At 72.0% G+C, this 57,671-nt stretch carries 44 protein-coding genes and 2 pseudogenes (1 of these 46 running past the window's edge); 24 read left to right on the top strand and 22 right to left on the bottom strand.

The window, feature by feature from the left end:
* Positions 1 to 138: 138 nt before the first annotated feature.
* Positions 139 to 1,128 (top strand): alpha/beta hydrolase family protein, encoded by a 990-nt coding sequence (locus tag ACWCPW_RS21605; RefSeq protein ID WP_449763210.1) that lies wholly within the window; start codon positions 139 to 141, stop codon positions 1,126 to 1,128.
* Between the two features lie 22 nt (positions 1,129 to 1,150).
* Here ACWCPW_RS21605 and ACWCPW_RS21610 read toward each other — a convergent pair whose 3' ends face one another.
* The 15 genes from ACWCPW_RS21610 to ACWCPW_RS21680 form a co-directional block, all read right to left on the bottom strand.
* Complete coding sequence (locus tag ACWCPW_RS21610) at positions 1,151 to 1,708, bottom strand: NADase-type glycan-binding domain-containing protein (RefSeq protein ID WP_449763211.1); 558 nt, start codon at positions 1,706 to 1,708, stop codon at positions 1,151 to 1,153.
* Between the two features lie 227 nt (positions 1,709 to 1,935).
* Positions 1,936 to 2,259 carry a hypothetical protein gene (locus ACWCPW_RS21615; protein ID WP_449763212.1) on the bottom strand — a complete coding sequence of 108 codons (324 nt, stop codon included), beginning with the start codon at positions 2,257 to 2,259 and terminating at the stop codon, positions 1,936 to 1,938.
* 160 nt (positions 2,260 to 2,419) lie between these two features.
* Entirely contained in the window at positions 2,420 to 3,673 is a 1,254-nt protein-coding gene (locus tag ACWCPW_RS21620; RefSeq protein WP_449763213.1) for a cytochrome P450, read from the bottom strand.
* Positions 3,674 to 3,857: 184 nt separating this feature from the next.
* Positions 3,858 to 5,141, bottom strand: a complete 1,284-nt coding sequence (locus ACWCPW_RS21625) for a cytochrome P450 (protein WP_449763359.1) — start codon at positions 5,139 to 5,141, stop codon at positions 3,858 to 3,860.
* Positions 5,142 to 5,233: 92 nt separating this feature from the next.
* Positions 5,234 to 5,866, bottom strand: coding sequence for a GTP-binding protein (locus tag ACWCPW_RS21630; RefSeq protein ID WP_449763214.1), 633 nt, complete (start codon positions 5,864 to 5,866; stop codon positions 5,234 to 5,236).
* Entirely contained in the window at positions 5,847 to 6,215 is a 369-nt protein-coding gene (locus tag ACWCPW_RS21635; protein WP_449763215.1) for a DUF742 domain-containing protein, read from the bottom strand. The genes ACWCPW_RS21630 and ACWCPW_RS21635 overlap by 20 nt, the downstream gene beginning before the upstream one ends.
* Positions 6,212 to 6,613: a roadblock/LC7 domain-containing protein gene (locus ACWCPW_RS21640; RefSeq protein WP_449763216.1), complete on the bottom strand. Its 402-nt coding sequence runs from the start codon at positions 6,611 to 6,613 to the stop codon at positions 6,212 to 6,214. Before ACWCPW_RS21640 ends, ACWCPW_RS21635 begins: the two co-directional genes overlap by 4 nt.
* A complete protein-coding gene (locus ACWCPW_RS21645) occupies positions 6,610 to 7,782 on the bottom strand; it encodes an ATP-binding protein (RefSeq protein ID WP_449763217.1) in 1,173 nt (390 codons plus the stop codon). Before ACWCPW_RS21645 ends, ACWCPW_RS21640 begins: the two co-directional genes overlap by 4 nt.
* 832 nt (positions 7,783 to 8,614) lie before the next feature.
* Positions 8,615 to 9,370, bottom strand: a complete 756-nt coding sequence (locus ACWCPW_RS21650; protein ID WP_449763218.1) for an enoyl-CoA hydratase/isomerase family protein — start codon at positions 9,368 to 9,370, stop codon at positions 8,615 to 8,617.
* Positions 9,371 to 9,948: 578 nt separating this feature from the next.
* Complete coding sequence (locus ACWCPW_RS21655; RefSeq protein WP_449763219.1) at positions 9,949 to 11,343, bottom strand: hypothetical protein; 1,395 nt, start codon at positions 11,341 to 11,343, stop codon at positions 9,949 to 9,951.
* Positions 11,340 to 12,617 (bottom strand): CHAT domain-containing protein, encoded by a 1,278-nt coding sequence (locus tag ACWCPW_RS21660; protein WP_449763220.1) that lies wholly within the window; start codon positions 12,615 to 12,617, stop codon positions 11,340 to 11,342. Before ACWCPW_RS21660 ends, ACWCPW_RS21655 begins: the two co-directional genes overlap by 4 nt.
* On the bottom strand, positions 12,617 to 14,071 hold the full coding sequence (locus ACWCPW_RS21665; protein WP_449763221.1) for a hypothetical protein: 1,455 nt from the start codon (positions 14,069 to 14,071) through the stop codon (positions 12,617 to 12,619). Before ACWCPW_RS21665 ends, ACWCPW_RS21660 begins: the two co-directional genes overlap by 1 nt.
* A 107-nt stretch (positions 14,072 to 14,178) precedes the next feature.
* Positions 14,179 to 15,516 carry a hypothetical protein gene (locus ACWCPW_RS21670; protein WP_449763222.1) on the bottom strand — a complete coding sequence of 446 codons (1,338 nt, stop codon included), beginning with the start codon at positions 15,514 to 15,516 and terminating at the stop codon, positions 14,179 to 14,181.
* Positions 15,517 to 15,666: 150 nt separating this feature from the next.
* Entirely contained in the window at positions 15,667 to 18,558 is a 2,892-nt protein-coding gene (locus ACWCPW_RS21675; RefSeq protein ID WP_449763223.1) for an AAA family ATPase, read from the bottom strand.
* Between the two features lie 253 nt (positions 18,559 to 18,811).
* Positions 18,812 to 20,461 carry a M14 family metallopeptidase gene (locus ACWCPW_RS21680; RefSeq protein ID WP_449763224.1) on the bottom strand — a complete coding sequence of 550 codons (1,650 nt, stop codon included), beginning with the start codon at positions 20,459 to 20,461 and terminating at the stop codon, positions 18,812 to 18,814.
* 633 nt (positions 20,462 to 21,094) lie between these two features.
* Here ACWCPW_RS21680 and ACWCPW_RS21685 point away from each other — a divergent pair.
* From ACWCPW_RS21685 to ACWCPW_RS21695, 3 genes are read left to right on the top strand one after another with little or no spacing between them, the layout of a single operon-like run.
* Positions 21,095 to 22,162, top strand: coding sequence for a tartrate dehydrogenase (locus ACWCPW_RS21685; RefSeq protein WP_449763225.1), 1,068 nt, complete (start codon positions 21,095 to 21,097; stop codon positions 22,160 to 22,162).
* Complete coding sequence (locus ACWCPW_RS21690) at positions 22,159 to 23,070, top strand: alpha/beta fold hydrolase (RefSeq protein ID WP_449763226.1); 912 nt, start codon at positions 22,159 to 22,161, stop codon at positions 23,068 to 23,070. Before ACWCPW_RS21685 ends, ACWCPW_RS21690 begins: the two co-directional genes overlap by 4 nt.
* Positions 23,067 to 24,194, top strand: coding sequence for a M20 family metallopeptidase (locus tag ACWCPW_RS21695; RefSeq protein WP_449763227.1), 1,128 nt, complete (start codon positions 23,067 to 23,069; stop codon positions 24,192 to 24,194). Before ACWCPW_RS21690 ends, ACWCPW_RS21695 begins: the two co-directional genes overlap by 4 nt.
* A gap of 136 nt (positions 24,195 to 24,330) precedes the next feature.
* Here the strand turns inward: ACWCPW_RS21695 and ACWCPW_RS21700 are convergent, their stop codons facing one another.
* Positions 24,331 to 25,083: a TetR/AcrR family transcriptional regulator gene (locus tag ACWCPW_RS21700; RefSeq protein WP_449763228.1), complete on the bottom strand. Its 753-nt coding sequence runs from the start codon at positions 25,081 to 25,083 to the stop codon at positions 24,331 to 24,333.
* Positions 25,084 to 25,360: 277 nt separating this feature from the next.
* Between ACWCPW_RS21700 and ACWCPW_RS21705 the strand changes: the two genes are divergently transcribed.
* From ACWCPW_RS21705 to ACWCPW_RS21735, 7 genes are all read left to right on the top strand, one after another.
* Positions 25,361 to 26,992, top strand: a complete 1,632-nt coding sequence (locus ACWCPW_RS21705; RefSeq protein WP_449763229.1) for a peptide ABC transporter substrate-binding protein — start codon at positions 25,361 to 25,363, stop codon at positions 26,990 to 26,992.
* A 31-nt stretch (positions 26,993 to 27,023) separates the two neighbouring features.
* Positions 27,024 to 27,992, top strand: a complete 969-nt coding sequence (locus ACWCPW_RS21710; RefSeq protein WP_449763230.1) for an ABC transporter permease — start codon at positions 27,024 to 27,026, stop codon at positions 27,990 to 27,992.
* A complete protein-coding gene (locus tag ACWCPW_RS21715) occupies positions 27,989 to 28,921 on the top strand; it encodes an ABC transporter permease (RefSeq protein ID WP_449763231.1) in 933 nt (310 codons plus the stop codon). The genes ACWCPW_RS21710 and ACWCPW_RS21715 overlap by 4 nt, the downstream gene beginning before the upstream one ends.
* On the top strand, positions 28,921 to 29,919 hold the full coding sequence (locus ACWCPW_RS21720; protein ID WP_449763232.1) for an ABC transporter ATP-binding protein: 999 nt from the start codon (positions 28,921 to 28,923) through the stop codon (positions 29,917 to 29,919). The genes ACWCPW_RS21715 and ACWCPW_RS21720 overlap by 1 nt, the downstream gene beginning before the upstream one ends.
* Positions 29,916 to 30,926 carry an ABC transporter ATP-binding protein gene (locus tag ACWCPW_RS21725; RefSeq protein ID WP_449763233.1) on the top strand — a complete coding sequence of 337 codons (1,011 nt, stop codon included), beginning with the start codon at positions 29,916 to 29,918 and terminating at the stop codon, positions 30,924 to 30,926. Before ACWCPW_RS21720 ends, ACWCPW_RS21725 begins: the two co-directional genes overlap by 4 nt.
* Positions 30,923 to 32,806: a prolyl oligopeptidase family serine peptidase gene (locus tag ACWCPW_RS21730; RefSeq protein ID WP_449763234.1), complete on the top strand. Its 1,884-nt coding sequence runs from the start codon at positions 30,923 to 30,925 to the stop codon at positions 32,804 to 32,806. Before ACWCPW_RS21725 ends, ACWCPW_RS21730 begins: the two co-directional genes overlap by 4 nt.
* A 101-nt stretch (positions 32,807 to 32,907) precedes the next feature.
* Positions 32,908 to 33,417, top strand: a complete 510-nt coding sequence (locus tag ACWCPW_RS21735; RefSeq protein WP_449763235.1) for a glycerate kinase — start codon at positions 32,908 to 32,910, stop codon at positions 33,415 to 33,417.
* A 10-nt stretch (positions 33,418 to 33,427) separates the two neighbouring features.
* Here the strand turns inward: ACWCPW_RS21735 and ACWCPW_RS21740 are convergent, their stop codons facing one another.
* Positions 33,428 to 33,928 carry an ArsI/CadI family heavy metal resistance metalloenzyme gene (locus ACWCPW_RS21740; RefSeq protein ID WP_449763236.1) on the bottom strand — a complete coding sequence of 167 codons (501 nt, stop codon included), beginning with the start codon at positions 33,926 to 33,928 and terminating at the stop codon, positions 33,428 to 33,430.
* 229 nt (positions 33,929 to 34,157) lie between these two features.
* On the opposite strand from ACWCPW_RS21740, the gene ACWCPW_RS21745 reads away from it, so the two are divergent.
* The 3 genes and pseudogenes from ACWCPW_RS21745 to ACWCPW_RS21755 form a co-directional block, all read left to right on the top strand.
* Positions 34,158 to 34,523 (top strand): ArsR/SmtB family transcription factor, encoded by a 366-nt coding sequence (locus ACWCPW_RS21745; protein ID WP_449763237.1) that lies wholly within the window; start codon positions 34,158 to 34,160, stop codon positions 34,521 to 34,523.
* A 35-nt stretch (positions 34,524 to 34,558) separates the two neighbouring features.
* Positions 34,559 to 35,284 (top strand): annotated as a pseudogene (locus ACWCPW_RS21750) (aquaporin); the annotation flags it as partial.
* A 117-nt stretch (positions 35,285 to 35,401) separates the two neighbouring features.
* A pseudogene (locus ACWCPW_RS21755) lies at positions 35,402 to 35,800 on the top strand (arsenate reductase ArsC); the annotation flags it as partial.
* A gap of 351 nt (positions 35,801 to 36,151) precedes the next feature.
* On the opposite strand, the gene ACWCPW_RS21760 reads toward ACWCPW_RS21755, so the two are convergent.
* Positions 36,152 to 36,322, bottom strand: coding sequence for a hypothetical protein (locus ACWCPW_RS21760; protein WP_449763238.1), 171 nt, complete (start codon positions 36,320 to 36,322; stop codon positions 36,152 to 36,154).
* Positions 36,323 to 36,656: 334 nt separating this feature from the next.
* Between ACWCPW_RS21760 and ACWCPW_RS21765 the strand changes: the two genes are divergently transcribed.
* The 9 genes from ACWCPW_RS21765 to ACWCPW_RS21805 all read left to right on the top strand — a co-directional run bounded on the left by ACWCPW_RS21765 (position 36,657) and on the right by ACWCPW_RS21805 (position 46,558).
* Positions 36,657 to 37,352, top strand: coding sequence for a GntR family transcriptional regulator (locus tag ACWCPW_RS21765; RefSeq protein ID WP_449763239.1), 696 nt, complete (start codon positions 36,657 to 36,659; stop codon positions 37,350 to 37,352).
* The gene (locus tag ACWCPW_RS21770) at positions 37,349 to 38,131 is read left to right on the top strand and encodes a carbon-nitrogen family hydrolase (protein WP_449763240.1); all 783 of its coding nucleotides are present in this window, start codon (positions 37,349 to 37,351) and stop codon (positions 38,129 to 38,131) included. Before ACWCPW_RS21765 ends, ACWCPW_RS21770 begins: the two co-directional genes overlap by 4 nt.
* 331 nt (positions 38,132 to 38,462) lie before the next feature.
* On the top strand, positions 38,463 to 39,554 hold the full coding sequence (locus ACWCPW_RS21775) for an acyl-CoA dehydrogenase (RefSeq protein ID WP_449763241.1): 1,092 nt from the start codon (positions 38,463 to 38,465) through the stop codon (positions 39,552 to 39,554).
* Positions 39,551 to 40,333: a PIG-L deacetylase family protein gene (locus tag ACWCPW_RS21780; protein ID WP_449763242.1), complete on the top strand. Its 783-nt coding sequence runs from the start codon at positions 39,551 to 39,553 to the stop codon at positions 40,331 to 40,333. Before ACWCPW_RS21775 ends, ACWCPW_RS21780 begins: the two co-directional genes overlap by 4 nt.
* Entirely contained in the window at positions 40,330 to 40,971 is a 642-nt protein-coding gene (locus ACWCPW_RS21785) for a class I SAM-dependent methyltransferase (protein ID WP_449763243.1), read from the top strand. Before ACWCPW_RS21780 ends, ACWCPW_RS21785 begins: the two co-directional genes overlap by 4 nt.
* A 35-nt stretch (positions 40,972 to 41,006) precedes the next feature.
* The gene (locus ACWCPW_RS21790) at positions 41,007 to 41,693 is read left to right on the top strand and encodes a glycosyltransferase (RefSeq protein ID WP_449763244.1); all 687 of its coding nucleotides are present in this window, start codon (positions 41,007 to 41,009) and stop codon (positions 41,691 to 41,693) included.
* A gap of 321 nt (positions 41,694 to 42,014) precedes the next feature.
* Entirely contained in the window at positions 42,015 to 43,250 is a 1,236-nt protein-coding gene (locus tag ACWCPW_RS21795; RefSeq protein WP_449763245.1) for an NAD(P)/FAD-dependent oxidoreductase, read from the top strand.
* Positions 43,251 to 43,671: 421 nt separating this feature from the next.
* Positions 43,672 to 45,084: a S41 family peptidase gene (locus ACWCPW_RS21800; RefSeq protein WP_449763246.1), complete on the top strand. Its 1,413-nt coding sequence runs from the start codon at positions 43,672 to 43,674 to the stop codon at positions 45,082 to 45,084.
* Positions 45,085 to 45,634: 550 nt separating this feature from the next.
* Positions 45,635 to 46,558: a calcium-binding protein gene (locus tag ACWCPW_RS21805; protein WP_449763247.1), complete on the top strand. Its 924-nt coding sequence runs from the start codon at positions 45,635 to 45,637 to the stop codon at positions 46,556 to 46,558.
* Between the two features lie 257 nt (positions 46,559 to 46,815).
* Here the strand turns inward: ACWCPW_RS21805 and ACWCPW_RS21810 are convergent, their stop codons facing one another.
* Entirely contained in the window at positions 46,816 to 48,024 is a 1,209-nt protein-coding gene (locus ACWCPW_RS21810; protein WP_449763248.1) for an MFS transporter, read from the bottom strand.
* Between the two features lie 99 nt (positions 48,025 to 48,123).
* Between ACWCPW_RS21810 and ACWCPW_RS21815 the strand changes: the two genes are divergently transcribed.
* On the top strand, positions 48,124 to 48,456 hold the full coding sequence (locus tag ACWCPW_RS21815) for an ArsR/SmtB family transcription factor (protein WP_449763249.1): 333 nt from the start codon (positions 48,124 to 48,126) through the stop codon (positions 48,454 to 48,456).
* Between the two features lie 15 nt (positions 48,457 to 48,471).
* Here ACWCPW_RS21815 and ACWCPW_RS21820 read toward each other — a convergent pair whose 3' ends face one another.
* The 3 genes in view from ACWCPW_RS21820 to ACWCPW_RS21830 are tightly spaced (each overlapping or abutting the next) and all read right to left on the bottom strand, a layout consistent with a single transcriptional unit that may run on beyond the window.
* Positions 48,472 to 50,331, bottom strand: coding sequence for a hypothetical protein (locus ACWCPW_RS21820; RefSeq protein ID WP_449763250.1), 1,860 nt, complete (start codon positions 50,329 to 50,331; stop codon positions 48,472 to 48,474).
* Positions 50,324 to 55,582: a hypothetical protein gene (locus tag ACWCPW_RS21825; protein WP_449763251.1), complete on the bottom strand. Its 5,259-nt coding sequence runs from the start codon at positions 55,580 to 55,582 to the stop codon at positions 50,324 to 50,326. The genes ACWCPW_RS21820 and ACWCPW_RS21825 overlap by 8 nt, the downstream gene beginning before the upstream one ends.
* A protein-coding gene (locus tag ACWCPW_RS21830) for a hypothetical protein (protein WP_449763252.1) crosses the window boundary here: on the bottom strand, positions 55,563 to 57,671 show its 3' portion. The gene runs 1,149 nt beyond the window's last position; only the last 2,109 of its 3,258 coding nucleotides appear in the window; the start codon falls outside the window, past its right edge; the stop codon is at positions 55,563 to 55,565. The genes ACWCPW_RS21825 and ACWCPW_RS21830 overlap by 20 nt, the downstream gene beginning before the upstream one ends.

Here is a 57,671-nt window from a genome sequence, read left to right on the forward strand (position 1 = left end):
CGGGGTTGGCGTTGCCCCGGCTTCTGTTCTCCGTCCCTCCCCCCCCCCCCCACCCCACCCCCCCCCCCCCCCGCCCCGGGGGCGGCGGGCGGGTCCACCGAATCACGAGTGCGAAGCAACCGAACGGAAGGCAGTTCCATGCCCGACTCGAACACCACGGATGTCACAAACAGCACGAGCACCACGAGCACGACGAGCAGCACGAGCACCACGAGCACCACGAGCACGACGAGCACGACGGTGATATCCGCGAAGCCGGTCGTCCTGGCCGCCCCGGGGCGCGGCGAGGACCTCCAGGTCCGCGTGTCCGCCCCCGCGGCCGGTGGCGACCTGCCCGTCATCGTCTTCTCGCACGGCTTCGGCTGGTCGATGAACGGATACGCGCCGCTCGCCGACCACTGGGCCGCGAACGGCTTCGTGGTCGTCCAGCCCACCCACCTCGACTCCCGGACACTCGCCATCCCGCACGAGGACCCCCGTACGCCCGGGATCTGGCGTATTCGGATCGAGGACCTCACGCGCGTGCTGGACGGACTCGACGTCCTCGAAGCATCCGTGCCGGGCCTCGCGGGCCGCGTCGACCGCGGTCGCATCGCGGTCGCCGGCCACTCCTGGGGCGCCCAGTCGGCGAGCGCGCTGCTCGGGGCGCGCGTCCTCGACGCCGACGGCGTCCCCGGCGAGGACATGTCCGACCCCCGCGTCAAGGCGGGCGTGCTGTTGGCGCTGACCGGCCTGGGCGACGACCTGACTCCCTTCGCCGTCGAGCACCTCCCCTTCCTGAGGCCGTCCTTCGACGCGATGACCACCCCGGCCCTGATCGTGGCCGGGGACCACGACCAGTCCCACCTGTCCACCCGCGGACCCGACTGGTTCACCGACCCCTACACCCACAGTCCGGGAGACAAGAGCCTGCTCACCCTGTTCGGTGCGGAGCACTCGCTCGGCGGCATCCCCGGCTACGAGGTCGCCGAGACGACGGACGAGAGCCCCGCCCGGGTCGCCCTGATCCAGCGGCTCAGCACGGCCTTCCTCCGCAGCGCCCTCCACCCCGAGGACACCGGCTGGAAGACCGCGGTCGCCGCACTGGAGGACGACGCCGACCCGCTGGGGACGCTGCGGAGCAAGTAGAGGCCGCATCGGGTGGGTCGGGTCAGGTGCGTTTGAGGAATTCGACTTCGCCGAGGGCGATGGGTTGTTCGGCGACGGGGCCGCTCGCGGTGCGGATGGTGAAGTGCACCGAGATCACATTGCGGACGCCCATGCGGAGGGTTTGGGGGCCGGGCCTGTCGTCGAGGGTCATCGTGCGGGTTATCACCCGGCCGTCCGTCGAGGTGATCAGCAGGTCGAGCCGGGTGGGGCGGGCGCCGCGGCGGAAATCCTCGGGCGTCGTGGAGACTCCGGCGTGCACGACGACGGCCACCAGGCGGAACGGGGTGGCGAAGGCGCACGTGAGCGAATCGCCGAGGGAGGGTGCGCCCCACCATTCGTTGGTGATCCCGTCGGTGGCCGCGCTCGCGGGATGACCCGGTGCCTCGGCACCGGCGGTGACCGTGGTCGGGGTGACCTGGGAGGCCTTGCCGAGTTTGTCCCTGGTGTCCTCGAACAGGGAGCGGGCGACCGGGACGAGGAGGAAGCCCGCGACCACGAGGGCAAGGACCACGAGCAGGGTGATCAGGCGGCGCCATACCAGGCCCGATCCGTCGCGCACCCGGCGTCGGAAGGGCCAGACGGTGCGCCACCACGGCAGGGCGGGTGCCGGCGCGGGCGCGTGGAGCGGGGCGGCGCAGCGGTGGCAGAATTTGCGTTCCGGTCGGTTCGGGGTGCCGCAGACCGGGCACGGCGGGCCGTCCTGTGCGTCGTCCGTGGCGACCGGCCGTACGAGCGGAGAGGCAGGCGCGACAGGCGCGGTGATCCCCGCCCTGACCTGATGGGGAGTCAGTGCCGGTGCCGGCGCCTGCGGTGGGGCTGCTGCTGGTGCGGTTGGGGCTGTTGTGGGGGCTGTTCCGCGCCGTCGTCGGATTCCTCCTCGTCGGACCGGATGCGCTGCACCGGGACCGGGGATCCCGTGGTCGCGTCGGGCCGGAGCATGCGAACGACGGCCGCGTTGCCGACCGACCCCTGCAGGGCCGACACGGCGTCGTCGGTGAGGCGTCCGCCGGACCACGGTGCGGGGGTCGGCGACGCGCTCGCCCGGCGCCGCCGATCCGCACCGGTGTCCTGCCCGGGGTGTCCCGGTGAGCCGACCTGCCGCTGCCACATGAGCCGGACCTCCTACGCCGCCGAGGGTCCCCGCCATGTTCCCGCGAGGACGGCGCCCTGCCCACGTCCGCACGGCTGCCCCGAAGGGCAGACCTGCCTGCCCCGGCGTCCGTCACCGCCGGCACGGCGATGACGGACGCCGGAAGTGGGCGGCGGGGGCTCAGCGTTCGCTCACCCGCAGGGTGGTGACGCGGCGGAAGGCCAGGCGGGGCTCCCAGTTCGGTTCGGTGACGACGCGAAGGGTGGGCAGGCGTCGCAGGGTCTTCTCCAGGAGCACGGTGGCTTCCAGGCGGGCCAGGCCGGCGCCGATGCAGTAGTGGATCCCGCCGCCGAAGGAGATGTGTCGGCCCCGGCGCGTGACGTCGAAGTCGTCCGCGTCGGGGGTGGCCGCCGGGTCGTGGTTCGCCGCGCCGAGCATGGTGTGGACCACTTCCCCGCGGGCGATGGACACCCCCGCGAGTTCGGTGTCCTCGCCGGCCAGGCGGGTGGTCACGTGGATCGGCGGGTCGTAGCGGAAGACCTCCTCGATCGCGTCCGGTATCGCCTCCGGTCGTCCGCGCAGCCAGGACCGCTGGGCGGGGTGTCGGTCCAGGATCCACATCATGGTGGACAACAGGGTCGACGTCGTCTCCAGCGAGGCGATGACGATGAACATGACCAGGAAGTAGACCTCCTCGTCGGCGACTTCCCGGTCCGGCTCGATCGCGTCCCAGGTACGCAGCCACGTCGAGACCACGTCGTCGCCGGGCCTCGCACGCCGCTCCGCGACCAACGCGGTGAAGTAGTCGCGCAGTCCCAGCGCGGCGGCGTCGGCCTCGCGGAGTTGGCGTTTGGTGGGCAGCAACTCCTGCGAGTACGCTTGGGCGTGCGTCAGAGCGCGCAGGAGGTCGAAGTCCTCGGCCGGCACGCCCAGCCAGTGCCCGACCGTCGCCACCGGGAGTTGTTCACCGACGGTGTCGACGAAGTCGGCTTCGCCCGCCGCCATGCGTTCCTCGAGGAGGTCGATCAAACCGTCCGTGATCCGCTCGACGGCGGGCCGCATCGCGTCGAGGGTGCTCCGGTCGAAGATGTTGCTGATGGATCGGCGCCGTCGGGTGTGCTGCGGCGGATTGAGCGCCACCAGGGTGTGGGCGAGTTCCCGGGACGCGGGCGTGGTCCAGCGGGAGCCGTCGGTCTGGGCGGCGCGCCACGCGCCGTCCAAGGCGAGCCAGGCCGGACTGCGCAGCACTTGGTCGCAGGCCTGGTAGGACGTCAGCAGATATCCGCCCCAGGGCGCGGGCACGACTTCGCCCATCGCTCTGAGTTCCGCGTAGATGGGCAGGGGGTCCGCCTGTCCGCCGACCGAGCGCAGGCGGGACAACAGGCCGACGATGGTCCGGCGGTCAATCACGGTGGCGGATACTGAGGACTGCATGACGTCTCCTTGGTGGTACTCAACAGGATGTCAACTAGACGCTCGGCACAGGCGTGATCGGTCGGCCGCCCGGATGACCGGGCGGCCGACGCTTTGGGACTTCTTCGGTTGTGGGGCCGGTGGGTGAACCTCGGTAAGTGGCCGGTCCGGCCGGGAGGTTCGGTGAATCAGGTGGTGCGCCGGGTTACTGGTTGCGCCACCAGTTCAGGAAGGAACTCCACACACCCGGCTTGCGAACGTCCTCGTCGCGGTTGGCGCGGCCGGCGGCGGCAACGCGCGGTGCGGCCGTCGGTACCGACGGTGGCGTACTCGCCGCCCGGTGCGTGAGGACAGGGGTGTAGCGCGCCGGCAGTGCGTTCAGGGCCCGGTGGAAGGGCCCCGGTCGCCAGTCCAACTCCTGAACCGGGATCGCCAGTTCGAGGTCGGGGAGGCGATTGAGGAGCTTCTCGATCGCGGCGGTGGCGATCAGCCACGCGGAGTCCTTGGCCGGGCAGGCGTGCGGCCCGGCGCTCCAGGCAAGGTGCGAGCGGTTGTTCGGGCGCTGTCCGTGCGCGAAGAGCGTGGGGTCGGTATTGGCGGCGGCGAAACTGATCACCACCGGCGTTCCCTGGCGCACCGTGACGCCGGACAGGTCGACGTCGCGCACGGGGTAGTGCACGGCGTAGTTCGCCATCGGCGGGTCGGTCCACAACACCTCTTCGAGCGCGTCCTCGACGGATCCTCCGGCCCCGAACAGGCTGGCCGAGAAGCGTTCGTCGGACAGGATCAGCCGCAGCCCGTTGGCGATCAGGTTGCGTTGCGGTTCGGTGCCCGCGCTCATGAGCATGACGAGCTGATGGATCATCTCCTCGTCGTTCAGCCGGTTGGGATGCGCCATCAGCCACGACGTGACGTCGGGTCCGGGCTGGGCGCGCTTGAGCGCGACCAGTTCCACCAGGGCGCCGGTGAGCACCGCGTTGGCGTTCTCCGCGTCGACGCCCTCGAAGATCCCCGAGATTCCCGCGACGAGCCGGTCGCCCAACTCGGCGGGGCTGCCGAAGAGTCGGCTGAACACCAGGAGCGGCAGGGTCTTGGCGTAGCCGTGCAGCAGGTCCACCGAGCCGCTGTCGCCCCACTGATCGATCAGGTAGTCCGAGCTGCTCTCGACGAATCGACGCAGCTCGTACGGGTCGATCCGGTTCAGGCTGTCGGTCACCGCCTGACGCAGCCTCAGGTGCTCGGAACCGTCGGTGAACAGGCAGTTCGGTCGGTACATCATCATCGGCACGACCGGACTGTCGGCCGGCACCGTGCCGTCCGCCAGCGCCCGCCAGCGACGCGGGTCCTTGGCGAAGACCTCCGGCGAGTGCAGTACGTGCAGCGCGGCGGCGTGCGAGGTCACGAGCATGGCGTCGACGCCGGGCGCCAACTCCACGGGTGCGGCAGGTCCCTGGCGGCGCAGTTCGGCGTACACGGCGTGGGCGTCCATGGAGAACGCCTTGCCGTGCAGCGAGGTCGCGCCGTTGCCGGCGTGCGCCGGGCAGCCGGGCGGTGGCGCGGACGGGTCATCGGGACGAGAGTTCACGCGGGTTCCTTTTGCGCACGGGCCTGGAGGTAGCGGACGAGGGTCATCAGGGCCTCCTTCGACGAATTGCGATCACGGGCGTCGCACGTGATCAGCGGCGTATCGGGAAGGAGGTCGAGGGCGTCGCGGAGCCGGTCCATGGGGTAGGCGGGGGCTCCGTCGAAGCGGTTTATCGCGACCGCGTACGGGATGTCGTGTTCCTCGAGCAGTCCGATCACGTCGAAGGACTGGTCGAAGCGCTGCGGGTCGATCAGTACCAGGGCGCCGAGGGCGCCGATGGTCATGTCCTTCCACACCTGCGCGAATCGCTGCTGTCCGGGGGTGCCGAACAGGTACAGGACCACGCGCTCGCTGAGGGTGAGCCGGCCGAAGTCCAATGCCACGGTGGTGGTGGTCTTGCGGCCGGCGCCGGTGAGGTCGTCCACGTCGACGCTCGCCTGGGTCATGGTCTCTTCGGTGCTCAGCGGGCGGATCTCGGACATCGTGCCGACGAAGGTGGTCTTGCCCACCGCGAAGTGCCCGACGATCAGGATCTTGGCCGCGACGCGCACGCTGTCCGAGAGGTAGACGTCGGCCACGGTGACGGGGGGGCCGGCACCGGGGCGGTCGTCAGAGACGAGCGAGTCCATCGAGCACCTCCTGGAGGAGTTCACGCCGCGGCAACTCGGCCGGGGGTATGGGTTGCCGGGTGGCGACGACGCCGCTGTCGATGAGGTCGGACAGCAGCACCTTGACGACACCGATGGGCAGTTCGAGATGCCCGGCCACCTCGGCCACGGAGAGGATGCCGCCCCGGCACAGGGCGACCAGGCGCTTCTTCTCGGGATCCAGGATGTGCGGGGACATGTCGCCGGGGAGCGCGATCACCAGACTGACCAGGTCGAGGCCGTCACGGGTAGGGTGCCCGCGGCCCTGGGTGATGACGTACGCACGGACTAATTCGGGAGTGCCGGGCTCCGGCTTGTCGGGCGTCGTCATACGGCGTGATCCACGTCCTGTCGGGGCGGGCTGGTCATTTCCTTTCCTAGCTGACGGACCAGCTGTTGCATGCGAAACGTGATGATCTCCATATCGACGTGTTCGGTGGCGGACACCGCCAGATAGGCCCCGGGGCCGGCCGCCACGAGAAAGATGAATCCGTCGCCGAACTCGACCAGGGTCTGCCGCCACGGTGTTTCCGCGCTGCCGGTGAACTCCGCGGTGCTGCGACTGATCGACTGGAGGCCGGAGAGCGCCGCAGCCTGTCGATCCGCCTCGTCACGGGAGATTCCGTCGGAGTGCGCGCGCAATATTCCGTCGGCGGACAGGAGAATCGCGTGTCGGGCCTCTGGAAGCTTGAGCGCGTCGTTGAGCATCCAGGCCAGGTCGTTGTTCATCGAGATTCGTGCCCTTTGGTGTCTGTGTCGGGGACGCGGCCGGAACGGGTGCCTCGTTGGAAGGCACCCATGAGTCCCGCGACTTCCGCGTCCGATCGGGTGGGGGCGTCCGGCGGGTCGGCCCGTTCGGACCGCGCGGCCGGGAGCGGCGCCCTGCGCCGGCGCTGCGGCAGGTCGTCCTCCGACGGGGCGGCTGCCGGGGCCGACGGGGCCGGCTGCGCGGCCCGCGGGGCGGACGGCGCGACTTCCCGGGGCTGGGCCGCGACCCTGCGCTCGCGTCGCCTCGGCTGCTCGGGCGACGGCTCCGTGTCCACGGCGGTGGTGAGCAGTTCGGGAGGCAGCATGACCACCGCGCGGGTACCGCCGTAGGGGGAGCGGGTGTCCACCGAGACGGTGAACCCGTACTGGGCCGCGAGCATGCCGATCACGGGGAAGCCGAACTGCGGGGGATGCCCCAGCCGGGTGATGCCGACCGGCTCGTCCGCGGTCAGGAAGCGCGCGGCGCTCTGCCGGACCTCCTCGTGCATGCCCACACCCGCGTCGTCGACCATGATGCAGACGCCGTTGGGCACGGTCTGGAAGTTGATCTCGACCGTGGTGTGCGGGGGCGAGTAACTGGCGGCGTTGTCCAGGAGTTCGGCCACTGCCAGGGCCACCGGCTCGACCGCTCGGCCGATGACCGCCACGTTGGACTGCATCCGGATCTCGACCCGCAGATAGTCCCGGATACGCCCTTTGGCGCCGCGCATGACGTCGTAGAGCGGTGTGGCGTTGCGTTGCCTTCCGGTCCAACCGCCGCACAGCGCGGCGATCACCTGGGCCCGCCGGCCGAACTGCGAGTTCATGTGGTCGATTCCCAACAGGTCCTGGAGGAGCTGGGAATCGGCGTAGTTCTTCTGCATTTCGGAGATCGCGAGCTGCTGCTCACTCGCCAGGCCCTGCAGGGTCCGCATCGCGGCCTTGAGAGCGGTCTTGGCCGAATGATCGGCGCGGTTTCGGGCGTCCTCGACCGCGGTGGTGAACATCTCCACCACCGTCTCGATGCCCTGCGCATAGGGGGTGTCGCGTAGTTCCTCGTGCAGGAGGACGGAGCCCTTGAGCCGTTCGCCCGATTCGACCAGGGCGGGCAGCAGGGTTCGCGCCACGTTGAGAATCTCGTCGTCGCGCATATTCACATTCTCGGCGAGTGTGCGGTTTCTTTCACGCAAACCCTTGACAGTTCTTCGGCTTCGCACCGCGTATATCCCGGCGGCGCCCGTGCCGATCACCCCGTACCAGAGTGCGGGGTCGTGCATGAAATCCATTTACAAGATCCTCGTCACGCGATAAGGCAAGCCCGAGTGGCCGGCTTGGTTCGGCGAGTGTGTCGACATCACGAGCAGTCGGCGATGGTTCGATCCGACCCCTCCGCACGCGCCGAATATGTCTGATTGACACCAAGCGTCACTTTTGGCATTGCTCTCTCGGTTGTAGGGCCTTGTGATTCTAATGGCGTTGAGTTGCCCAGATCGAATCCTCGTCACGCGGCGTTTTTCAGCCATTCCGTTCTGCGATGGAGTTGACGAAGTACGCGAGTATGTCCCGAAGTATCGAGACATGATGCTTTATCCTGGTCGACGATACGACCGGTGATCGGCGACGGATTTCGAGTGGGAAATCGGCCGATTGGAGAGGTCGGCGAGGATTGCGGTCCGGAATGCGCGAACCGGATATAGGGAATGCGTCATATGCATAGACGCCGGTGGGCGATATGAGCGCGCCGACGCCGTGCCCTCGCCGCGGGGCAAAAGAAGGTGCGCGGGACGCGGCTCGTGCGGCGGGCGTGGCACGCGAGGTGCGCTCGAACCGCCCGGCGGGGCACACGGCGGACGGTGGGACCCCGCGTCGCTCACGCGCCCGTCGCGACGAGGATCAGCGCCGGTGACGCATCGGATTCACGCCATGTGGCCGGCGCGGCATCCGCCACCGGCCGTGGATGACGGCCGGGCACGGGTGTGCCGGTCAGCCGCCGGTGGCCTCGCCGACGGCGACGGCGAGGAGGTGGCTGTCCAGGAGCCCGACGTCCGCGAGCCGGGACGGGGCGGAGTACGCGTGCAGGAGCGCCTTGCTCGTCCGCAGCGCCGAGGCCGACCTGCGCAGTGTCGGCCTGATCCAACCGTCGACCACCCGGTCGATGTCGGTAGAGGGCGCCACGCGGTGCAACATGCCGATTCGGTGGGCGGTTTGCGCGTCGAGGGCGTCGGCCGTCAGGACCAGTTCCCGAACGCGCGACATGCCCAGCTCGCTGATCAGCCGGGCGAGCGCGCCGCCCCAGGTGGTGGGGAGTCCGAGCGCGAGTTCGGGGAGCCGGAAACGACTGTCCTCGGTGCCCACGCGCAGGTCGCAGTGCAGGGCGAGGGCCACCCCGGCCCCGATCGTTCTGCCGTGTACCCGGGCTATCGTGACGACTTCGGCCGCGGCCAGCGCCTCGCACACGGCACGGGCCCGGTCGCCCAGGCGGCGAAGCGCGAGCCCCGTGGGGTCGGCCGCCAACAATTCGGCCATCTCGGCCCGACCTCCGCCCAGGCAGAAGTCGTCACCCGCACCGGAGAGCACCAGGACACGAATGTCGGGGCGTTCGCGGAGTCCGACGAGAATGGTGCCCAGTTCGGACAACATGGTCTCGTCGAGCGCGTTGCCCTGGTCGGGGCGGTCGAGACGAACCCGCAACACGCCGCCCTCGTCGGTCACGGCGAGGGTCTTGTGGTCGTGCGACATGAACGGCTCCATCGGTGTCGACTGGCTTCCTCTGGCTTCCTCAAGGGCAGGTCGACGAAGCGCGGGAGCACTCTCCGCAGCGGGATCGCTGCTTCGAGGCCGTCCGAGACCGGCAACGAGACAGTAGTCGAGTCCGCGGCCCAAGGCCAGGTCACGGCCCTGCCCGAGACGGGCGTCGCGGCAGTCGGAAGCATTGCCGGATTCCGGACGTCGTCGTAGCTGTCGAGCACCGCTCCGTCGGTGCCCGCTCCGCCGCCCGACGCGGGACTCGCGCGCGACGCGCGGGATTTCGGGCATCGTCGAGGTGGAATCGGCTTCGGGCGGCAGACGTTTTCCGGCGGGCGTGGGCGGAATCCCGGCGACCGTCGGTGCCGCAGGTCGCGAAGGGGCGACGCGCGCTGCGTCGCCCCTCAACGCGTGCTGGTCGAAGTCGGGCGGACCGGTCGGAAGACGATGGTCCAACCACCGGGGGACGGCGACCCGCACCCGATCGTGGGCCGTCCACGCGGCGCCGATGGCGGGGCCGCACACCGCGTCGAGGCCGGTGCGGGGTCGCCGCGCCCGTCGAGGACGTCGGTTCACGGTTGGTGGGTCAACGCGGGCAGGGCCACGGTGGGATCGCCCAGCAACACCAGGCTCTGTCGGTCCAGGGCCGAGACGCGCAGCCTGGTCAACGTCTCGCGGACCGAGGTGTCGCCGCCCGCCAACATCTCCCGCAGGCGGGCCCAGCGGGTGTGCAACTCGCCCACGTCGGACCGGTATTCGGCGAGCGTCAGGCCCAGCGGCTCGCCCGCGTACAGGTGCGTGGACAGCGCGGAGACCAGGCGCCCGCCGAGCCCCTGGCCGGTGTCCTCGACCTGCAGCGTCCAACTGAAGGTGGGTTCGACATGCCCGAGCACGGCCCGCACCGGGTCCTGCCGACCGAGCAGTCGCAGGGCCGCGGGTGCCACCATCGTGCCCAGGCCCGCGACGGCCTCGACCGTGCCGAAGGCGGAACTGCCCACCGGCAGCAGCCCGGCGTAGAAGCTCTCGCCCGCGGCGCCGGCCGAACAGCACGCCTGGGCGTACCAGACGCAACCGCCGGGCACCGCGTCGCACAGCGTGTCCAGCGGCACCGTGGTGTGCGTGCCGTCGACCGGCAGCCCGAGTGTGGCGCGCATCTCGGCGGGGTCGCCCAGCGGTCCGGTCCGGCCGTGGCTGGAGGTCGCGAGCAGTCCGGGGCGGATCTCGGCCAGGGCGCCCAGCAGCGCCGCGCCGGTGGCCTCGGCCGCCGTGACATCGCGGAAGTGCGCGAGCGGGGGCGGCGTGAGCCGATCGGCCAGCGGTGACGCGATCACCGCGCGCATCAACGCGGTGATGTCGGTGGGGCCGTGGTCGACCGTCCAGGCCAGCGCCCGATCCGTGCGGGCCGGCGCGTCGCTCCAGTTCGTGAGCAGCGCGCGCACGTAGTGGGCCAGCGGCTCCCCGGACAGGGGGATGCGCCCGACCAGGTGCCGGGTGCCCAGGGCGTACTGCACGGACCAGGGGATCACCTCGGGGCCGCCGACGATCGCCACGTACCTCGGGAGCCTGCCCCGGCCGACGCCGAACTCGGACAACCCGATGGCCGGTTCCTGCGGCAGGTCCCGCGCGAAGTACCGGCGCAGGAGGTGGCCGGGCAGTTCCGGGCTCCAGCGCAACACCACGGTGTCCGGCCGGGCCGCCAGCAGTTCGCGCACCGGTGCCTCGGCGTCCTCGCCGGCCGCCTTCGCGGCATCGGACAGATTCCGGTCGTCCGGGAGCAGGATCCCGTAGCCGACGTCGGCCGAGCGCCAGTCGCGCGGATCCACCGGCGGGCCGAACGGGAGCACGGCCTGGGATCGCGGGATGCCGCGCGTTCCGGCACCCCAGCGTGTGGCGTCGTCGGCCGTCGTGGCCCGCGCCACCTCGTCCCCGGTCCAGGCGTTGAGCTGGATGTCCGACGGCAGAGTCACGGACCACCACCCGCCGATCGGGCCCGCAGTCCGGCGATCAGCGCGTCGACCCGCTCGACCAGGCCCGGGTCGGCGGTGCTCGGGTCGAGCGTCGCGCGGAACCGCTCGAACGTGTCGAGCTGCCCCTGCAGGTTCGCCGTGTCGGACACACCGAGCGCGGAACTCGAGACGATCCGCAGCGGATCGTCCTGCACGTAGAGCACCGGATCCGACCACGAGTCGCTCAGCGTCGGATCGGCCTGCGCCATCGCCTGCCGGGGCGCGGTGAAGGTCGCGGCCCAGTCGACCTCGTGCTCTCCGGCGTCCTTCACCGCGATCCGGACGGTGGCGATCACCTCCGGATACAGCGCGGCGCAGAACCGGTCGGTGTCGTTGAGGTCGATCAGCCTGCGCATGCCCGCGACGGCGGGCAACCCTTGCGAGACCAACTCGTGGGCGAGGGAGAGCGTGTCCGAGGTCTGTGCCGTCTGGCAGGCCCCGAGCACGACCAGCCACGGCGCGCACGGCAACAACGCGACCACCAGGTCCGGCAGCTTCAACTGTACGGAGCCGACCGGTTCGCGGGCGTCGACGTCGGCGGTGTGCGCGAAGGCCAGCGTGCGCACACCGGCGGCGGCCCCGCCGTGGCACAACAGATGCACGATGTGCGGCCGGGCCGCGGTGATCCGCCTGGCCAGCTCCGGGGCGGTCGCGGGCATCGACTCGGCGGTGACCTCGGGCCGTCCGGTCGCCGCGACGGCGTCCAGCACGGCCTGTTCGGCGCTGATCACGTGCAGGCGGGTGTCGAGCGCCCGGGCGTCGGGCAGCCCGGTGGCGGCCAACAGCGCTTGGAGTTGGGGCACACCACTGCGCAGCGCCGCGGACAGCACGGCGACGATGGTCAGCGGTGGCGCGAACGTGCGGCGATCGACGGGGCTGCGGACGGCGGCGATGCGGGCGATCGGCCAGCGGGCGTCGAGGGCGATGAAACCCTGTGGCGCGGACCGCAGTTGCTCCCACGGCAGTTGATCGGCCTGGTTCGAGACCAGATGCAGGTACAGCGGCCCCGGTCCGGCGGCCGGTGGCTGCGTCAGGGCGACGTCCAGCCCCCGACTCACCACCGGATGGCGCAGGAGCCGCTCCAGCAGGGCCGCGCCGCGCGAGGCGATCGGGCCGCCGGGGTCGGTGACGTCGGTGAGTTCGTTGGTGCCCAGCCCCGGGATGTTGGCGGGCGCCTCCCGCAACTTGAGCACGGTGCGGTCGCCGAACGGTTCGAAACCCAGGACGGTACGCATCACGACTCCCGCATCCGCCGGTCCACGAGGGCGCGCAGTTCGGCGATGGCCTGCCCGACCCCGAGGTCGTAGGCCTGCTTCGCGGCCGGCGTCTCGCCCGGCACGCCCGCCGTACGGACCAGCGCGGCCACCTGGTTCTCGATGTAACGCGTGGACGCGGCAACCCACATCGGCACCGAATCGGCGTCCGCGTAGCGCGCGGTGATCGCGTCGCCGCCGGCCACGCCGAGCGCGTCCGGCAGGATCGCGCCGCTGGTGGCCGAATCCCCGATGGGCGCCCGCCCGCTGAGCCAGGTCTGGCCGGGCCGGTCCGGATCGGGCCAGGGGTCCTGGAGCGCGGCCTGCACGAACTCCGGCTGGAGGTACGCGAACAGCGAGGGGTCGCGGGGTATCGGCACCGATCCAGGGGCGCCGGCGACGAACGCGTGTGCCTGGGCCAAGGCGTATCCGGCGGGGTCCAGCGGCAACGCGCTGTAGAGAGTGGGCCCCGCACGCCGCAGACCGACGTGGTCGGCGATGATCCGGGTGGCCGCGTCGCAGGGATTGCCCGGGGGCGAGCCGAAGGACAACACGGACGCGCCGACCCGATCGGCGAGGCGCCGCACGCGGTCCGCGCTCACGTACGCGCGATCGGATCGCGCGGCGGGCAGCGCGGGATCGGCGCTCACCGACAGCACGGGGCGGTCGCCGTCGAAGGCGCCGTCGGTGACGATGTGCAGCGCCCGCACCGCGCGGCCGTCCAGCCCCGCGGTGATCCAATCCCCCCACAACACCCTCCCCGGCACAGGGAGTACGTCGCCACCGGGTTCGGCCTGCGGGTCGCGTTGCCCCGAGCGCTCGAGCCACACGGCGTCGCGGGCGTCGTGCAGATGCACCCGCGGTTCGTCCGGACCCTCGTGCAGCAGCGTACGCAACGCCTGTTCGACCCCCGGGTCGGTGAACACGTGCACGTCCACGCCGCCCGCGACGGCGGAGCGCAGCGACGAGACGAACGACGAGAGATAGCCGGCCACCCAGGGCGCGTCCGGTGCCACGGACACGGCGACGGCCACGGTCCACACCCGACCCGGGTCGGATCCCGGCGGCAGTTGATCGGGAACCCGCACGAGCGGACGACCGGTGGCCGGTACGAGGGCGGCCTCCCACGGCACGGCGCCCAGGTGGCCGTACGGGGGCATCAGCCGCAACCACAGCGCGGTATCCGCCCCGAAGTCCGCGTCGAGGCAGTGCGTGACGGCCTCGACCAGGTCGGGCGGCACCACCGGGCGCGTCGGCGGCCCGGAGCCCTCGGAGAGCCCGAATCCGCGGTAGTCGAAGTCGGCGCGCCAGTAGGTCGTGGCGCCGCCGGCGGGATATCCGACCAGTTCGGCCGCCGCGATCGGCGAGGACCGGGTCAGGTCGAGCCGTACCCGCAGCACCGCCAGGCGCCATCGCTCGATGAGAGCCTCGGCCATCACCGCTCCCTTCGACGCGGGCCGCGTGGGTTCCCGGCCGTCGAGCCGTCGCGGGGCGACGGACCCGGTCGCGGGCGCGTCGGGTCACGGCGCGCCCGTGCCGCACTTCAGTCGGGTCGTACCAGCGCGTGCATGGCCCACCACGTGGCCGGGTTGCTCACCTCGCCGTGCCCGGTGATGGCCGGCTTCCCGTTGATCTCGACCCCGCCGTCCACGGCGATCACGCGCAACCCGCCGCCGAGGTCGTAGCGTTCCGCACCGGGGACGGCCGCCGGTCGGCGGGCGGAGACTGCCTCCACCCCGCCCGGGCCGAACCCGCCCAGCGCACCGTACAGTTCGGGATCGCCGACCGCGGCGACGCCCGGTTCGCCCAGTTGACTGCCGCGCATCGCGAGATGGAAGAACTTGGTCAGCGGGTCGTCGAACGCGGAGAACGTGGTCAACAACGGCCTTTCCACCAGTTCCGGGACCGCGTGGTAGCCGCCGGGGCGTCCGGTGCCGGCCACGTCCGCCGCGAAGCACCAGCGGTTGACGGCGGCCTGCAACAACAACATCGACCGGGCGGGACGGTTCGGGGCGGCGGACGCGAGCGCGGACAACAACACCTTCGCGCCGAAGGAATGGCCGACCAGATGCAGCCGGACCCCGCTCTCGCGCAGGATGTGCGCCACGAGCGGACCCACCCCGTTGCCACCCACCTCACCCGCGCGAGCCTTCATCTTCCACACGGTGGCCGTGCGCAACAGACTGCGGGGATCGAAACCACCGCCACCGGCGACGAGCAGACCCGGCGAGGCACCACCCGCGACGCCGAAGTCGTCCGGATCGGCGGGCGGGGCCGCGGTCCCGGCGCCGTCCAACGCCGCCCAGACGGTGAGCAGTTCCTTCGCCGTGGGCGGCGGCGAACCATCGTCCGGGTCGGGCCCGGACCGCAGGGCGTCGAGCACGATCTCCGCCGCACGCAGCGCGGCATCGGAGTCGATCGTCGAGCGCCCGTCCACCAACTCGACGAACTCCGGGTCCGCCGCGGCGTCCAGGGACCCGGTGACCAGGCCGAGCATCTCCTCCACCTGGCGCGCCTGCGCCCCGTCGGGATCCGGATCGGCCGCGATGTTCGGGCCCGCCTCCCACGGCATGACGAAACTCGTCGAGGGCCAGATCACGCCGATCAGCAGGGGCCGGTAGTCCGGTGGAACCGGAACCCCGAACTGTTGCCGCTGGGCGATGAACCCGCTGATGAAGCTGCGATAACGATCGAGGGCCTGCGCGAAGACGTTGTTCCACCCGTGGGAGAACAGGAAGACGTCGCCGACCCCGGCGAGCCGATCCTTGATCTCCTGCTCGGCGACGGGACTGCGCAGCCCGCCGTCCTTGTCGTAGGGAAGCAGATACAGGTCCGCGGTCGAGCCCCCGTCGAGCGGAAACTGCTGAAAAGGACCAGACATCGTCCGGCTCCAAATGCGTGCGATGTGCGTGCGATGTGCGTACGGCGATCCTCTCTCCATGGTTCACCTCCCCGAGGACCGGGGCAAACGGGGCGGCACCCGCACGACCGGAGGTCGGGCGGGCCGCCGCTCGGGGCACGGAACGGCCGGTCAGCGGGGATGTTCCGGCAGGCCCAACGCGTCGTGGAGGTGCGAGCCGAGCTGGGTGCGCGAACGCACGGCGAACTTGCGGTAGATGCGGGTCAGCGACGCCTCGACCGTCTTGACGCTGAGGAACAGGGCCGCCGCCGCCTCTCGATTGCTCGCCCCCTGCGCGACCAGCCGCGCCACCCGCTCCTCGGTCGCGGTCAGCGTCGCGAACGCCGCGGCGGCGTCGGAGCGCGGCGGGCCGGTCGGCGGCGCACCCGCCGCCGGCGGCCCGGCGAGCGTACGACGAGCCTGTTCCATCCACGGCCGTGCGCCGTGCCGGGTGAACAGCGCCAACGCCTGCGCCCCGGCGGTACGCGCGGCGGCGTGCCGGCGGCGGCTGCGCTCGATCCGGCCCCGGACCAACAGGCAGTGGCCCGCCTCCAGCGGCTGGCACAGGGCCTCGAAGACCTGTGTGGCGTGGTCGAGCAACTCCACGGCCCGCCCCACGTCGCCCCGAGCGGCGCACAGGACCGCCTCCGCACGGTCGAGGTGCGCGGTCGTGCCCCGTCCGCGCTCGGCCGGGTCCAGTGCCTGCCGGGCCGACCGGAGCACCCGCTCCGACTCGTCGAGCCGGCCCCCGAGCGCCAGCGCGGAGGCCAGATCCCCGTGCCAGCGCAACATCGACGGCGGGGACACCCGCCGGCCCCGCGCCGGGTCGGCGATCCGCCGCAACGCCTCGATGCCGCCACACAGGTCGCCCGCGCGCAACCGCGCCTGCCCCAGGACGTGCAGATGGCGCTCCAGAAAGATCGAGTCGCCCTCCTGCTCCGAGGCGCGCACACCGCGTTGCGCGTACGCCACGGCCCGCGCCACGCTGCCCCCGGCGAGTTCGGCGATCGCGCCGTTGTACCAGCCCGGCCCCGGGCTCAGCCCGGAATCCTCGGCGATCCGCATCGCCCGGTCCGCGAAGTGCAGCGCGTCCGTGCACCGACCCAGGCGCGCGGACACTTCGGACAACGAGCGCAGGACCGCGACGATCTCCTCGCCGGTGCCGCCCTCGGTCCGGGCGAGCATCGCGAGCAGGTCGTGCCGGGCGTCGTCGAGCCGGTCGTCGAAGACCGCGAAGAGCGCGGCCACGAAACGCGGCGTCATGTGCAACCGGCCGTCGAGTTCGGGTTCCGGCAGCGCCAGCGCGCGGTCCATGTGCAGCCGGTGGTCGGCGCGTCCGGTGACCCGCGCGGTCATCGCCGTCACGGCCAACGCCATCGACTCGGTGCCCCGGTCGCCGGCCGTACGAGCCAGTGCGATCGCCGCGTCGGCGTGGTGGGCGCTGCGTTCGTGCTCGCCCGCGACCATCGCCGCCCACGAGCGGCGCAGCCGCAACGGCCCGGTCAGGGCGGGGTCCTCGCCCGCGTCGAGCAGGGCCGCGGCGAACAACTCGTCCATGTCCGACAACCCTTGGCCGGCGAGGTCGATCAACGCCATGCGCACGCGCACGCGCTGCGCGGCCGGCGCGTCGGCGGCCAGCACGGCGTCCGCCGCCCGGTGCACGGTCTCCGACAACCCGGCGGTGGCACCCACCTCCGCCGCGGCGACCAGCCGATCCAGTCGCCGGCCGTCGAATTCGGCGGGGGTGCGCTCCGCGGCCAGCAGATACAGCTCGGCGGCGAGCCGGCGAGACCCGCGTCGGCGGGCCTGGGCCGCGGCCGTCTCCAGCTCCCTGGCCAGCTCCGCGTTCGGGTCGGCGCACACGAGTGCCCGATGCCGGACGCGCGCGGCGGCGTCGGTCACCACCGTGGCCAGGGCCGAGTGCAGCCGCGCGCGATGATCGGCGCGCGCGGACTCGGCGAGCACGCCCGCCACGGCCGGCGGCGTGAACCTGAGCTGCCCACCCTCGTCGACCACGAGCCCGGTGGCGGCGGCCACCCGGATGTCGTACTCGGCGTCCGCGCGGCCCGCGCGCAGCAGCAGTTCGAGGGTCGGGCGGGTGGTCAGCGCCGCGACGAGCAACGTCTCGCGGGTCTGTGCGGACAGGCGCGCGACGCGCTCGCCGATCAGCGCGCGCACCCGATGCGGCAACGGCGCCGGTCGGCCGTGGCGCGGGGCCCGATCCGAGGGTCCGCCCGCCAGGGCCAGGGCCAGGTACGGGTTGCCGCCGGAATCCGCGTGCAGCTTGTTCGCGACGCGCGCGGGTACCCCGTGCCGGTCGAAGAGTTCGACCAGGTCCTCCGCCGGCAGCGGCGGTACGGCCACCTCGACCGCGATCGGCGCGGCCGGCCAGGGCAGGTCCTCGCCGTCCGCGGCCGTACCCCGCTCGGGCCACCCGCCGGCGACCAGCGCCCGCACGTCGGGGCCGGCCAGGTGGTGCAGCGCGTGCGTGAGGACGTCGGCCGAGGCGGCGTCGAGCCAGTGCGCGTCGTCGACCACCACCAGGGTCGGGAAGAGCGCGGAAGAGCGTTCGAGCAGCTCCCGCCAGGCCCGCCCGCACAGATCGTGGAATCGGGCGCCGGACAACCGGCCCTCCCAGGGCGGGCGGCCCCGGGGGAACGCCTCGGGGCACATCCGGGTGTGTCCGCCTGTGAGCAGGTCGCCCACGACGGAGCGCTGCGCCGGTGCCAGCGCCGCCGGCAGTTCGGGCGGAACCCGGTGCAGCAGGGCGGCCAGCCCGGAGTAGGGCACCCGCCGACCGATCTCGGTGCCGCTCGTGCGCAGCACGTTCTCGCCGCGGGCCGTGGCCGATCCGCACACGGCGCCCATCACGGTGGTCTTGCCGATGCCGCTCGATCCGGTCAGCACCACGCTGCCACCGGCCGCGATCCGCGACTCGACGGAGGCGAGCAGTGCGGACCGACCCACCAAGGGTGCCGACGGCGGGTCGAGGGCTTCGGCGGAGCCGGCCACCTGGTCGGCCATCGTCTGCTCCCGGCAGAGGGGGAATTCCGGACTGAACCCTAGCCATCGGGTATGTCCGGCATCAATCCCCGTAGGTGGGTGTGGGCCGTTCGGGTCGCGCGTGGTGCGTCGCGTCGGGTCGAGTTCGGGTCGGTTCGGGTCGGGTCGGGTCGGGTCGGTGGGAGACTGCCGCCCCGGACGCGGTCCGGCCCGGCCCGATGGGGAATCGGGCCGGGCCGAGGTCACGCGAACGGGCCATCGCCGGGATTCCCGCTCAGAAGGTGACCTTCCAGGAGTCGATTTTGCCGGTGTCGGCGGAGGCGACGTCTTGCACCTTCAACCGCCAGGTGCCGTTGGCGACTTCGCCGGAGACGTCGACGGTGTAGGTGGTGATGACGTTGTCCGCGGAGTCGTTGGCACTGGAGTTCTTGAGCCGGTAGACGGAGTTGTCCGGTGCGACGAGGTCGATGGTCAGGTCGCCGCGCCAGGTGTGCTTGATGTCGACGCCGACCTTGAGGCCGGCGGGCGCGTTGCCCGGTACACCGGTGACGGCGATGTCGCTGAAGACGGCCGCGCCGTTGTCGGGGATGGCCACGTCGTTGGTGTTCTCGAACGTCGTGCCGGGCGGCTCCCCGCCGCAGGTCTTGCCGATGGCGCGTGGGGGACAGTCCGCGTAGTCGAGCAGATGCAGGACGGCGGCCTTGTTCCGGGACGTCTCGCGATCGATGACCTCGTCGGGCGGATAGAAGCCACCGTTGCCCGACGCGGGATACATCTCGAACGTGTAGGCGTAGATCCGTTGATCGCCCCACAGCCAGTCGTCGATCGAGCCGTCCGTGATGTAGAGATCGGACGACTGCTCGGGGGTGTATCGGTTGGTCGCCGCCATGGCCCGGCCGATGGTGGCGAACGTGTTGTACTCGTCGGCGGTCATGCCCGGCACGACCTCGTCGTACGTCCAACCGAACGGCCACAACACCAGTTCGCTGTAGGTGTGGAAGTCGATCGCGGCGGTCACCTGCTGCTTTCCGCCGACGACGCGGCCCTTCACCCAGTCGGTCACGGCCTTGACCTCGGGCGCGGACTCGGCCCTGGGCCCGCGGTAGGTCTCACTGCCCGTGCTGCCCGAGGATCCGCCGCAACAGCCCCACTTGTAGGGCCAGTTGCGGTTGAGGTCGGTACCGACGTTGCTCGAACCGGAGTTGGGCTGCCGGTTCTTGCGCCAGCTTCTATACGAACCGGTGGCGATGTCGAACTCGCCTCCGTCCGGGTTGACATCGGGCATGATCCAGATCTCGCGGCTGTCCACCAGCGCCTTGATCCGCGGATCGGTCGCATAGCCGTCGCCAAGCAACTTGACCAGGTAGAGCGCCATTTCGACGGTCAGGTGCTCCCGGGCGTGTTGGTGGTGGGTGAACAACACCTCCGGTTCGGCCTCGTCGACCGTCACGTTGTCCGAGATCTTCAGCACGTACAGGTCGCGGCCCTCGTAGGAGCGCCCGATCACCTGCTTCGTGATCAGCGTCGGGTGGTTGGCGACCGCCTTGTCGATCTCGGTGACCATCTCCGCGTAGTTGTGGTAACCGGAGTCCGCGGGCGGGAAGTCCCGGTTGATCCGGCCGCCGGGGGCGGGCGGGGCCTCCGCGTTCACGGTGAAGCCGAGCGCCCTGATCCGCCGGACCTCCTCCGGGGTCGCGGTGATCGACAGCCGGCTGTCCTCGACACCGTTGACGGCCGCGCCCGTCGCGGCGATGGCGCTGCGCTGTTGGGTGGTTCGCACGCCGATGACGCTGTACTCGGCCGACGTCGTGGCATCCGCGGACGACGGTGCCTTCTCGCCGACGGCGGGGTTCGGGTTGACCGCGACCATCGCGAGCGCGACGGTGAAGGCAGCCGTCAGGACGGACAGGCGTTTGCGTTTCACACGTGTACCTCCTCGTGGCGGCATCGGAGCGCTCCGATGCCGGAGGGATTGCGTCGTGTGTCGACGGACGCCGTCGGTGGGAGGCCGACGACGGGCCGTTCGGGCGGATCGCCCGGCGGGCGATGGCGCACGCCGGAGGCGATTCGGTACGGGGGACGTGCTCGGCACCGCGGTACCGGAGAGCGAGGGGACCGCTACCAAAGGGTAATCATCCGACCCCGGAGCGCGAATCGGGGAAAACCCTTGTCGCCCCGCCGGCCCGGGGGAGGGTTCGCGCGGGGGTGGGCGCGCGGGGACGGACGGGTGGGGGACGCGCCGGACGATCGCCGTCGCGCCGCGCCACCTTCGTTCGGGCGCGTGCGATCGGGTGAGGGGCTCGGTGGTGCGGGTCGAAGGTGCGGCCGGGAGGAGGTCGGCTGGGGGCCGGGCCGGGGGTTGCCCGGAGGGTCGGCTCGGGGTTGGGCGCGGGGTCGCCCAAAGCTCGGCCAGGGGTTCGGCGCGGGGGTCGCCCGGAGGTCGGCCCGGTGCGAACGCCCAGGTCTTCGCCGAGGAAAGCGGCACGCGCCGGTCTCTAGCAATTCATCGTGGCTATCTCCTAGGCTATGAGCGTTGCTAGTGGCGAAGGGATTTCGGATGCGCACGTATCGGATCGCGGCGATCCCCGGCGACGGCATCGGTCGAGAGACCGTGCCGGCCGCTCGGCGGGTCCTCGACGTACTGTCCGCGACACACGGAATCGAACTGGCCTGGACCGAGCACCCCTGGGGTTGCGCGTTCCACGCCGAGACCGGCGCGATGATGCCGGCGGACGGCATCGAACGACTGCGCGAAGCGGACGCGATCCTGCTCGGCGCGGTCGGCACGCCGGAGGTTCCCGACCACGTGTCGTTGTGGGGGCTGCTGATCCCGATCAGGCGGGAGTTCGACCAGTTCGTCTCGCTGCGACCGGTGCGCTCGCTGCCCGGGGTCCGCGGGCCGCTGCGCGACGAGCGCCCCTTCGACCTGGTGGTGGTGCGGGAGAACACCGAGGGCGAGTACGGCGAGGTCGGCGGACGGCTGTATCGGGGCCGGCCGCACGAACTGGCGGTGCAGGAGTCGGTCTTCACGCGACTGGGCGTCGAGCGGATCGCCCGCTACGCCTTCGAGCTCGCCCGTACCCGCTCGGGCCGGGTGGCCTCGGCCACCAAGTCGAACGGGATCGTGCACACGATGCCGTTCTGGGACGAGGTGGTGGCCGAGGTCGCCGCCGACTTCCCCGACGTCGAGCTGACGGCGTACCACGTCGACGCGTTGGCCGCGCTGCTCGTCCTGGACCCCACGCGCTTCGACGTGATCGTGGCCTCCAACCTCTTCGGCGACATCCTCAGCGACCTGACCGCCGCCCTGGCCGGGAGCATCGGCGTCGCCCCCTGCGGCAACATCGACCCCACCCGGCGCGGACCCTCGATGTTCGAGCCGATCCACGGCTCCGCGCCGGACATCGTCGGCACCGGATCGGCCGACCCGATCGGCCAGATCTGGTCCGCCGCCCTGATGCTGGAGCACCTCGGCGAAGCGGCGGCGGCCGCACGACTGGTCGAGGCGATGGGCCGGGTCGTCGCGGCCGGCTCGGTCACCCCCGACCTCGGCGGCAAGCTGTCGACGGACCAGGTGTGCGACGCCTTCATCGAGGAGCTGCGCGGGACCGGGGCGGTCGGATGAACGCGCGCCTGCTGCCCGGTCTGCGGCGGGTGGAATCCGCCCGCGACGGTGTCCGGATCAACGCGTTCGTCGGGGGCGAGGGTCCGCCGATCCTGCTGCTCCACGGCTACCCGCAGACGTCGGCCATGTGGCACCGGGTCGCCCCGGAACTGGTCGCGGCGGGGCACACCGTCGTCCTGGCCGACCTGCGCGGCTACGGCGACAGCGACAAACCCGGCGACACCCCCTCCCACGACCCCTACGGGAAGCGGGCCATGGCGGCAGACCAGGTGTCGCTCATGGAGTCGCTGGGCCTCCCGCGCTTCGCGGTCGTCGGCCACGACCGGGGCGCGCGCGTCGCGCACCGGATGGCGTTGGACCACCCCGAGCGGGTGCGGTCCGTGGCGGTCCTGGACATCGTGCCGACACTGCACATGTTCGAGAACGTGGACCGGGCGATGGCGTCCGAGTACTTCCACTGGTTCTTTCTCGCGCGGCCCTTCGACCTGCCCGAGCGGCTGATCCTGGCGGACACCCGAGCCTGGCTGCGCAGTCGGTTCGTCGGTCGCAACGCCGGCGGAGCGGACATCGACGAGGCCGCGATGGCCGAGTACGAGCGCTGCTTCGACCCGGCCACGGTGCGCGCCTCGTGCGCCGACTACCGGGCCGCGGCCGGCGTCGACCTGGTGCACGACCGATGGGACCGCGAGCGGGGCCGCCTGATCGAAGCCCCGCTGCTCGCGCTGTGGGGGACCGGGAGCTATGTGGGACGCAACTTCGACGTGGCCCGAATCTGGAAGTCCTACGCGCGGCGGGTCGACGCGGTGTCCGTGCACGCCGACCACTACCTGTGCGAGGAGGCGCCCGACGCGGTGGCGCACGCCCTGATCTCGTTCTGTCGCAATGTCGAACCGGGAGAGCCCCGTTGAACACCACCCACCAGGTCGACACCGACCGATCCCTGTCCCGACTGCGACAACTGGTCGACCTGGAGACGCCGTCCGGCCACGTGCCGGGGCTGGACCCGCTGTACGAATTGCTGGCCTCGTGGTCGGGCGGCCTGTTGGGCGAGCCCGAACGGGTGGTCGTCGACGGGGTGCCGCACCTGTACGTGCACGAGCGGGTGCGCGACCCGGCCACCGCTCCGGTGTTGTTGCTCGGGCACGCCGACACGGTCTGGCCGCTCGGCACGCTCGCCGAGCGCCCGTTCACCGTGGCGGAGGGCCGAGCGACCGGGCCGGGGGTGTTCGACATGAAGGCGGGCCTGGTGACCGCGCTGGACGCGCTGGAGCTGACCGGCGGCGCCGACGACGTGCGGATGCTGGTCACCGGTGACGAGGAGCGCGGGTCGCCCACGTCACGCGCGTTGATCGAGGAGGCGGCCGGCGGCTGCCGCGCGGTGCTGGTGCTGGAGCCCAGCCGGGACGGGGCGGTCAAGACCGCCCGCAAGGGTGTGGCCATGTACCGGCTGGGCGTGCGCGGACGCGCGGCCCACGCCGGGCTGGAGCCCGAGCTCGGCGTGAACGCCCTGGTGGAACTGGCGCACCAGGTGCTCGCGATCAGCGGGCTCGGGGACACCGGTCGCGGTACGACGGTCACCCCCACCGTCGGCCGGGCCGGTACCACGACCAACACCGTGCCCGAGTCGGGCTACGTCGATGTCGACGTACGGGCCTGGGAGCGGGAGGAGTTGGAGCGGGTCGAGGACGCGCTGAACGTGCTGTGCTCCCGGCTGCCGGGGGCCGGCGTCGAATTGGCGGGGGGTATCAACCGGCCCCCGTTGGAACGCGACATGTCCCGGGGCCTCCTGCTGGCCGCGCGGCGACTGGCCCGGGAGCAGGGTCTGGGCGCGGTCGTGGAGGCCTGGGTCGGCGGCGGCTCCGACGGCAACTTCACCGCCGCGCTGGGCATCCCCACCCTGGACGGGCTCGGCCCCGCGGGCGGCGGGGCGCACGCCCGGCACGAGTGGTTGGACCTGGGCTCCCTTCCGGAGCGCGCGATCCTGGTGGCCGGGCTGCTGCGGGAGGGAGCCGCCGCTGTGTCGATCCCGTGACGGGGATTTGACGGCGCGGTTCCGGTGACGCGGGTTCGACGGCGCGGGTTCGATGACGCCGGCCGATCAGGCGACGCGGATCAGGTGACGCGGATCAGGTGACCGGATCCGGTGAAGGGTCCGACGGCGGAGCCGCTCACTTCTCCGTCGGCGCGGACCTGTGCCTGCGGGCCTGTTCGGCGCGGGCCTCGATGGCGTCGAGGAACAGGTCCACGGCGGTGTCGAAGACGGTCGGGTCGCCGATGTCCAGGAGCTCTCCCTTCATCGCGGCGATCCGCGGGTACTGCTCGGCCGGCAGCCTGCGGTACTCCAACTGCCAGGCCAGCGTGTCGCCGTCCCGGGTCTCCGGGTCCAGGGCCAGCATGCCCGCCTCCATGCTGGACAACGAGCGGATGACATTGCCGAACACGCGCAGGTACTTGGCCGCGTCCGCCTCGTCCAGGCCGGCCCGCAGCAGCGCGTCCAGGGCGAACTCCACGTTGGCGAACTCGGTGGGCCTGCGGGTGGTGCGGGCCGCCATCTGCACGGCGAACTGCGGGTAGCGCAGGTAGTGCTCGTGGATGTAGCGGGCCGATGTGCGCAGGTCCTCGCGCCAGGAGTCGGTGGCCTTGAGCAGCCCCCCGTAGGAGCGGGCCCTGAGGTCGTCGATCAACTCGCGGACCAACTGGTCCTTGTCGCGGAAGTGCCGGTAGAGCGAGGTCGGGTGGGCGTTCACCTCCTTGGCGAGGGACTGGAACGTGAACGAGTCGAGCCCGTCCCGCGCGGCGACCCGCTCGGCGGCGTCCAGGATGACCTGGCGGCTCAGCGTGTCGCGGGGGAGCCGCCGGCGCGCGGGACCCGTGCTCTCGGGTGGCGCGGCGGACGTGTCCTCGGCTTTCGGGGCGGTCATGCGGGTCCTTCCTGGGGAGTCGGCGCCGATGGGCGCCCGTGGTATCGAGCCTGCCGGAGGCATGGCCACATTTCAAGTCAATCTCATTGGCTAGCTTCTAGCCTATGTGTATTGCTAAGCGATTGACGTCTCCTTACCCTTGATCACCGAGTCCCGGGGACATCCCGTACAGGGAAGGTCGAACACCATGATTCATGTACGAAACGAGCGCCGGCCGCGAAGAGCCGGACGGCTTCGAACTCCGGTCGGAAGCGCTCTGGCGGCACTCGCGGTTCTCGTGGCCACCGGATGCACGTCGGGCGCGCCCGCGCTCGCACCGGGGACGAACTCCATTCCCGACGTCCCGGTCAAGCAGGGCGGGAGCCTGGTCATCGGCGCGGAGCAGGAACCGGACTGCGCGGACTGGATCGCCACCTGCGCCGGGTCCATCTGGGGCACCTACCTCATGCAGGCCCAGACGATCCCGCAGGTCTTCACCGTCGTACAGCAGGGGCGGGACTGGGTCCCGGTCGCGTCCGACCTGATGGCCGAGACGCCCACCACCGCGGTGGCGGAGGGGCGGCAGACGATCACCTACCGGCTCAACCCGGCCGCGGTCTGGTCCGACGGGGCGCCGATCACCTCGGCCGACCTGAAGTACACCGCGCTGCAGATCCGCGACGGCAAGGACATCTTCAGCCGGAACGGCTACGACCTGATCGACTCGATCGACACACCGGACGCGCGGACCGCGGTGGTCGCGCTCAAGTCTCCCTACGCCAACTGGCGGCAGTTGTTCGGCGCCGAGTACGGGGTGCTGCCGGCGCACCTGCTCGAGGGCAAGGACCGCAACGCGCTGATGAAGAACGGCTACACGTTCAGCGGCGGCGCCTGGAAGATCGCCTCCTGGGTCAGGGGCACCTCCGTCACCCTGGTGCCCAACGAGCGCTACTGGGGCCCGAAACCGCACCTGGACAAGGTGACGTTCCAGTTCACCACCGACACCGCCGCCGAGTTCCAGGCGTTCGCCAGCGGCCAGCTCGACGCCCTGTACCCCACGCCGCAACTCGACGTGCTCTCCCAGATCAACTCGCTCGGCGGCAGCGCCAACATGCAGGTGGAGACCCGAACCGGGAACCTCCAGGCACTGTGGATGAACAACGCGGCGTTCCCGTTCGACTCCGCCGCGGTCCGCCAGGCGTTCGCCTACTCGGTCGATCGTGAAGCCATCGTGCGCAAGCTCTTCGGCTCGCTGGGCGTGGGCGCACCCGCACAGAGCTTCCTGTCACCCCTGGTGTCCGCGTTCGCGGCCGACGACTTCGCCGTCTACCGACGCGACGTGAACAAGGTGCGCGAGATCATGACGGCCGCCGGGTGGGCCAAGAACGGTGAGGGCGTCTGGTCCAAGGACGGCCGCGCCGCGCAGTTCACGATCGTCTCCCTCGCGGGCAACCAGAGCCGCGAACTCACCGAGCAGATACTGCAGTCGCAACTGCGGCAGGCCGGGTTCAAGATGACCATCAAGAACACCAGCGCGGCGAACCTGTTCGGCAAGGTCGCCCCGGCCGGGGACTTCCAACTGGGGTTGTGGACGCTGACCGACACCTTCCCCGAGCCCACCCTGGACGCCACCTTCGCCTCGACGTCGATCCCCAGCTCCGCCAACGGCGATTCGGGCATCAACTTCATCCGCGCGAACCTCCCCGGTCTGGACGCGCTGCTCGGCCGAGTCGGCACCGACGTCGAGCAGACCTCCCGGCTGCAGGCGTCCCGGCAGACGGAGAAGCTGCTCGCCGAATCCGTACCGTCGCTGCCCCTGGGGGCGGTTCCCAACATCCTGCTGACCGCCAAGAACGTCGCCGGCCCGATCAGCATCAACCCCGTCCGGGGCCCGTTCTGGAACCTCGCCCAATGGGGACTGGCGAAATGACCGGCGCCCGACTCCTCGCCGAGGACACCTCATGCTGAGATACACCGTGCGCCGGCTGGCGTACTCGCTGCCCGTGATGGTGATCGCCTCCTTCATCCTGTTCTGGGCGGTCCGCGCCACCTTCGACCCGCTCGCCAAGCTGCGCCAGTCGACCGACCCCGGCGCCGTGCGCCGACAGACCGAACTGCTCGGACTGGACCGATCCGTGCCCGAGCAGTACCTGCTGTGGATGAAGGCCTTCGTCACCGGGGACTGGGGCACCAGCACCAGGACCGGCGGGTCGGTGCTGCCGATGATCGGGTCCGCGCTCGAAGTCACCGTGCAACTGATGTTCTGGGGCGTGCTGTTCGCCTCCGTGATCGCCCTGGGCATCGGGGTCTACTCGGCGGCCCGCCAGTACTCGGCCGGGGACTACCTGCTCACCGGACTCTCCTACGTGGGCATCGCGATGCCCGCCTTCTGGCTCGGCCTGGTCCTGATCCAAGTCCTGGCGGTGTGGCCCAGGCAGCAGTTCGGCCTGAGTGAACCCCCGCTGTACTTCGTCGGCCTGCACTCGGTCGGCCGCACCGGCATCAACCCGGACTACTTCCGCCACCTGGCCCTCCCCGTGGTCACGCTGACCATCGGCCTGGTGGCGAGTTGGTCCAGGTTCAGTCGGGCCTCGATGCTGGAGGCCCTCTCGAGCGACTACGTGCGCACCGCCCGGGCCAAGGGCGTGCCGCGCCGCCGCATCCTGTTCCGGCACGCCCTGCGCAACGCGCTCGCCCCGTTCGTCACCGTCGTGGCGCTCGACGCCGCCGCCCTGGTCGGCGGCCTGGTCGTCACCGAACAGATCTACGCGATCCCCGGCATGGGGCGGCTCTTCCTGAGCTCGATCCTGGCCGGCGACGTGTTCGTGCTGATCCCGTGGATGCTCGTGGTGGCCGTCGCCGTGATCCTCTTCAACCTGCTGGCGGACGCGGCCTACGCGCTTCTGGACCCGAGGGTGGCCCTGCGATGACCGACTCCGCCGCATTCCGGACCGCCGAATCCGCGCCCCCGACCGCGCCGTCGCCCACCCCGGCCAAGACCGCACCGGCCGGGGACAAGCCCCGGCACCGGTTGGTGCTGGAACGATTCCTGCGCCACCGACTGGCCGTCGTGGGCCTGCTGATCCTGACCGCACTGGCGATCTCCTGCTTCGGCGCACGCTGGATCGCCCCCTACCCGCACAACCGACAAGACCTTCTGCCGGGTGCCCAACAGCCCTCCTCGGAACACTGGTTGGGCACGGACTCGCTGGGCCGCGACTACCTCAGCGAACTGCTGTTCGCCGGTCAGGTCTCGCTGGCGATCGGCATCTGCGTCGCGCTGCTGTCCACCGTCGTCGGCACCGCCGTCGGGGCGATCGCCGGATTCGCCAACGGCTGGGCCGACGAGGTGATCATGCGGGTGACCGACCTGTTCCTGATCGTGCCCGCCATCGCCGTCCTGGCCCTGGCCCTGGAGGCGCTGGGCCCCTCACCGGTGACCATCGTCCTGGTCCTGTCCGCGCTGGGCTGGACCATGATCGCCCGCGTGGTGCGCTCGCAGGTACTCACGCTGCGCAACAAGGAGTTCATCCAGGCCGCCCGGGTGATCGGCGCCTCGAACCCGCGGATCGTCGTGCGCCACCTGCTGCCCAACCTGACCGGCGTCATCGCGGTCAACGTGTCCCTGGCGGTCGCCTCCGCCATCATTCTCGAATCCACCACCAGCTTCCTCGGGTTCGGCATCCAGCCGCCCCAGTCGAGCTGGGGCAACATGCTCAGCCAGGCCGCCGGGCTGATCGGCACCTCGCAGGCCTACCTGCTGTACGTACCGGGCCTGGCGATCCTGATCACCGTGCTGGCCGTGAACTTCGTCGGCGACGGCCTGCGCGACGCCTTCGACCCGCAAGGAAGGCAATGATGAGCACCGACACGTCCCCCGTGCTGTCCGTGCGCGACCTCACCGTCACCTACCGCACCGACTCCGGCCCCGTGACCGCGGTCGAACGCCTGTCCTTCGACGTGGCCCCCGGCGAAACCCTGGGCATCGTCGGCGAATCGGGCTCCGGCAAGAGCGCCGCCACCATGGCGATCATGGGCCTGCTCCCGCGCAACGCGACCGCCGAGGGATCGGTGCTCTTCCGCGGACGCGAACTCCTGCACCTCTCCGACCGGGAACTGCGCACGATCCGCGGCAAACAGATCGCGGTGGTCTTCCAGGACGCGCTCGCCGCGCTCAACCCGATGATGACCGTCGGGGCGCAGGTGGCCGAGGCCATCAGCGTGCACGACGCGAGCCACGGGCGCGAGGCCCTGCGCGAGCGCACCGTCGACCTCCTGGACCTGGTCGGCATCGCCTCCCCGCGGGACCGCGCCGACCGGTACCCGCACGAGCTCTCCGGCGGCATGCGTCAGCGCGTGATGATCGCGATGGGCATCGCCAACGACCCCGCCCTGCTGATCGCCGACGAGCCGACCACCGCCCTGGACGTGACCGTGCAGGCACAGGTCCTGGACGTGATCGAACGGGTCCAGGACCGCACCCACACCTCGGTCCTGCTGATCACCCACGACCTGGGCGTGGTCGCCGGCATCGCCGAGCGCGTCATGGTCATGTACTGCGGACGCAAGCTCGAGGAGAGCCCGGTCGACGCGTTGTTCCACCAGCCCGCCCACCCGTACACGACCGGACTCCTGGGCGCCCTGCCGCGCATCGACCGGCGCGCGGCACGACTGGCGCAGATCCCCGGCCGGCCGCCGCTGCCGAGCGAGCGCCCCGCCGGATGCCCGTTCCAGCCCCGCTGCCCGCACGCCGTCCCGGCGGTCTGCGGCGAGGTCGACGCACCGCCCCTGGACGTCGGCACGAACCACACCACGGCCTGCGTGCGGTTCCACGAGATCGAGAAGGTGACGCGATGACCACGACCACGGTGGACGTCAGGGGGCTGGTGGCCGAGTACCGGACCGGACGCGGCCGCAAAGCCGCCGTCGTACAAGCCGTCTCCGGCGTGGACTTCTCCATCGCCCGCGGCCGCACCCTGGGCCTGGTCGGCGAGACCGGCTGCGGCAAGAGCACCCTCGGCCGCTGCCTGGTCCGGCTGGTCACCCCGGCCGGCGGACGGGTCCTGCTCGACGGAACCGACATCGCCACCGCGAATCGACGCACCCTGTCGGAGCTGCGCCGCCGCGTACAACTCGTCTTCCAGGACCCCTACTCCTCGCTCAACCCGCAGATGAGCGTGCGGGCGATCCTCGCCGAGCCGCTGCGCATCCACGGCCTGCACGCCGGCCGCGAACGCGAGCGGGTACACGAACTGCTGGACCTGGTCGGCCTCGACGCCGCGCACGCCCACCGCTACCCGCACCAGTTCTCCGGCGGGCAGCGCCAACGCATCGGGATCGCCCGGGCGCTGGCCGTGGAACCCGACCTGCTGGTCCTGGACGAACCGGTGAGCGCGCTGGACGTCAGCGTCCAGGCCGGCGTGGTCAACCTGCTGGAAGACCTCCAGGAACAGCTCGGACTCACCTACCTGTTCATTGCCCACGACCTGTCCGTGGTCCGGCAGATCAGCGACGAGGTGGCCGTGATGTACCTCGGCCGGATCGTCGAACACGCGCCGGTGGACTCGCTGTTCGAGTCGGCGCGGCACCCCTATACCCAGGCGCTGCTGTCGGCCGTGCCGATTCCCGACCCGCGCATCCAGCGCACCCGCAAGCGCATCGTGCTGGAGGGCGACATACCCAGTCCGCTCAACCCGCCCTCCGGCTGCCGGTTCCGCACGCGCTGCCGGAAGGCGCAGCAGGTGTGCGCGGACGTGACCCCGCCCCTGGTGGAGACGGGCGACGGACACCTGACGGCCTGCCACTTCGCCGAAGTCCTCGCGCAACCGGACGCCGGCGCCACCCCCGAGAGGACCGCCCCATGACCGAGTCCTGGCACCGCTTCTTCACCACCGACCGGATCCTGTCCATGCGACGCGGCCGGGGAGAGCGCGATCTCTCCCTGGTGGTCCGGGACACGGAGGACGGCCAGACACTCGCCCGATGGGACGCGGAGCAAGGCACCGACCGGCCGATCCCGGGCGAGTCCGGTTTCGGCGACCCCGGTGAGGCCATCCTCGGCGCGGACGGCGAATGGGTGCTCAGCCTGCACGACGACAACGGCTCCGAGGTCGGCCACGTGTGGGCCACGTCGCTGGACGGTGCCGAACGCCGCGACCTGACCCCCGCCCTCGCGCCCTACACGCTCCGGGGCATCGACACCGCCCGACGCGGCGACGCCACCGTGATCACCGCCGCCGCCCCCGACGGCTTCAGCCTCTGGCTCGTGCACAACTCCCGGACCCCGGCGCCCAGGCTGCTCTTCACCTCTGCGCACGAGGCATGGAACGGGCTCGTCTCCGCCGACGGGCGGACCGCCAGTATCGACACCACCGACCACAACCCCGGAGTGCGCCGCTTCGCCGTCACCGTCGTCGCGACCGACACCGGAAAGGTGCTCGACCGCCTCACCGACGGACCGAAGGCACCCGTGCGGGCGGTACGGTTCTCCCCGGTCGACGGGGACGGTCGCCTGCTCGTGTCCACCGAACGGACCGGTTTCGCCCGCCCGTGCGTCTGGAACCCCGCCGACGGCAGCCGGATCGACGTCGACGCCCCCCACCTCGACGGCGACCTGGTGGCCCTGGACTGGTCCGACGACGGCTCCCGGATCCTGCTGGTGCACGTCGACGAAGGCCTGCACCACGTGCTGGAGTTCGACCTGCACAGCCGAACTCTGACCGCGATCGCGCATCCGGCCGGGGCGTACTTCGAGCCCGACGTGGCCGCGGCCCACCTGAACCAGTGGGCCTCGCACTACGCCGCGGACGGAAGCATCCGCCTGCTCCGCCAGCGCTACGACGAGCCGCTCACCGTGCTGCGCGTCGACCGCCGGACGGGGGAGGTACTCCCTGCCGACGCGCCGACCCCCCGGGCGCCGGGCGTCCGCGCCGACTCGCACACCGTGCACTCCACCGACGGCACCCCCCTGCAACTGTGGGTGTGTCGACCCCCGAACGCCGACGGGCCGCTTCCGCTGGTGCTGAACCTGCACGGCGGCCCGAACCTGGTCTCCGTCGATTCCTACAACCCGCAGGCACAGGCCTGGGTCGCCTCCGGCGTGGCGTACGCGGCGTTGAACTACCGGGGCTCGGTCACGTTCGGCCGCCGGTTCCGCGAAGGCTTCATCGGCTCGATCGGCGACCGGGAGCTGGAGGACATCGAGTCGGCGGTTCGGCGACTGATCGCCGACGGCGTGGCCGACGCCGGACGAATCTTCGTCACCGGCGCCTCCTACGGAGGCTTCCTCTCCCTGTTGTCCGTAGGTCGGCTGCCCGAACTGTTCGCGGGGGCCATGGCGTTCGTCCCGATGGCCGACTGGGTGACCGCCTACGACGACATGAACCCGGCCCTGCGCGCGGCCTGGAAGGCCTTCTTCGGAGCCGCCCCCGACCTCGACCCGGATCGCTTCCGGCACTCCTCGCCGATCACGTACGTCGACGCGGTGCGCGCACCCGTTTGGATCATGCAGGCCACCCACGACACGCGTACTCCGCCCAAGCAGGCGTACGCCTACGCGAAGGCCCTGCAGGACGCGGGCGGGGACGTGTGCATCGACTGGTTCAGCGGCGGCCACGAGACCGGCAGTCGCGGGCAGGAGATCCACGACCAGCAGCGGATGGCGGACCTCGTGCGAGCCGCCCTGCGCGGTGCGCCCTGGTCCCGGGGGCCGGTCGAACCGCCGCCCGAACAGGGTCTCGGATGAGCCGGGGCCCGTTCGCCCCGCAACCACGCGACCCGGCTCGGGGCGCCGGCGCCGACTCGGGCCCTCGGCCGCGGGGGATGCCGGCCCCTCCGCCGTGGGCGATGCCGGCCCCTCGGCCATCGGGGACGTCGCCGGCGCCGCACGTCCTGCTCGCGCCGGACAAGTTCAAGGGCTCGCTCGGCGCGGCGCAGGTGGTCCGGCAGCTCGCGGCCGGACTGCGCCGTGCCCGCCCCGGCCTGTCGGTGACCGGCCTGCCCGTCGCCGACGGTGGCGAGGGCACCGTGGACGCCTTGGTCCACTGCGGCTTCCGGCGCCGCGAGGTCACCGTCGGCGGGCCCACCGGCCGGGCCGTACGCGCCTGCTACGCGCAACGTGGCGACACGGTCGTGGTGGAGCTCGCCCAGAGTTCGGGACCGTACTGGAGGCCGGACTCGACCGATTGCTCGCCGTCCTGGGGCAGACCGTGGGGCCGCGGGCCGCACGCCTCGCGGTGCTGCCGGGCGCGGGGGCCGCCGGCGGCAGCGGTTTCGGCGCCCTGGTCGGCCTGGGCGCGGCGCGGGGCGGGGCCGGCGGCGGTCCCGCGCGCCGGGGTGGTGCGGGACCGCCGGTGACGCGGGCGGGTCAGGCGCAGCAGCCGCCGGAGTTCGCGGGCTGCGGCTCGATCAGGTCCTGCGCGGTCGCGGGGGCGGGGGTGGGGACGCCGGTTTCGGTGGAGGGCAGGCAGCAGGCGGAGCCTTCGTCCTTGGCCATCCGGTCGGCGTCGCCCTTGACGACGTAGACCTCCCACGGTTCGGCGCCGGGGCCGTGCACCCAGACCTTGTCCTGGACGGCGTAGCAACAGGACGTGTCGTTTTCTTCGAGCGTGGCCAGGCCGGCTTCGGCGAGGCGGGTGGTGGCGGCGGTGACCTGGTCGGCGGTCTCGACCTCGACGCCGAGGTGGTCCATCACCGTCGGCTCGCCCTCGGTGCCCTGGATGAGGACGAGCTTGAGGGGCGGCTCCGCGATGGCGAAGTTGGCGTAGCCGTCGCGGAGCTTGGCGGGTTCGGTGCCGAACAGCTTGCTGTAGAAGGCGATCGAGGCAGGCAGGTCGGCTACGCGCAGGGCGAGTTGTACACGGGACATGACGGGACCTCCGGGAGGTGGCTGGACGGGGGACGGGAAGGTGATGGGAAGGGGATGGGAAGCCGACGAGTGCGGGCGGGGCGGACCGGAATGCCTCGTGGATGCCGGTGGCCCGGGCCCGGGCGCCGTTCATGAGGTCCATCCCGAGGTTCCCGGTCGCCCCCTTGTATTGATGAGCATCGATATCGGCAACCTTGCCACCGGTATAGACACCTGTCAATATCGACGTATGTCGAATTCCAAGACGCTTCCGCTTCCGGAGGCGGATCGCGCCGAGGCGGTGCCGTGCTGCGCGCCGCTGTCGCGCGAGCCGCTGGGGGTCGAGGACTCCGAGCGGATCGCGGTCATGTTCAAGGCGCTGGGCGACCCGGTGCGGCTGCGGTTGTTCTCGCTGATCGCCTCGCACGAGGGCGGTGAGGCGTGCGTGTGCGACATCCAGGACGTGGGAGTGTCGCAGCCGACGGTGTCGCACCACCTGAAGAAGCTGCGCGACGCCGGGCTGGTGACTTCGGAGCGGCGCGGGACGTGGGTGTACTACAAGGTCGCGCCGCCTGTGGTCGCCGCGCTCGCGGGCGCGCTGGACCTCTCCTCGTGAGCGGCGGACTCCCGGTCGCGCCCGCATCCACGGACGTGGAGGCGGACGTGGACGTGCGGCCGGCGCCGGACGTGACGCCGGCCCCGATACCGCTCGTTCGGCGGGCGGCAGCCGAGCTCGTCGGTACCGCCGCGCTGGTCACGGTCGTGGTCGGGTCCGGTATTCAGGCCACCGAACTGAGCGGCGACGTGGGCGTACAACTGCTCGCGAACTCGCTCGCGACCGTGTTCGGGCTCGGCGTGCTGATCCTGCTGTTCGGGCCGGTCTCCGGAGCCCACTTCAATCCGGTGGTCACCCTCGCCGAGTGGTGGACCGCCCGCCGCGGCGGGCCCGGCGTGACCGGCCGCGAGGTCGCCGTGTACGTCCCGGCCCAGGTCGCGGGCGCGATCGGGGGCGCCGTCCTGGCGGACGCGATGTTCGACCGTGCGCTGGTCGAGTGGTCGGGCCACGATCGTTCGGCCGGGAACCTCCTGCTCGGCGAAGTGGTCGCGACCGCCGGACTCGTACTGCTGGTCTTCGGTCTCGCCCGGACCGACCGGCTGCGGTTCGCGCCGATCGCGGTCGCCTCCTACATCGGCGCGGCCTACTGGTTCACCTCGTCCACCTCGTTCGCGAACCCGGCGGTCACCGTCGGCCGCGCGTTCTCCGACACCTTCGCCGGCATCGAACCTGCCTCCGTGCCCGGCTTCGTCGTCGCCCAGTTCGGCGGCGGGGTCGTCGGTCTGGCGCTGGTCGCCGTCGTGTTCGGACGTCCCGGCAGGTTCGGGGCCGACACCCGGCCACCGGGCGACACCGCCCCGCCGGGAGCCGCGGTGCGAACCGTCCCGCCCGCAGTCGCAGTGCAGCCGCCGTCACCCCCGGAAGGGAACCCGATCGACATGCCCGACAAGCCCTCCGTGTTGTTCGTCTGCGTCCACAACGCGGGTCGCTCCCAGATGGCCGCCGGATTCCTGCGTCACCTCGCCGGTGAACGGGTCGAGGTCCGTTCCGCCGGATCCGTTCCCGGCGACCGGGTCAACCCCGTCGCCGTCGAGGCGATGAAGGAGGTCGGCGTCGACATCGCCGACCAGAACCCCAAGGTGCTCACCCCAGAGGCCGTGCGGGCGTCGGACGTCGTCATCACCATGGGGTGCGGCGACGCCTGTCCGATCTTCCCCGGGAAGCGCTACCTCGACTGGCGGCTGCCCGATCCCGCGGGTCGGGGCATCGACGCCGTGCGCCCCATCCGCGACGAGATCGAGCAGCACATCCGCACCCTGATCGGCGAACTCCTGCCCGGCGACCCGGCCGTCGGCGCGGCGACCCCCCCTCGCGAGGCCGGGCGGCCCGATCCGCACGCCGCGATCAACCCTGCGGCACGACCGTGACCACCTGAACCACCGTCCGTGCCGTGCCGTGCCGGGGCACGGCACGCGCAGTCCGGTGGCGGAGGCGGCTCAGTCCAGGTCGTACGCGGTGTCGTGGTGTGGTTGATAGAGCCCGATCGTGCCCGCGCAGGGTACGGCCAGGGTGGTGACCGAGCCCCAGCCCTGTTCGGTGATGTCGGTGGTGAACTCGACGCCCTTGGCCTTCAGTTATCAGCCCGTCGAGCCGCTTCGGCGGTACACGCCGGCCCGGGATGTCACGTTTTACTGGCGTTTGGCCGGGGGTGGCACCGCCGGGGCGAAGTTGGCGAACGGCTCGGCGGCTGTGATCAGAGCTGCCAGGGCCGGGGACGTGGCGGCGTCGGGATGCGCGGCCAAGGCCTCCCGGGCGCACGTGATCGCGGCGCGCAGGTCCTCATGGCGCGAGGTGGGCATCGGGTTCCCTCCGGGACCGAAACGATGATCTTCCGGAGTCGTTTCCGGCCTCGGACAGCGATGATATCCGAGGCCGGACGGCGAACCGGACGGAACGCCGCAGTCGTTCGGGGCAGGGGACCGGATCGCGCCATGCGGGGCCCGAGGGGTCGTCCCGGTCGTGGAGCGCACCGGCCGCACGGCTTCCGGCGAATGCGCACCCGCCATCCGCCATCCACCATCCGTTGTCCACAACCCGCGGTCCGTCATCCGTCCTCCGTCGGGAACGGCGCGGGGAAATGTGGCGTCGAACGCCACTTGCACGGCTGATATGCCACTTGTATACATGATGTTCATGAGTGGCGTACAAGCTGCGAGCCCGCAACGCGGCTCCGCGCAGGACGTGACCTACCGCTGGCTGAAGCGGCACATCGCGCAGATGCCTCGGCACGACGGCACCTTCCTGACCGAGTCGGAGGTCGCGCAGGCGGCGGGGACCTCGCGCACCCCCGTGCGGGAGGCCCTGCTCCGGCTCGAAGCGGAGGGTTTCGTGCGGATCGTGCCGAAGAAGGGCGCCTACGTGCCGCCGATCTCGGACGCCGAGGTCCGCGCCGTGATGCAGGCCCGGGAGCTGGTCGAGGATTGGACCATCCGGCGGGTCACCGCGCGGGGGCCGGAGCTCGCCGCCGAGTTGGAGCGCCTGGTGGCGGAGCAGGCGGGGTTGCTCGCCGATCCGGTCGCCTTCATCGACTGCGACCGGGTGTTCCATCGCACGATCGTGCAGGCGGCCGGCAACCCCGTACTGGCCGAGTTCTACGAATCGTTGCGGGACCGGCAGATCCGGATGGGGCTGCGCGCGGTGGCCCGTACCGAGAGCCGGGCCCGGGCCGTGCTCGACGAGCACGGAGCGATCGCCGCCGCGGTGCGCGACGGCGACGCGGAGCGGGCGGGGCAGGCCGTCGCGGCTCACCTGTCGAGCACGCTGGCTGCCCTGAGCGTGCCGGACATGGCGGACTGGACCGGGCTCGCCCCCCGAGAGGACGGCTCATGAGGATCGCCCTGCTACAGGTCGCCAGCCCGCCGGAGGAGTCCCCGCAGCGGCGGCGGGAGCGGGTCGACCGGATGGTCACCCGGGCGCGGGGAGCGGACCTGGTCGTGCTGCCGGAATTGTGGGCGGCCGGCTACTTCGCCTTCGACGCCTACACCGAGCGGGCCGAGACCCTGGCCGGTCCCACCGTGACGGCGGCTCGCGGCTGGGCCCGGCGGCTCGGCGCCCACGTGCACCTCGGCAGCATCGTCGAGCGCGACGACCGGGGACGCCTGTTCAACACGGCCGTGCTGCTCGACCCGGCAGGCGAGATCGTCCACACGTACCGCAAGGTGCACGTCTTCGGCTACGCCTCCCGCGAGGCCGAACTGCTCACCCCGGGCGACACGTTGGAGGTCGCCGACACCGGGCTGGGCCCGATCGGCGCGACCACCTGCTACGACCTGCGCTTCCCCGAGCTGTGGCGGGGGCTGGTCGATCGCGGCGCGAAGTCGGTGATCGTACCGGCCGCCTGGCCGGCCGCCCGACGCGAGCACTGGCGGCTCTTCACCACCTGCCGCGCCGTGGAGGAGCAGGTACTCGTCATCGCGTGCAACGCGGTCGGCACGCAGGAGGGCGGCGTCGAACTCGGCGGCCACAGCCGGGTCGTCGACCCCTGGGGCACCGTGCTCGCGGAGGCCGGCACCGCGGAGGGCGTGACCTGCTGCGACGTCGACCCCGCGGTGATCGACACCGTACGGGCGGAGTTCCCGGTGCTCGCCGACCGCCGTTGGCCGCTCTGACGGTCGCGGGCACCGGGAAGAAGTACTGACGACCGGGGCGCGGACCACCCGGGCGGCCTTCCGATTCCGGTCGACGCGCAGGAGTTCGTCCGCGGCGAATGGGGGCCGTGTTCGGATCGGGTCCAGCCGCATTCGTCAGGTCCAGCCGATCTCGGTGCAAAGGCGGGTCGGCATCCACCCCCCTCGTCGACCCGGGTCCCCCAGGCGGGACCCGGCAGCACACCGTGCCGAAGACCGTGGATCGACTCCTTCGGCATCCGCCCGGCGACCTGGCCCTTGCCGCTCTCGTGCGACGGAGCGTGCCGATGGGCTCGAGGGGTAGCGGTGTGGGATGAGTATCGACAAGATCAGCGCCGATACGCGCGGTCTCCGGGATCGGGATCGGGATCTCGCGATCGGGGCGTCGGCGGAGACGATCGCGCGGCTCCACCGCGGGGACGTGCGGGATTGGTTCGTCGACTTCGCCCGCCGGTACCCGACCGGCCTCGACGCGCCCGGGGGAGGGGCGACCGGAACGCGGTGGGAGACGCTCGCCGCCACGGCCGAACGGGACCTTGCCCTCGGGCGACTGGCGGAGGGCCACGCCGACGCTCTCGCGATCATCGCCGAGGTCGGCGACGGCGTCGCGATCGCAGCGTCGGGGGCGCGCTGGGGGGTGTGGGCGGCCGAGCCGCCCGGCAGCAAACTCACCGCCGAACGGCTCACCCGGGGCCGGTGGCGGGTGCACGGCACCCGACGGTGGTGTTCGGGCGCCCTGATCTGTACGCACGCGCTCGTGACCGCCGACGCCCCGGACGGGCCGCGCCTGTTCACGATCGACGTCGGTGCCCCCGGGTATCGCGTCCTGCCCGACTCGTGGCCGGCGATCGGCATGGCCGCCAGCGAGACCCTGGACGTCGAACTGGACGCGGTCGCGGCCGAACCCGTGGGCGACGTGGACGCCTATCTCGACCGTCCCGGCTTTCACCACGGCGGAGTCGGCGTGGCGGCGTGCTGGCTCGGCGGCGCCCGCGCGGTGAGCCGACCCCTCGTCGAGGCGGCGGGCGGGGGTCGGCTCGACGAGCACGCACTGGCCCACCTCGGCGGCGTCGACCTCGCCCTGACCGTCGCCCGAACGCTCCTGGCGCGGGCCGCCGCGGACATCGACGCCGATCCCCTGGACCGATCGGGCACCGCGCAGATCCGGGCGTTGCGGGTGCGCGCCGTCGTCGAACGCACCTGTGCGGAGGTCCTGGAGCGGGTCGGACGGGCACTGGGCGCCGGGCCGCTGGGTCACGACGCCCGACACGCCCGCGCGGTCGCCGACCTGACGGTGTACATCCGCCAGCACCACGCCGAACGCGACCTGGCACGCCTGGGAGCCCTGCGGGCCGCCGCGGTGGCGACCGAGGCGGATGGCCGGCGCCCGGAGGCGACATCGTGACCGGCGAACACGCGCCCGCCGATCCCATCCAGGCCCCCGGCACGCCCGAGCGAGTGTGGCGTGCCTGGCGCACATTGACCGACCTGCCCCGCGCGCACCCCCTCGAGGCGGCCGGCCCGGCCCGCGACGGTGGCCTCGTGGTCGTCGCCGCCCACCCCGACGACGAGATCCTGGGCGCCGGCGGCCTGATCGCCGCCCACCTCGACACGGGTTCGCGCGTACGCGTGGTGCTGCTCACCGACGGCGAGAAGTCCCACCCGGGCGGACCGATCCCGCCCCCGCTCCTGCGCGCGCGCCGAATCCGGGAGACGGAACGGGCCCTGGGCCTGCTCGGGCCGGCGGGGACCTCGACCGCCGAGATCGTGCGCCTGCGGCTGCCGGACACCGGGGTCGCCGAGCACGAGGCGGAGGCCGCCGACACCCTCGTCGAACTCGTGGCGGGTTTCGGCACCTGCGCCGCCCCGTGGTCGGGAGACGTCCACGGCGACCACGAGGCGGCGGGGCGGGCCGCGGCCCTCGCGTGCGCGTCCGCCGACGTGGCCCACGTCCAGTACCCGGTGTGGATGTGGCACTGGGCTCGACCCGAGGACCCCCGTGTTCCGTGGGATCGCGCGGTCCGGGTCGACCTGACCCCCGAGCGGCGACGGCGCAAACGCGATGCCGTCGCGTGCTTCGAGACGCAACTGCGCCCGCACGCCCCGGGCCGTGACGACCGGGTGATCCTGCCGCCCGAGGAGATCGAGCATTTCGTCCGCCCCTACGAGGTGGTGTTCCGGTGAGCGCGGCGTTGTCGAGAACGGCGTTCGACGCGATGTACGCCGCAGCCGCAGACCCGTGGAGCCTCGCGGACCGCGCCTACGACCGACGCAAATACGCGCTCACCGTGGCGTCGCTGCCCGGAACGCGATACCGCGACGCGTTCGAACCGGCGTGCTCGGTCGGTGTCCTCACCCGGCTGCTCGCCGATCGTTGTGATCGGCTGCTGGCCTGCGATCTCTCCGAGGTCGCCGTCACCCAGGCGCGCACGCGCACGGCCGACCTCCCACACGTCCGGGTCGAATGCCGCGTCCTGCCCCGGGAATGGCCGGACCGGCCCGGCGGATTCGACCTGATCGTGCTGTCCGAGTTCCTGTACTACTTCGAACCGTCGGAACGGGACCTGGTCCTGGCGCGCGCCCGGGCGTGCCTGGCCCCGGGCGGGACCGTGGTCGCGGTGCACTGGCGCCCACCCGCGCCCGGACACGTGGACTCGGCCGAGCACGTGCACGCCGCCGTGCGGGCGCTGCCCGACCTGGTCCACGTGGTCGAACACAGTGAGCCCGACTTCCTCCTCGATGTCCTGATCGACACCCGGGACCGGACCGGTACGGTCTCCGCCGCGCAGTTGTCCCCGGCCGCGCTCGAAGGACTGCGTTGAGGGCCCACGGCGGTCGCCCGCCTCGGGTGCGGCGCGTGGTCGTGGTGGTGCCCGCACGCGACGAGGAGGACGAACTCCCGGGCTGCCTGCGGGCGCTCGGTCGAGCGAACGCCCGCGCCGCCGCCTCGGGCGTACCCGTCACCATGGTGGTCACCGCCGACCGTTGCCGCGATCGTACGGCGGACATCGCCCGCGCGTTCGGGGCACACGTCGTCGAGGTCGACGCCGGGGCGGCCGGGGCCGCGCGCGCCGCGGGATTCGCGGCGGTGTTGGGCGACAGGTGTGACGTACGGGGCATGTGGCTGGCGACCACCGACGCCGACAGCCGAGTGCCGGTCCGGTGGTTGACCCGACAGATCGCCTGGGCGGGCGACGGCTGGGACGCCGTCGCCGGCACCGTCCGCGTCCACGACTGGTCCGGGCACCCGCCGGGCGTGCGGGAGGCGTTCGAGACGCGATACGACCGCCGATCCGACACGAAGCGGCACGTGCACGGGGCGAACCTGGGGTTCTCCGGCGCCGCCTACCTGGAAGTCGGCGGATTCGCCGCGATGGCGGTGGGCGAGGACGGCGCGCTGGTCGAAGCCCTGAAGGCGGCGGGCCGTCGCGTCCTGCACACCGACGCCCTGCGCGTACTCACCTCGGCGCGCACCGACCCACGCGCGCCGCGCGGTTTCGGCCACGACCTGCTCGAACTCGACGCCCGCCCGGCGCGCCGATGACCGTTGCGGCGGGCGGGCCGAGCCCCGGCGGGACGGCACGATCGGAGCCGCGGGTCGGGTATTCGGACCTGGGCCGTTCGGGTGGTTCGCGGGCGGCGGGGGTGTTCGGACCCGTCGGTGGGTGCCCGGGGCGGTCAGGATGGCGGGGCCGGTTCCCGGATCCTCCGGCGGGAGGTGCACTCGCTGTGTCGGCCCCGCCTTCGCAGCGTGGTCCCCGCCGGCTGTGTCGGTCGCCGTCGCGGGAGCCGTGCGTTCGGTTCCGCCTCTGCCTCGTCCCCGTGACCGGGCCGGTGCGGGAACCCGACAAAGGAGGAAGAGAGCATGACCGCGAACCGTGCCCACGTGATCGTCGGAGCGGGTCTGGGCGGGGCGAAGGCCGCGCAGACTCTGCGGGAGCAGGGTTTCGACGGCCCGCTGGTGCTGATCGGCGACGAGCGGGAGCGCCCGTACGAGCGCCCGCCCCTGTCCAAGGGCTACCTGCTCGGGAAGGAGGAGCGGGAGAAGGCGTACGTGCATCCGGAGCGGTGGTACGCCGACCACGGGGTGGACCTGCGCCTGGACACGACGGCGACCGCCCTCGATCCCGCCGCGCACCGGGTCACCCTCGGCGACGGCAGCCGGCTCGACTACGCCGCGCTGCTCCTGGCCACCGGCGCCTCGCCGCGCCGGCTGCGGGTTCCCGGCGCGGACCTGGACGGCGTGTTGTATCTGCGCAGGTTTGCGGACAGTGACCGGCTCAAGGCCGTGTTCCGGCCCGGGGCCGGGATCGTCGTCATCGGTGCCGGCTGGATCGGTCTGGAGGCGGCGGCGGCCGCGCGGGCCGCGGGCGCCGAAGTGACGGTGCTCGAAAGCGCGGAACTGCCGCTGCTACGGGCCCTGGGCCCGGAGGCGGCACGGGTCTTCGCCGAGCTGCACCGCGATCACGGAGTGGACCTTCGCCTCGGCGTCGGGGTCGCCGAGATCGGCGGCGACTCCGGCGCGGTCGACGGTGTCCTGCTCACGGACGGCACCCGGATCGAGGCGGACGCGGTCGTCGTCGGGATCGGCGTCACCCCCAACACCGGCCTGGCGGAAGCGGCGGGTCTCGCGGTCGACAACGGCGTCGTCACCGACGAGCACCTGCGTACGTCCGCCCCCGACGTCTACGCCGCGGGCGACGTCGCCAACGCCCGCCATCCGCTGCTGGGCCGGCACATCCGAGTCGAGCACTGGGCCAACGCGCTGAACCAGCCGCAGACCGCGGCCCGGGCGATGCTCGGCCAGGACGCGGTCTACGACCGGCTGCCGTACTTCTTCACCGACCAGTACGACCTGGGCATGGAGTACACCGGCTACGTCGAACCCGACGGCTACGACCGGGTCGTCTTCCGCGGTGACCCCGCCGCCCGCGAGTTCGTCGCCTTCTGGCTGTCCGGCGGCCGGGTCCTGGCCGGCATGAACGTCAACGTCTGGGACGTGGTCGAACCCGTCCAGGCGCTCATCCGCTCCGGTGCGGCCGTCGACCAGGCCCGCCTGGCCGACCCCCAGGTCTCTTTGGAGTCCCTGCTCCCGAACTGACCGCCGTGCGGCCCTCGCCGACTCCGTCCGCACGGGCGGCATCACCGCCCGGAGGGCCCGGGCACTCGCGTGGCAGACGATCCTGTCGCGCCGTGGCAGCAGTGGCAGCAGTGGCAGCCGTGGTGGCGGTGGTGGTGGCGGTGCGCGCCAACCGAACGTGCGCCGAACCAGCCCACACCGGACGCGATTTCGCCGGGACACCGGCGAACGTGGGTCCAGACCCACCCTCGACTCTGGTGGTGCCCGGATGCCCCACGACCGGCCGGGGCGCGATCGTGGTCACGTTCACGGACGACACGAGATCGCGGGTGTGGATCGGCCGCGTGCCGAGTTCCGTTCCGGTGCCGAACTCCGCTTCGGTGCGGGTCCGTTCCGGATTCGGCGGCCATGCCCCGGTCCCCCACGCAAGGGAACCGAAACGATGACCAGACTTCGCAGCGCGTGTTCGACGATCGCGGCGGCCTCGGTGCTGGTGTTGACCGCCGGCGCCACCGCGTCCGCCGACACCGGCGCGGCCCGACCGCCCACATCGGACGGCGTGTGGCGCGTCGACGGATACGGCATGCTCGTGACGATCCAGGACGGCACACTGCGCCAGTACCAGACCACTTCGGTCGGCTGTCTGCCCGGGCCGAGCGCCCGGCGTTCCGGTGGCGAACGGGGCGAGACGACGTACGACTCGACGGACGGCATGGTCGTCGGCGTTCGGCCGGTCCGGCACACGAACCAGGCCCGGCTGCGTTTCACCCACGCGCCCGGATACCGGGAGATGCGCCGGGTCGGTGCCCTGCCGCCGACCTGTACCCGCTCGGCTCCGTCCGGGCGCGTGGCCGCCTTCGACACCTTCTGGCAGTCGTTCGAGGAGAACTATCCGTTCTTCGCGGCCAAGGGCGTCGACTGGCACGCGACGCGCGATCGCTATCGTCCGTTGGTGGGAGCGCACACGACGGAGGACGAACTCTTCGCGATCATGCGGGACATGATCGATCCACTCGACGACGCACACGTGGATCTCACCGCGGGCCCGGACCGATATTTCAGCGAGACGCGCCCCGGCACCACCGCCCCCACCGCCGATCTGGATCGGCGAGTGCGGGCCCACATCATCGACCACGATCTCGGTGGCCGGCCACCGACCGAGTACGCGAACGGTCGCGTCTCCTACGCCGACCTGCCCAACGGACAGGGCTACCTGCGGATCAACGGATTCATGGCCTACCTCCCCGACCGCCCGCCGAGCTACCTCACCGACAGCGCCGAACTCGACCGCGCCCTGGACGCCGTCCTCACGCCGGAACGACTGGACCGGCTGCGCGGGCTGATCATCGACGTACGGGTCAACGACGGCGGCATGGACAACCTCGGGCTGCGACTGGCCGCCCGCCTGAGCGACCGCCCGTACCTCGCCTACGTCAAACAGGCCCGCAACGACCCGCGCGATCCGAGCCGGTTCACCCGCCCCCAGCCGATCGAGGTGCGTCCCGATCCCCGGAGCACCCGCTACACCGGCCCCATCGCCATCCTGACCGGCGGCTCCACGGTCAGCGCGGGCGAGACCTTCGTCCAGGCGATGATGGGGCGACCCGGCTCGACCATTCGCATCGGTGAGCCCACTCAGGGCGTCTTCTCCGACGTCATGCAGCGCCGGCTGCCCAACGACTGGCGGGCGGGTGTGCCCAACGAGGTGTTCCGCACCCGGGACGGCCGTACCTTCGACGGCGCCGGCATACCGCCGAACGTGCGCGAGCCGGTGTTCACCGAGGACGAGTTCGCCAACCACCGGGATTCGGCCTTCGACCGCGCGGTGCGGATGTTGCCGACCGGGGCTTCCTGAGACCCGGGGCGAACCGCTTTCCGCCGGGGGCGATGGGTCGGGTACTGCGTCGTACGCGCTGTCGAAGGCTCAGGGGTTGCCCGCTCTCCGTTGGCCGCCTGCATCGTGAACGCCGCACTGCCTCGGGAAGCCGCTTTGCCAGGGCGGCGGAGGTTTCGGGCCGGCGGAGGGGGAACGGCCGGCCACCTGTCCGTGGCCGGGAGGTGAACAGTGGTGGGGGGATCGGTCGTCGGAACGGCGGGCCGCGACTCGGCTGGGGCGGGGAGCGGGCGTCGGTCGGGCGGGTGGCGGGCGTTGAGCAGTGCGGACGGGTGCGGGGGCGAGGCGGTTCGCGGGTATGCGGTCCGCGGCGACTCGCGTTTCGACGTGCGACCGCGCTGTGTTCGGGGCTTGTCGGGTTCGGCCGGAACGCGCGCTGTGCGGCCGGGGCGGCCGGGAGGAATCTGGTTTCCCGTGGGCCGGATGCCGACGGCGGCGGTGTTCCGCCGGTACGTGATCGCCGACGCGTCGGCATTGGACCGGGCGTCGGCGCCGAGGGAGGGGGTCGAACGTGTACGGCAGACGCTGGTTCGCACGCATGGCGACGGCGTGGTTGACGATCGTCGCGGCGGTGACGGGTGCGGGGTTGGCGAACACCGCCGCGTCCGCGCCGCTTTCGGTGGCCCCGACGACCGTGTATGTCGACGGTGGCGTCGTGTACGTGGTCGGGGCGCCGGGGTTGTCGTCGAGCATTCTGGTCCAGTACGACCACTTCTACGAGACGAACACCATCCCGGCCTGGAGCGTCTACGATCCGGCGGGCGGCGTGGCGGTCGGGCCGGGATGCAACCGGGACGTGACCCACTTCGTGTTGTGCCCGAACGTTTCCCGAGCCGTGATCGACGGTGGTGACGGTGACGACCGGATCACCGTTTCGGACCAGCTCGGAGGTGTCTCGTGTGTCCTCTACGGCGGTTCGGGCAACGACACCCTCGCGCCGGACTCGTGCCGGGTCGAGGGTGGTTCGGGTGACGACGCCGTCGACCTGTACTACAACGCGACCGCGCTGGGCGGTGACGGCAACGACACCTTCGTGGTGCACGGGGGGACGTACGACATCGCCGGTGGGGCGGGCCGCGACGCGGTGAACTACGGCTGGGCGACCACCGCCGTGTCGGTGACGCTCGACGGGATCGCGGACGACGGGCTTGTCGGCCATCGCAACAGCAACATCCGCCCCGACGTGGAGGACGTGTCGGGCGGTACGGGCAACGACGCGTTCGCCGCCTACGGCGCGGTCGAGAACAGCTTCCGCGGCGGTGACGGGGACGACCTGCTGATCGGCGGCCCCGGAAACGACACGCTGGACGGCGGTTTCGGGAACGACACCCTCAAGGGCGGGGCCGGCGTGGACGTCCTCGTCGGCGGCCCGGGCATCGACATCTGCGATGTCGGCGCCGACGGCGGCACGGCCTCGAACGACTGCGAGGCCTGATCGCCCGGCCGAAGCCGGGCGAGGGACCGCCGGACCGGTGCGGTGTGGGTGGGAGCCGGCCTCGGCGGCCGGATGGGCAGTCCGCAGGACCTGATCGAGGCCGTGTTCCCCGCCGTCGACAACCCGTACCTCACCGGCACCGTGCCGCACGTCGGCGGCGGCAGGCTCGATCGACCCCGGCCCGCCGAGCATCCGCCGCGCCGAGCGCCGCGACCGCGGCCGCCGTACCCGGCGCGGAGGCCGGCCGGGAGGCGGCGTCACGCCTGCGACGCTTTCGGTTCGGCCGCGATGGGCGCCGGTGTCGCGGGGGCGGGCAGCGCGGGGCGGCGTGCGGTTCCCAGGTGCCAGAGGAGGGTCACGGCGGTGACGCCGGCGGCCACCGGCCCCAGTTGGGCCGGGGCGAGCCCCAGCCACTCCTGGGCCAGCCCGCCCAGGCCGCCGCCGAGGTAGAGGGCGGAGGAGTTGAGGCCGAGCAGGATCGGGGCGGCGGCGGGGCCGAGGGCGATGAGCCGGTGCTGTTGGGGGACGACGATGACGCCGACGGTCGCGCCCCACAGGGCCGCCCAGAGCAGGGTGGGCGCGAGGGCGCGGGTGGCGAGCGGGGTGAGCGCCAGGGTGAGGGCGGCGAGGGCGAGGGTGGCGGTGAGGACGCGGGCGGGGTCGCGGCGGTCGACCAGGCGTCCGGCGGTGATGTTCCCGGCGAGCGTACCCACGCCCCAGGCCGGCAGGATCAGGGTCAGCAGCGATTCGTCGCCGTCGGTGGCGTCGCGCAGGGTGGGGCCGATGTAGGTGTAGAGCGTGTAAGTGGCGAGGAAGGCCAGTGTGGTGACCGCCGGCAGTGCCAGTACGCGGCCCTGCCTGAGGGGGCGCAGGCGGTCGGGCGGGGAGGCGGCGGGGAGCTTCACGTCGGGCAGGCCGACGGCGATGCCGACGGCGGCCAGCAGCCCGATCCCGGCGACGGCCCACAGGGTGAGGTGCCAGTCGGCGCGGCCGATCAGCGTGCCGAGCGGCAGTCCCAGCGCGGTTGCCGACGTCAGGCCGCCCAGTACGAACGCCAGTGCCCGGCCCGGGTGTTCCGGTGGGGCGATGGCGGCCGCGGTGCTCGAGGCCGCGGCGGTGATGATGCCCGCGCCCACGGCGGTGACGACGCGGGCGGCCATCACCACCTCGTAGCCGGTCCCCAGCGCGGTGACGGCGTTGCCGACCACGAACACGCCCAGGGCGATCAGCAGCGCCGACCGCCGACTCAGGCCGCTGGTGAGGGCGCCCATGACCGGCGCCGACAGGGCCAGTACCAGCGCGAACACCGTCACGAGTTGACCGGCGGCCGGGGTGGACACGCCCAGGTCGGCGGCGATGGAGGGGAGCAGGCCGGCGATGACGTAGCCGTCGGTGCCGACGGCGAACGTGGCCAGGGCAAGGGAAACAGTCGTCTCAGCACGGATCGTGCCGCCTTTCCGGAGCATCACGGAGGTGGGTGATCGGCACTGTATGCAATACATGGATGCTTGTCCATGTATCAATGAGTGGGTAGGCTGAGGGCTCGTCACGGACGGAGTGAAGCGATGCGTGAGGTGTCCCAACCCGCGACCGGCGCGATCCGGATGGTGGAGGTGCTGCGAGCGCTGGCCGATCCGGTGCGGCTGGAGATCGTGCAACGGCTCGCGGTGACCGGCGAGGAGAGCTGCAATGCCATCGGCAGCGACCTGGACGTGCACCAGACCACGCTGTCCCACCACTACCGGGTGCTGCGCGAGGCGGGCGTCACCTGGACAACCGTCATGGGCCGATCCCGGCTGGTGCGACTGCGCCGCGACGACCTCGACGCCCTGTTCCCCGGCCTGCTCGACGCGGTACTCGACGGATCCCGCCGCACGCGGCCGGCCGGGGAGCGCTGACCGGCGCGATCGCGCCTACCCGGTCGCCGGGCCCGCCGGCGGGTCCGTGTCGGTGAGGAAGTCGAAGGACAGGCCGCTGGAGGCCTCGGCGCGGCCGGGGCTGCGGCGGGTGGCGAGCCAGAGCGCGACCCGGCCGTCGCGACAGCGCGTGCGGTTGTAGGCCACGGTGATCCCGGTGCCGGTCTGCGGCACCTCCTCCTCGTTGACGAAGTATGCTCGGCCCAGGTCGAACCCCTCGCGCAGCAACGACGTCCGGGCCCGCACCGGCAGGCCGTCGACCACCCCGGGCATGGCCGCGCGCTGCAGCCGGATCTCGCGGTTCTGCCCGGGAACGTGTACCGGAACGAACGGAATCCAGTTCTCCGGCACCGAGTTCATCGCCTCGTAGCCCACCGGCGCCGCCGCCGGCGGCGGATCGGCCGGCGGATGCAGCCGCAGCCTGTGCGCGAGGATCTCCGCGGCGACCTCGGCGCCCCGCCGGGGTTCGCCGGTGGGCAGCCGTACGGTCTGTTCGATGCCCCACACCATGTTCGCGCTCTCGTCGCGGACCAGCAGCACCTCCTCCAGGACCGGACCCTCGGCCACCTTCGGCACGCTCGGCGGCAGCAACAGGTCGGTGTCCGCCTCGACCGACGCCTCGCCGATGGTGTCCAGGGTGAACATCGACCAGCGCTGCCAGTCGGCGTCGTCGCCCGAACCCGCGGGCGTGATCCACAACTTCCGGCCGAAGACGTCCGTCACCGCGAGGCCGCGGACGGAGGCCAGCGTGCCGACCGGCAGATCGCAGGGCAGTTGGAACCAGTCGTTGCTGTAGACGAGCGCGAACTCCAGGAAGATCAACCGCGCGAGGTCGGTGCTGTCCGGGCGCACCGCGGCGAAGTTGGTGCGGCCGTCCTCGATCGCCCACCAGCGCGGCAAGGGCATGCCGGAGAACCGGACCGGCGCGGGAAAGACGGTACGGTTCAACGCCTGGGGCGGCGGGACGGTCCCCCCGAGCGGGCCGGAGGGATCGACGGAGAACGCGTGCCAGTCGAGGGTCCCGCCGGGATACTCCTGGGCGGTGAGCACCTTCTCCCCGCCGCCCGGCGCGCCGACGGCGACGGAGAACCGGTGTTCCAACCGCTCGGGATCCCAGGCCGTGTTCGTGGCGTGCGTCGTGGCATCCTCGGCCGGCTGGTCGATCAGGGCCTCGAACCAGTCGACCAACCGCTTGCCCAGTTTGGTGAGTTCGTCCCGGTGCAGCCCCAACAGCCCGCCGATGCCCTCGTGGGCCGGGCGCCCGCGCTTGAGGTCCAGGTAGAACTGGTACCCGTCCATCCGGCGGCCGGCGACCGCCTGCATCGACGACCAGACCTCGGGGTGCGCCACCCGGGGGCTGTCCGCGTCGACCGCGGGATCGGGCAACGCGATCGGGTAGCGCGCGATGTACTTCTGCCGGACGTTCAGGCTGATCAGGTTGAGCAGCAGGTTTCGGCCGACGAGCTTCATCCATCGGCGGCCGATGGCCAGTCGCAGATCGAAGGAGATCCGGTCGGCGCCGAACGCGAACGGCAGGCGCCGCCGTTCGGCGACCGCCTCCAACGGGCGATCCACGGGCAGCGGTTCCACCGCGCCGCCGGCGGGACGGAACCTGGTCGGGGTCGTGGCGACCACCGAATATGTGGCGGTGACCGGCGAACCGGCGTCCGCGCCGCGGAACTCGCCCATCTGCCACTGCCGGGTGAGCATCCACAGCGGATCACGCGCCTCCGCACGCAGCGCACGATCGAAGTCGGTGGTGCGCGGTCTTCCCTCGACGCGGTTCCACAGGCCGACGGTCGGCGCGTCGCGCTGGTCCAGCGCCGCGCGGAGGTTTTCGATACGGGGCTCAGTCACGGGACTTCCAGCGGAGGTTGGCGATCGCGAGATCGGTGCCGATCGTGATCGGTTGGCGCGTGGCCGACATGACCGTGGCCGGCAGCAGTTGCGCGTAGGCGGTGTCGTCCAGGTGTCCCGGTTCCACGGCCCGGATCGTGGCCAGTTCGAAGGTCTCCTCGATCGCGGCGACCAGGTCGTCCCAGGCCCAGGTGCCGGTGGTGGTCGGCGGGACGACCAGGAGCATCGCCTGCGGGGGCTCGGAGTCGGGACCGTCGAAGTGCACCGCGATCCCGGTGGTCTCCCGCGCGGCGGGGACCACCTCGGTCCACTCGTCGAACAGCAGGCCGCAACGTCGGGGGCCGGCGAGCAGCGGCTCGGGCATGTAGTGCGCGGTGAACAACAGCCGGTCCTCGAGGATCTCGGTACCCGCCTTGAACTCCATCGCCAGCCAGTGGTCGTTGGTCCGGTACGGGAACTGGACCGGGGTCAGTTGCGGCTCCTGCCAACCCGCGAGGTTGCTCAGCAGCCCGCCCGGTCCGCGCAGCGCGTCCCCGAGTGCGACGGCCTTCTCCCACAGGCGCGGCTTCTCCCGCACCCGGGCGACGCCGTGCACCCAGTCGTCGACCGGGAAGTCCCGGCCGAAGTCGTCGACGAGGTGTTGGACCAGCTTGGTGCTGTCGGTGCGGGCCTTCTTCCAGTCCTGGGCCAACTGGTCCGGCGGAGTGAACTCGGGTACCACCAGGACGTCCTCGCCGAGCATCGCCACCAGCGCCTCGGTCGCCGCCCGGACCCGCTCCGGGTCGGTCGCCGCCTGGTCGTGCGCGGTGAGTGCCTTGTCGGCGGCGGTGAGCCGGCCGGTGACGTCGACCTGCAACGCCTGCGCCCGATCCAGCAGATCCCGACCCAGGACGACGACGCGATCCTCCGCCGGCGTCAGGTCCAGACCGACCGGGTCGAAGGCGCTCAGCGGCAGCAGCGCGCGGACCTCCGCCAACAGTGTGGACAGTGTCGTCTTCGTGGTCCTGGCCACCCGCTTGAGCCCCTGCAGACGGGAATCGAACGCCGACCGCCTGGTGCCCACGGTCGTGCGCAGCTTCGCGGGAGTCGACGGGCGCGGGCTGGTCGGCGTCGTGGTGAGCAGGCGTTCGGCCTGTTCCAACAACCGATACCGGTCCTCGGTCGGGGTGGACGACGGCAGCGCGTCGTAGCGCGCGATGAGCGTGTCCGCCTCGGCGAGCGAACCCTCCATCCGGTCCGCGGCCACGTCCACCGTCCGGAGCACGTCGCGGAACAACCCTCGGCGCCACTCGACCAGTTCCGACCAACCGCTGCGCAACAGGCCGAAACCCCCGGCCGTGGTGGCCAGTTGGCTGTGGGTGGTGAGGAGGGCGTCGATCCGGGTGAGGATGTCCGCGCGCCGCGGGGGAGTCGGGTCGGGCGGGTACAGCGACACCAGCGCGGTGAGGTGGTCGGCCACCCTGGCGCGCAGCGCCTCCAGACCCGTGCGCACGGCCGCGGGCCGTTCCCTGGGCACCACGACCGCGTCGTCGGCCGAGCGGTCGACCGTGACGGCTCCCGCGGCGGCCATCGGGTCGGTGGGGCGCAGCGGCCGGGAGGTGGTCAGCAGCGAGCGCAGGGTCTCCACCAGCGGCGACACCTCGAACAAGGTGACCTTGCCGGCGACCCTGGTGGTGTATTCGATGGCGAGCCGCACGTCGGGACGGGGCTTGTCCCGGGTGACGACGACGCCGATGATCCGGTCGTCGAGGTCGGTCATCGCCGCGTCGTCAGTCGGTCGGATCGTCCACAGGAGGTCGATGGGTTGCAGTTCCAGGTCGGCCTGGTCGACCACGCTCTCGCGTCGTAGTCCGGTGAGCGGATCGGTCCAGCTCACCAGGGCGACCACGTCCTGCTGCCCCGGCAGCAGGGTCGGCAGCCAGTCGTTGACGGCGGGTTCGGCCTTGGCCCGCGGGCCGTCGCCGCGGAAGCGCAGGGCGCCGTTGTTCGGGGCCAGCCCGGCGGTGAGCTGCACGGCGAACCGGTGGGTCAGGGTGATCCCGCTGCGCGGGGTCTCGACCACGGCGGGGCGGGGCGGAAAGCCCTCCTTGGCGTAGGCGTCCAGGGTCGCGGAGGCGCGTTCGGTGTTGCCGAGCAGCACCTGATGGGTGCTTTCGGCCACCGCGAGGTCGGCCAGCGCGTCGTGGATGTCGAGCAGGTGTCGCAGCTCGGCGTTCATCGCCTCCTGTTCGTCGGCGGAGGCGTCGGGCATGTCGTCGGCGCCGAAGGGATACGTCGGCGTGACCGGCGGGCGGGTGGCCCGGCGCACCAGTTCGAGGCCGTCGACGACGTTGCGGGCCTCGATCACGTCGACGTGGTCCCGCGTGTTCGGCGCGATCTCGGACAGCTTGCCCGCCCGGAGGGGGAAGGCGCGTCGCAACGCCGGGAGAAAACCGTCGAGTTCGATCCCGGGGTGGCCGTCGTGCAGCCCGCGCTCGAACCGTCGCCCCAGCAGCGCCCCGAGCGATTGACCCGTGCGCAGCCCGTCGAGCAGCGCGAGCGCGATCCGTACCCGTTCGGAGCTCAGGTTCACCGCGAACGAACCGGGGTCGGCCGCAGAGCCGTTGGCCAGGTAGCCGGCCCTGAGCACGGCGGCCGTTGCGGCGTGGCTCGGCGAAGGGGCGTGCGTGTAACCGCCGTTCGCCCGATCGTGGGTGATCGAGGTGGTCCCCATGACCGTGGCCAGCTCGCCGGACAGCGGGATCGAGGTGAGCCCCTCGGTGGACCTCGGGCGGACCTGCTCCAGGCGCCCGTAGCACCCCAGGTGCACACCCCGGCGCGGGGTGTCGCCGCCGTCGATCCCGAACCGCAGTTCGGCCAGGCGCTCGTTGGCCAGGCCCAGCAGCCAGGCGTCGAGTCGGTACGTCGCGCAGTCCAGGTGTTCGGCGAGCACCCGTTCCAGCCGGGCCGTGGGCAGATCGGCGAGCAGTTCGACGGCGTCCAGTTGTTCGGCGAGCGGGACGGTGGCCGCGTGGGTCTCCAGTACCCCGGGGATGAACTGGTGGACCAGGAGGTTGGGATCGGTGCTGTGGGTGATCGCGGAGTCGGGGGCGTAGAGCTGCCGGTATCGGCTCTCGCTCGGCGGTGGCTGTGCCTCGCCCGGTCGTTGGGTGCGCACGTGGACGAACGGGGGGTCGGCGAGCGTGGGGGCGGGCCGACCCGCGGCGACCGCGAGTGCCCGGCCGGCGTCCTCCCAGCCGAGCAGGATCGCGTGGCGCAGCAGCAGGTAGAGGAGGGCCGAGGGCGGCCGGTTCCGGGCGAACCCGTTCTCGAGGCGCACCTTGTCCAGATCGGTGCGGCCGTTGTCGACGAGCCAGTGCAGGTAGTTCCGGGCGTCGGGTGCGGGAGTGTAGGCGCGGACCGGGTCGGTCTCGGAGAGCGGGCGGTCGTCGACGAGGGGGGCGAGCAGGGGGTGCTGCTCGCCGACGAACAGGCGGCGGATCAGCGCCGGGTCGGGGCGCTCGGGCGGGTGCGCGTCGTAGCCGAACCGCTTCAGGAGCCCGCGGATGGGGTCCGGCATGTGCAGGACGTGGTCCAGGGTGTCCGTGACGGTGGTGCCCAGACCGCCGAGGTTCTCCCGGTTGAAGATGTCCTCGACGCTCTGCGCGTGCCGCTGGTGGTACTCGGCCGAGGTGGGGTGCAGCGCCAGGATGTCCAGGAGCCGCTGGTGCGGGTCGGGGGTGCCGGCGTCGACGCGTGCGACCTTGGCGGCCGCGGCCCGCCAGTCCTCCAGCGCCTCCCGCAGCAGATGGTGCAGGGCGACGCGGTGTGTCGACGCGGCCGGCCAGGTCATTCGGCTGAACGCGGTGGTGGGCAGGATCCCGTACGGCTGGCGGCCGATCCGGACGGACGGGATCGGGCCGCGTCCGCTGACGTTGCGGACGAAGAACTCGCGCGTCTGCGCCGCGGCCTGCGCGGGCACGATCGGATGCAGGGTGGTGCGCAGGAAGTTGCCCCAGGTCGCGGGCCACAGCGCGGTGTTCGCGGCGCGCGCGTCGCGCTGGTCGCTACGGTCGGCGTTGGGCATCCCGGTCGGCACCGCGGGGTCGATGCCCAGCAGTTCGGCGAAACACTGGCCGTCGGTCCTGGCGGTCCAGTCGTCGGGCGCGGCCGCGGCGGCGTAGCCCACGGTCGCGCGCAGGGCGGCGTCGATCTCCTCGCGGGCGTCCTGGCCCGCGGGCGCCTGTTCGGTGTTGTTGGTGGGCGTGCCCTGGGGCAACAGGGCGTAGCCCGCCGGGCTGCGCAGTTGCCGGGTGATCAAGTCGCCCAGCTCGACGGCGGACTGTTGCGGGTCCGTGCGCTGTCGCAGGCCCAGCACGACCAGTCGGTCGACGCCGTGGCGGTTGTGCTCGTCGAGCGGGACGCGGATCCCCATGCCCACGTCGACCGCCGCTTGGAAGTCGGTCAGCCAGCGCAGGGCGACCGGCACCCGCAGCTTGCCGGTCCGCTCGTCGACCTTGAGTTGCTCGGCGGTGCTCGTGCCCGGGTCCGGGCCGACCGTCAACTCGTCGGGGATGTTCGCGCCGGGAACCGAGAACACCTGGGTGGGGCCCACGTATCCGAGCGCGACGAACCGGTCGGGCAGCAGCCGTGCCTTGGCGGGCCGGGTCCACGAGTCGCGGGCGACCTGGGCCGGGCGGGGCAGCACGAGGAAGGCCACCACGACGTCGCCGCGCGGGTCGGTGGGCGCGGCGTCGATCCCGGTGGGCGGTCGGGTGCGGATGCCTTGGGCCCGTACGGGACCGACGGCGGCCAGCAACGCGACGTCGGCGGAGCGCAGTTGGTCACGGTCGCCGTGCGCCCGCCACACCGCGGTCCAGTAGGTGACGGTGGGCTGTCGGTCGGCCGTGGCCGGCGCGGTGGCGCCGACGAGGACCAGCACGACCGTGTCGGCGGGCACGTTCGCGGGTTTCTCGGCCTGGTTGGTGGGCGGGTGGGCGCCGCGCAGCCAGGTCGCGCGGCCCGGGGCGACCCGGGCGACCAGCTCGTGCCACGCCACCTGCTCCGCGCCGGCGTCGCCGCCCGCCCGCCACAGCGCGGTCCAGTAGGCGCTCAACGCGGCGAACTCGGCCTCGCTGGGCAGGGGTTCGAACTTGTCGATGGCCCACTCGTCCGGGAACACCCGGATCAGCAGCTCGTCGGGGGTGAAGCGGGTCTCCAGTCGGACGGGGCCGAGCAATACCGGAAGGTCGTCACTGAGCCGGTCGAGCATCGAGCAACATCTCCTGTGCGTGTACGGCGATCAGTACCGGTGCCTGGAAGAGCATGTAGGCGATGTCGGCGGAGCTCAGTCGCGAGTGCCACAGCGGCAGGGCCGCGTCCTCGCGGCGCTGCTCGCGCTTCTCCTGGTCGTCCTCGGAGCCGTCGAACCGCACGAGCGGGACCTGGGTGCCCGGGTCCAGGGTGACGAAGCCGTGGTCGAGCGGATCGATGTCCCGCCAGGACAGGTCGTTCCACACCTCGATCGGGGTGCCCGGGCCGTCGTCGGCGCCGAAGCGGGGATCACCGGGACGTTCCTTGATCACGAAGAACCAGCCGGCGTCGTCGGGCGGGTTCCCGCGTGCCTGAGCGGCCGTCAGATCGAAGCCGAGCAGGGTGATGTCCGGCTCGACCTTGGCCTCGTAGATCGGCAGTTTGACCAGGTCCGGGGAGGGGCGTTCGCCGTCGGGAACGTGCGCGAGCACCCGTTCCACGTTCGGATCGACGACGCCGTCGTCGTTGGTCCCCCACGTCGCGCGGTGCGCGTAGACGGCCGCCGTCGGGTATTTCTTGAGCAGTTCGCCCCGGATGACCAGGACGAGCTCCTCCTCCTGGACCAGGTCGCGATTGTCGTGCCCGCCCAGCACGGTGGCCTTGGTCCAGGTCTCCATCCGGGTGATGTCGTACAGGCGTTCGCGGCGCTCCTCGGCGCTCTCGCCGGGCTTGGGCAACTCCGCGCGCGGGTCCCAGAACTGGCGGAAGGGCGTGCCGCGTTGATCGGTCGGATACTCGCGCCACAACAGCTCGCGGGCCATCTCGTGGTTGAGCCCGGCCATGAACGCCTCGATGAACTCCTGGTCGGTCGCCAGCAGGGTGATCGTGTTCGGCGGGATCAGGCCCAGGTTGGGCACGAACGTGTCCACGGACATGTCCAGCAGCGTGCGATACATCGGCAGGTCGACCACCGGATAGGCCATCGCCTCGATGAACCGCTCGGCGAACGGCCGCAGCCGCTCGGGCAGGCTGACCTCGCTCAGCAGTTGTCGGGGCACGGTCGCGTCGGCACGCAGTTCGCCGAGCATGCGATCGGTGACCGGGGCGACGCCGAGCGGCTCGCGCGCGTCCGTGCGCCCGCCGACGGCGGCGGTGTCGAAGCCCCGGTGGAGGTCCTTGAGCGCGAGTTTGAACCGCTCCGCCTCCTTGCTGTCCGCGCCGCCCGGGTGCGGGACGATCCCCTCGCCGGGAAGGCTGATCAGGAAGTCGGCGCTGGTGTGCAACTCGTCGACGGGGTCGAACGCTTGCGGCCCGGTCGAGGTGTGCGGGTGCAGGATGTCGGCCAGTTCCTTCGGGGTGACGATGGCGGACGGGGCGGCCTTGGGCGCGGCGGCGGCGATCCCGGTGGCCGGGTCGTCCATCCGGGGCAGCAGGGCGGCCGGCGGCGGTTGGCCTGCGCCGAACGGCAGGGTGCGCATCAGTCGCGATCCCGGCCGGGTGATGCGCCGCATGGCCGGCGACACCGGCGCTGCGGCGATCCTGCTGCGGGCCACCTTGAACCCGAGGGCGACCGGCGGGGCCGCACCCGCGTCGTCCAGGGTGCTTGCCGACGACGCGGACGCGGTCACCCGGGAGCCGGCGGGCGCGGTCAGTTGCAGTGCCCTGCCCGACGGGGACGGGGCGGGGTCGGCGGCGGTCCGGACGGCCGGGGGATCCACCGGGGTCAGGTGCTTCGCGTGCAGCACGTGACCGACCTCGCAGGCCAGTTGCGCGGCGCGGATCCGGTCGTTGGCCGCGAGCACGTCGCCCACCTGTTCCCAGGCGGCGGCCATGAACTCCTCCTGGCGGGTGCGAACCACCTGGGCGCCGAAGTTCGCGGCGATCCGAAAGCGCGGATCGAGGTTGAGCCGGTGCACCCAGTTGCGGTTCTCCGGGGCGAGGATCGGCGTTCCGTCGCGCTCGGACAGCAGCCGGGACGCGCGGGCGTGCCAACGCCCGTACAGCGGCGGCGTGATCACCGGATCGACCTGGTCGGCCGCGATCCCCGACTCCGGGCCCACCGTGGCGGCGAAGCGCGCGTGCGCCGCCGTGGGCGCGTGTTCGAGGTA

Source organism: Embleya sp. NPDC001921 (genome assembly GCF_053594475.1).

What these genes read in the sequence shown, in the direction of transcription:
- ACWCPW_RS21635 (WP_449763215.1), bottom strand. Translation starts at nt 6,215, where the DNA reads ATGACGACGCCCGACAAGCCGGAGCCCGGCACTCCCGAATTAGTCCGT.
- ACWCPW_RS21690 (WP_449763226.1), top strand. Translation starts at nt 22,159, where the DNA reads ATGAACGCGCGCCTGCTGCCCGGTCTGCGGCGGGTGGAATCCGCCCGC.
- ACWCPW_RS21735 (WP_449763235.1), top strand. Translation starts at nt 32,908, where the DNA reads ATGCCGGCCCCTCGGCCATCGGGGACGTCGCCGGCGCCGCACGTCCTG.
- ACWCPW_RS21615 (WP_449763212.1), bottom strand. Translation starts at nt 2,259, where the DNA reads ATGTGGCAGCGGCAGGTCGGCTCACCGGGACACCCCGGGCAGGACACC.
- ACWCPW_RS21660 (WP_449763220.1), bottom strand. Translation starts at nt 12,617, where the DNA reads ATGCGTACCGTCCTGGGTTTCGAACCGTTCGGCGACCGCACCGTGCTC.
- ACWCPW_RS21665 (WP_449763221.1), bottom strand. Translation starts at nt 14,071, where the DNA reads ATGGCCGAGGCTCTCATCGAGCGATGGCGCCTGGCGGTGCTGCGGGTA.
- ACWCPW_RS21775 (WP_449763241.1), top strand. Translation starts at nt 38,463, where the DNA reads ATGAGTATCGACAAGATCAGCGCCGATACGCGCGGTCTCCGGGATCGG.
- ACWCPW_RS21770 (WP_449763240.1), top strand. Translation starts at nt 37,349, where the DNA reads ATGAGGATCGCCCTGCTACAGGTCGCCAGCCCGCCGGAGGAGTCCCCG.
- ACWCPW_RS21675 (WP_449763223.1), bottom strand. Translation starts at nt 18,558, where the DNA reads ATGGCCGACCAGGTGGCCGGCTCCGCCGAAGCCCTCGACCCGCCGTCG.
- ACWCPW_RS21685 (WP_449763225.1), top strand. Translation starts at nt 21,095, where the DNA reads ATGCGCACGTATCGGATCGCGGCGATCCCCGGCGACGGCATCGGTCGA.
- ACWCPW_RS21795 (WP_449763245.1), top strand. Translation starts at nt 42,015, where the DNA reads ATGACCGCGAACCGTGCCCACGTGATCGTCGGAGCGGGTCTGGGCGGG.
- ACWCPW_RS21815 (WP_449763249.1), top strand. Translation starts at nt 48,124, where the DNA reads ATGCGTGAGGTGTCCCAACCCGCGACCGGCGCGATCCGGATGGTGGAG.
- ACWCPW_RS21740 (WP_449763236.1), bottom strand. Translation starts at nt 33,928, where the DNA reads ATGTCCCGTGTACAACTCGCCCTGCGCGTAGCCGACCTGCCTGCCTCG.
- ACWCPW_RS21630 (WP_449763214.1), bottom strand. Translation starts at nt 5,866, where the DNA reads ATGGACTCGCTCGTCTCTGACGACCGCCCCGGTGCCGGCCCCCCCGTC.
- ACWCPW_RS21800 (WP_449763246.1), top strand. Translation starts at nt 43,672, where the DNA reads ATGACCAGACTTCGCAGCGCGTGTTCGACGATCGCGGCGGCCTCGGTG.
- ACWCPW_RS21645 (WP_449763217.1), bottom strand. Translation starts at nt 7,782, where the DNA reads ATGCGCGACGACGAGATTCTCAACGTGGCGCGAACCCTGCTGCCCGCC.
- ACWCPW_RS21710 (WP_449763230.1), top strand. Translation starts at nt 27,024, where the DNA reads ATGCTGAGATACACCGTGCGCCGGCTGGCGTACTCGCTGCCCGTGATG.
- ACWCPW_RS21670 (WP_449763222.1), bottom strand. Translation starts at nt 15,516, where the DNA reads ATGTCTGGTCCTTTTCAGCAGTTTCCGCTCGACGGGGGCTCGACCGCG.
- ACWCPW_RS21745 (WP_449763237.1), top strand. Translation starts at nt 34,158, where the DNA reads ATGTCGAATTCCAAGACGCTTCCGCTTCCGGAGGCGGATCGCGCCGAG.
- ACWCPW_RS21810 (WP_449763248.1), bottom strand. Translation starts at nt 48,024, where the DNA reads ATGCTCCGGAAAGGCGGCACGATCCGTGCTGAGACGACTGTTTCCCTT.
- ACWCPW_RS21765 (WP_449763239.1), top strand. Translation starts at nt 36,657, where the DNA reads ATGAGTGGCGTACAAGCTGCGAGCCCGCAACGCGGCTCCGCGCAGGAC.
- ACWCPW_RS21715 (WP_449763231.1), top strand. Translation starts at nt 27,989, where the DNA reads ATGACCGACTCCGCCGCATTCCGGACCGCCGAATCCGCGCCCCCGACC.
- ACWCPW_RS21700 (WP_449763228.1), bottom strand. Translation starts at nt 25,083, where the DNA reads ATGACCGCCCCGAAAGCCGAGGACACGTCCGCCGCGCCACCCGAGAGC.
- ACWCPW_RS21640 (WP_449763216.1), bottom strand. Translation starts at nt 6,613, where the DNA reads ATGAACAACGACCTGGCCTGGATGCTCAACGACGCGCTCAAGCTTCCA.
- ACWCPW_RS21620 (WP_449763213.1), bottom strand. Translation starts at nt 3,673, where the DNA reads ATGCAGTCCTCAGTATCCGCCACCGTGATTGACCGCCGGACCATCGTC.
- ACWCPW_RS21605 (WP_449763210.1), top strand. Translation starts at nt 139, where the DNA reads ATGCCCGACTCGAACACCACGGATGTCACAAACAGCACGAGCACCACG.
- ACWCPW_RS21720 (WP_449763232.1), top strand. Translation starts at nt 28,921, where the DNA reads ATGAGCACCGACACGTCCCCCGTGCTGTCCGTGCGCGACCTCACCGTC.
- ACWCPW_RS21825 (WP_449763251.1), bottom strand. Translation starts at nt 55,582, where the DNA reads ATGCTCGACCGGCTCAGTGACGACCTTCCGGTATTGCTCGGCCCCGTC.
- ACWCPW_RS21730 (WP_449763234.1), top strand. Translation starts at nt 30,923, where the DNA reads ATGACCGAGTCCTGGCACCGCTTCTTCACCACCGACCGGATCCTGTCC.
- ACWCPW_RS21760 (WP_449763238.1), bottom strand. Translation starts at nt 36,322, where the DNA reads ATGCCCACCTCGCGCCATGAGGACCTGCGCGCCGCGATCACGTGCGCC.
- ACWCPW_RS21725 (WP_449763233.1), top strand. Translation starts at nt 29,916, where the DNA reads ATGACCACGACCACGGTGGACGTCAGGGGGCTGGTGGCCGAGTACCGG.
- ACWCPW_RS21625 (WP_449763359.1), bottom strand. Translation starts at nt 5,141, where the DNA reads ATGGACGCCCACGCCGTGTACGCCGAACTGCGCCGCCAGGGACCTGCC.
- ACWCPW_RS21650 (WP_449763218.1), bottom strand. Translation starts at nt 9,370, where the DNA reads ATGTCGCACGACCACAAGACCCTCGCCGTGACCGACGAGGGCGGCGTG.